Source organism: Candidatus Rokuibacteriota bacterium (genome assembly GCA_016188005.1).
Lineage (GTDB): Bacteria > Methylomirabilota > Methylomirabilia > Rokubacteriales > CSP1-6 > UBA12499.
Map to the genome: position 1 here is coordinate 57126 of JACPIQ010000121.1, position 56353 is coordinate 113478.

A 56353-nucleotide genomic window follows, 5' to 3' on the forward strand; every position below is an offset into this window, starting at 1 on the left:
CCGGGCCGAGGGGCGCCTCGAGGCCGACACCGTGGAGGTCGAGGGAGAGAACTCCGCGCTCTCCGCGGCCATCGGCGCCGCGGCCGCGGGCGGGCGCGCCTTCACGGCGACCTCGTCCATGGGCCTCATGTTCATGTACGACGCCTACCTCTTCGCCTCCGGCCAGCGGGTGCCCGTGGTGATGACCGTGGCGACGCGCGAGCAGTCGGCGCCCCACACGGTGTCCAGCGGGCAGCAGGACATCATGATGGTGAAGGACGGGGGCTGGGTGCAGCTCATCGCCGAGTCCTGCCAGGAGATCCTCGACTCCATCCTCGTGGCCTATCGCCTCGCCGAGGACCCGCGCGTGCAGCTGCCGGTCAATGTCTCCTACGACGGCTATTACCTCTCGCATCTCTCGGAGCCCGTAGCCGTGCCCGAGCAGGGGGCGGTGGACCGCTTCCTCGCTCCCGTTGGAGGGGGCAAGCGCCCGGTCCTCTCCGCGGCGGCCCCGCTCACCTTCGGGGCCTTCATCGTGGGCGACCTCTACGCCGGGTACCGCTACAAGCACTGCCAGGCCATGCAGGCGGCGCTGGACCTCGCCGACGGGCTCGACGGCGAGTTCCTGGCGGCCTTCGGCCGCGAGTACGGCGGCAGCCTCGAGGCCTACCGCGTGGAGGATGCCGAGATCCTCATGGTCGCCATGGGCAGCCACTCGGGCACGCTCAAGGTGGCCGTGGACAGGCTGCGTGACGAGGGTGTGGCCGTGGGGCTGGCGCGCGTGCGCATGTTCCGGCCCTTCCCCCGCGCGCGCCTCGCCGCCCTGCTGCGCGGCCGGAGGGCCGTGGGCGTGGTGGACCGCTCGGTCTCCTTCGGCTGGAACGCCGGCCATCTCTTCGTGGACGTCAAGGCGGCGGCGGCCGACCTGGAGGCGCGGGTCCCCATGGTCAACTTCATCGGCGGGCTCGCCGGCACCGATCTCAGGCGCGAGATGCTCGAGGCGGCGGTCAGGACGACGCTGGCCCGGGGCCGGGGCGAGCCGGGCCCCGAAGTGGTCTGGCTCAACCTCGAGTAGCCCATGGCCGCCACCCTCCGCCACGTGATCATCGGCGCCGGCACCGCGGCGCTGGCCGCCGTCGAGGCCATCCGCGTCGGCCGCCCCGCAGACCCCATCACGCTTCTCAGCGCCGAGCCGGAGGCGCCGTACTCCCCCACGGTGCTGCCGCATCTGCTGGCGGGACGGATCGACGAGTCGCGGATCGCGCTCCGCCCCGCGGCGTTCTTCGGGACCCGGGGCTGCCGGCTGCTCGCCGGCACGCCGGCGGTGGCGCTCTGCGCCGACCGGCGCGTATTGCGTCTGGCCGGGGGCGGCGAGCTCGAGTTCGACCGGCTCCTGGTGGCCTCGGGCTCCGAGCCCATCGTGCCTGCCCTCGACAATCCTGACGCCGTGCCGGTTCACACGTTCACGCGACTGGCCGATCTCCGCGTGCTCCGCGCCGCGCTGGGAGGCACCTCGCGTGTCGCGGTCCTCGGCGCGGGCCTCATCGGCATGGAGCTGGCCGAGGCGATCGTTCACCGATGGCCCGGCGCCCGGATCACGGTGGTGGAGCAGGAGCGGCAGGTGCTGCCACGGGCCTTCTGCCGCGAGGATGCCAGGGCCGTGGAGGACCTGTTCGAGAGCCAGGGCGTCGGGTTCAGGCTGGGCTGCCGGGCCGTGGCGCTCGGGCGGCGTGACGGGGCGGCCCTGTTGACGCTCTCGGATGGCGGCTGCGTGGAGGCCGATCTGGTCGTGGCGTGTGTCGGGGTGAAGCCGCGCCTCGGGTTCCTCGCCGGCGCCGGGCTCGCGGTGCGCCGCGGGATCGTCGTCGACAGGCGGATGGCGACGAGCGCTGCGGGCATCCACGCTGCGGGCGACGTCGCCGAGGGCCCGGGCGCCGACGGGACCATCGGCTGTCACGCGGTGCTGCCCACGGCGGCGGGGCAGGGACGCGTGGCCGGGGCGAACATGGCCGGGCGTGCTGTCGAGCACGAGGGGTGGCTGCCCGCCAATGTCTTTTCCTTCTTCGGCCGGCTCCTCGTGAGCGCCGGCGCCACCGAGGCGGTCGGACGACAGACGCGCCTCGGGCAGGCGTCCGGTGCAGGACGGGGCCGGCTCGTGCTCGATGGAGACAGGCTCGTGGGCGCCTCGTTTGCGGGCATGCCGGCCGATCCCGGCGCTCTCTGCTGGCTGATCCGCGAGCGCGTGCCGGTGAGGGCCCAGGCCGAGCTGCTCCTGTCCCGCCCGCTCGAGGCAGCCCGATGGCTCTGCGCCCGGGCCCAGCGGGGGACCGCGTGACGGCAGTGACGGCGCCGCCCGCGCTCCGCGACACGCTCTGCATCGAGTGGGGGGCGTGCCCGCCCGGCTGCCGCGACTGCGTCGAGGCCTGTGCTTTGGCGCGCGGCGTGGCGCGGGTCACGGCGCTGGACCTGGCGGAGGTGTCCTTCCACGGCGCGCTGACGTGCGGGCAATGCGGGGAGCCGGCCTGCCGGGACGCGTGCCCTACCGGCGCCATCGTGCGCGAGGAGTCGGGCGTGGTTCGCCTCGATCAGGAGCGCTGTGTCGGCTGCGGCGCCTGCGCGGGGGCCTGCGCCTGGGGCGGAATCACGCTGGACGCGGTCACCGGTCGCGCGTCCAAGTGCGACACCTGCGGCGGCCGGCCCGCGTGCGCCCTGGCCTGCACGACCGGCCGCCTCCGGTGGGTGGAAACCTCGGCGCTGGCGCGACGGCTCGGCCATCCCGATCCCTTCACGCAGGGCGTGAGCCTCTGCCCGGGCTGTGCGGCGGAGCTGGGCTTCCGCACGGCCTTTCGCGCCATCGGCCCGGACGCCGTGGTCTTCGCCGCCCCCGGCTGCGCCTGCATGCTCGCCTGCGGCCTCGGCACTGCCGCCACGACGCGGCTGCCCAGCGTCATGTCACTCATGACCAATGTCCCGTCGCTCATGACCGGGGTGGCGCGCCAGCTGCGCCGCTCAGGCGCCAGGACGCGGGCGGTGGCCTTCGTGGGAGACGGCACGACCGCGGATGTGGGGTTCCAGCCCCTGTCGGGCGCGGCGGAGCGGGGCGAGCCGATCGTCTACATCTGCTACGACAACGAAGGGTACATGAACACGGGCGCTCAGCGCAGCAGCACGACGCTCCAGGGGGCGCGGACCATGACGACGCCCGTCGGTCCGGGGCAGGCGGGAAAGAGGCAGGTGCCCAAGGACGTGGCCGTGCTCATGGCGATGCACGGCGCGGCCTACGTGGCCACGGCCAGCGTGTCGCATCCGGAGGACTTCGCGGCCAAGCTCGAGCGCGCGCTTGCCGCGGAGGACGGGCTCGCCTACATCCATCTCTATGCCCCCTGCCACGTGGGCTGGCAGGCCCCGATGGACGCCGCGGTGGAGATCGCCCGGATGGCCGTCCTGACGCGTGTCTTCCCCCTCTGGGAGGCGCGGCGCGGCCGCTTCCGACTGACGCATCCCATCGCCCACCCCCGCCCGCTCGGGGACTTCGCGGGGCTGATGGGCCGCCTCCGTCATCTCGACGAGGACGGGCTGCGCGCGCTTGGCCGGGCGGTGGAGGAGCGCTACCGCCGGGTCGAGGCCCTCTGCGCCGCGCTGCCATGGCAGGAGCCGGGCGCGGCGGGTGGGCGATAACGTGTTCAACCGGACGATCCCGCTCTGGTACCAGCTGGCGCAGATGCTCCGCGCCGAGATTCTCGCGGGTACCCTGGCCGCAGGGGAGCGCGTGCCCGCCGAGGTGGCGCTGGCCCGCCGCTACGAGGTGAGCGTGGTGACGGTGCGCCAGGCACTGCGGGCGCTGGAGGACGAGTCGCTGATCTCGCGCCAGCGTGGGCGCGGCACCTTCGTGACGCCGGGGCCGCATCACCGCAAGGAGCTGCGGCTGATGGGCTCCATCCAGTCCGTCATCGCCCAGCAGTACAGCGAGGAAACGGAGGTGCTCGAGCAGAGCACGGTGCCCGTGCCGCCGGCGCTGGCGCGACACTTCCCGGGGGAGCGCGATCTCTGCTTCTTCCGGCGGCTCAGGCGTGACCAGGGCGTACCCCTGTCCTATGCGCTCAACTACGTCCGGCCCGAGTACGGCGGCCAGATCGACCCCGCGATGCTCCGGCGGGACCCGATGCTGAAGATCGTGCGGGACGTGCTCGGGGTGAAGCTCTCCGATGTGCAGATCTCCATCGAGGCGCGGCGCGCGCAGCAGGACATCGCCGGGCCCCTGGGTGTGGACATCCTGAGCCCCGTGCTCTTCTTCTCGGGCGTGGTGTTCGACCTCGCGCGGCGCGTGGTGGATGTGGCCTGGATCTACTACCGGGCCGACCGTTTCACCTTCACCCTGGACGTGGACGTGAGGAGCTGATGAGCCCCGCAGAAGACCTTTGGCGCGAGGCGCCAGGGCCCGGAGGGCAGGGCCCCGGCGTCAGCCGGCTCCGGGATCGTCGGTAGGATGGGGTGCGGCGCGCCGTTTGCGGTCACCGTCGACGGACTGGCGCTTGCGCTGGCCGACTGGAGGGGAGGGGACGGCGGTCGCCCGATGCTGCTGCTGCATTCGCTGGCGGCGCATCTGCACTGGTGGGATTGGGCGGCGCCGTTCTGGGCGGCGCGGCGTCGCGTGGTCGCGCTGGACTTCAGAGGCCATGGCGCGAGCGCGCATGCCACGCCGCCCGCCTACGGCTTCGAGGAGCACGCACGGGATGTGGAGGGCGTGCTGTCGGCGCTTGGCCTCGGGCCCGGGGTGCTGGTGGGCCACTCCATGGGTGCCTACGTGGGAGCGGTGGTGGCCGCCCGCCGTCCCGATCTCGTCGGCGCGCTGGTGATCGCCGACATGCTGTCCGCCTGGACGCCGGAGCAGGCGGCGGCCGCCGGGCGCCAGGCCGCCCGGCCGCCGGTCGACTTCGCGACGCGAGCGGAGGCCGGAGCACGCTTCAGGCTCCAGCCGCCCGACACCACCGCGACGCCGGAGATGCTGCGCCACCTCGGCGAGAGCGGCGTCCGGGAGGTGGCTCCTGGCGCCTGGCGGCTTGCCTTCGACCGCGGCGTGTTCGGCCATCCTCCGGTGGACCCGTGGCCCGTACTCCCCGGACTCCGGTGTCCCACGCTGGTGCTCCACGGAGAGGGGAGCCGGGTGATGGACCGGGTGGCCGCCGAGCGTGTCGGCGCGGCGATTCCCCGCGCGACCGTCGTCACGTTGCCCGGCGCCTTCCACCACCTCGGGCTGGACCAGCCGGCGTCTTTCGCCGAAACCGTGGACGAGTGGTTGACCACCATCAGTTCAAGGACCCGGGCGGCACGGTCCGGGGGAGGATGACATGGAGCCGAGTGGGCCGGGCGTGAAGAAGTACGGGCATCTCTTCGAGCCGTTCCGCGTGGGCAGGTTCACGCCGCGGAACCGCGTCAAGTACGCGGCCTGCTCCGTGTCCAACTTCAACACCGAGGACGGCTTCATCACTGACCGCGAGTACGCGCGCATGGACGTCATCGCCCGCACGGGGTGCGGGCTCATCACCAACCAGGGCGCCTACCCGGACCCGCGGGGCGAGGGCAAGGCCTACATGCGCCAGATCGCCCTCTGCGATGACCGCTACGTGCCCGGCCTCAGGAAGATCGCCGACATGCTGCACGCCGGAGGGGCCGTGGCCATCCAGCAGATCCTGCACGGCGGCCGCTACGGCGGCATCAACCTGGCCTACGCGCTGCAGCCCTCGGCCACGCCGCAGACGCTGCGCCACTTCCGCAAGCCCAAGGAGATGTCGGTGGAGGAGATCCACGACATCATCCGGCAGCATGCGGACGCCGCCACGCGAGCCATGGACGCGGGCTTCGACGGGGTGGAGCACACGGCCTTCATGGGCTATCTCCTCGCCAACTTCCTGTCGAGCTTCACCAACAAGCGGGAGGACCGGTACGGCGGCTCGGTGGAGAATCGCGCCCGCTTCCTCATCGAGCTGCTGGAGGCCACGCGCCGCGCCATCGGCCGGGACGCCCTGCTGGTCGTGCGGCTGAACGGCGAGGAGCTGATGGACGAGTTCGGCGGCTCCACGCCCGAGGAGTGCGTGGAGTTCATGCGGCTGGCCGAGCAGGCCGGCGTGGACATGCTCAGCATCGTGGTGGGCTGGCACGAGGCGCGCAAGGGGGCGCTCGGGCGGGACGTGCCCACCGACGGCTGGCTGCCACTGGCCGTCCGCGCCAAGGCCGCCGTGAAGATCCCGGTGGCCTTCGGCCCGCGCTTCGGCGACCCGGTCATGGCCAACGAGGCCATCGCCGCCGGCAAGATGGAGCTCTGGGAGGTGTGCCGGCCCTTCCTCGCCGACCCGATGCTGCTGCAGAAGACGGCCGAGGACCGCGTGGAGGAGATCCGGCCCTGCGTGGGTGGGCTCCTGTGTCTCTCGCGCATGTTCCGCGATCTGCCCTACAACTGCGCCATGAACCCCAGGCTGTCGCACGAGTACGAGCCGCAGTACGAGGTGCGCCCCGCGCCCACGCCCAAGCGGGTGCTCGTGGTGGGCGGGGGGCCGGCGGGGCTCGAGGCGGCCAGGATCGCCGCCGAGCGCGGCCATCAGGTCACGCTGGTGGAGAGGCGCGGGAGGCTCGGCGGGCAGCTCGTCCACGCCTCGAGGGAGGTGGACGGCGGCTACATCTGGCTCCGGCTCATCCGCTACTACGAGACGCAGCTGGCCCGCTACGGCGTGGAGGTCCGACTCGGCCAGGAGATGACCCGCGAGCTGTGCGACAGGATGAAGCCCGACGCCATCGTCGTGGCCACCGGCGCCGCCCTCGAGATCCAGGGGCGCTACCCGGTGGATGGCGGCGTGCTGCTCGACGTGTACGACGTGCTGGAGGACCGCGTCCCGGTGGGGCAGCGGGTGGTCGTCCTGAGCGGGGAACGCGCGGGACTCGTCTGCGCCGAGTCCCTGTCGGCCCAGGGCAAGCGCGTGACCGTCGTGGAGGCCGGCGACAGGATCGCCTCGGACGTCATCCCCACCTTCCGGTGGCGGCACATGGCCTGGGTGAAGGAGTACGGCATCGAGACCGTGACCGGCGCCCGCGTGGAGGCAGTCACCGCCGGCGGGGTGGCCGTGATCGGCAAGGACGGGGCGCGACGGGTGATCCCTGCCGACAGCGTGATCGCCGCGGGCCCCCGGGGCTCGGTGCAGGGGCTCGTGGACGGGCTCGAGTTCTCGGGTGACGAGCTGTACATCGCCGGCGACGTGATCCGCCCCCGGGCGGTCCACAACGCGGTGCGGGAGGGGTTCCTGGCCGGGGTGCGCATCTGACCCCATGAGCGATCTATTCTCCATTCGTGGCAAGGTGGCGCTGGTGACCGGCGGCTCGCGCGGCATCGGGCTGATGATCGCGCGCGGCTTCGTGGAGGCCGGGGCGCGCGTCTACATCTCCTCTCGCAAGAAGGAGGTCTGCGACCAGGTGGCCGCGGAGCTGTCGGCCACAGGGAGCTGCGTGTCGCTGCCGGCCGATCTGTCCAGCGGGGCGGAGGGGCGGCGGGTCGCGCAGGAGATCGGGACCCGCGAGCCGGCGCTGCACATCCTCGTGAACAACGCTGGCGCTACCTGGGGCGCCCCGCTCCAGGAGTACCCGGAGTCGGCGTGGGACAAGGTGCTGGCCATCAACGTCAAGGCGGTGTTTCACCTGACGCAGGCCCTGCTCCCGCTGCTGGAGAAGGCCGCGCGGCCCGGCGATCCGGCGCGCGTGATCAACGTGGGCTCCATCGACGGGCTCCGCGTGCCGCTGTGGGAGTCGTACGCCTACTCCGCGAGCAAGGCTGCCGTGCACCACCTCACGCGCGCCCTGGCGGTGCAGCTGGGCAGCCGGCGCATCACGGTCAATGCGATCGCTCCCGGCCCCTTCGAGAGCAAGATGATGGCCGAGACCCTGAAGCAGCTCGGCGAGGTCATCGTGGCGGCCTGCCCGCTCGGGCGCATCGGCGAGCCGGAGGACATGGCGGGGGCGGCGATCTTCCTCGCTTCCCGCGCCGGCGCCTACGTGACCGGCCAGGTCCTCGCCGTGGACGGGGGGCTGTCCATCCGCCCGTAACGACTCGGGCGCCATGACGCCCACGGCGGACATCGTCATCCCCGGCTCCTCGTGACGGCGCCGGGAGGGTGCCCGACCCGCCGGGTGCGGCCCTGGCGCTCCTGCGCTATGCTGATGGCATGCCGACACGACCAGGGAGGATGATGACCATGCGCACGATCTTGATCGCAGCCACTGTCCTGGCGTTTCTCTCACCCGCCCTCGTCGCCGAGGCGCAGATGAAGCCGATGGCACCTCCGGCCCCCGCCCAGGGCCAGGCGCCGGCAGCCTCGCAGCCGTCTGACCAGCAGTCCCAGCACCACCCGCAGGCGGCGCAGCAGAAGGCGCAGCCGAAGGCCCAGCAGAAGCCGCAACAGCAGCCTCAGCACACGATGATGGGCGGCATGATGGGCCAGGGCATGATGGGTGGCATGATGATGTGCCCGATGATGGGGCACGCGATGATGGGCGGTCAGGGCATGCAGGGCATGATGGGGCAGGGGATGATGGGTGGCCAGGGGATGCCGGGCATGACGCGCGGAAGCGGCACGATGCGCGGCCCCCTCGACATGTCGGACCCCAAGGCCGCCGCCCGGACGCTCCGGCTCCGCGGCGATCTCATGAAAGCCATGGGCGAGGTCATGCTCAAGCACGCCGAGGCCCTCGCGCAGGAGAAGTAGGCCGGGTCCCCGCGCCCGGCGGTTCCCCGGGACTCCTCAGCCGGTCAGGAGGACGGCCGTTCCCTGCACCCGGTCCTGCGCCAGGTCCTGGAGGGCGCGGTTGGCGTCGGTCAGCGCGTAGCGCGTCACGCGCGGGCGGATCGGGATGGCCGCGGCCTCGCGGAGCAGCGCTTCGCCGTCCTCGCGGGTGTTGGCGGTGACGCTCCGGAGCGTCTTCTCCCAGAAGAGGTGGCGCTCGTAGCCGAGCCCCGGCACGTCCGTCATGTGGATGCCCGCCAGTGCCAGCGTCCCGCCCTTGTCGAGGGCCTCCAGTGCCGTCGGGACGATCTCGCCGGCGGGGGCGAAGACGATGGCGGCGTCCACCTTCTCGGGGGGGCGCTCGTCGGGGCCGCCCGCCCAGCGGGCGCCGAGGTCCAGCGCGAGCCTCCGGTGGGCCGGGTCGCGCGTCACGACGTACACGGCGCAGCCCCAGGAGCGCGCGACCTGGATGGCGACATGCGCCGAGGAGCCGAAACCGTAGAGCGCCAGCCGCCCGCCGCGGGGCACACCCGAGCGACGCAGCGCCCGGTAGCCGATGATCCCCGCGCAGAGGAGCGGCGCCGTCTCGGCATCGTCAAAACCGGCCGGGATCCGATAGGCGAAGGCCGCGGGCACCGTCGTCGCTTCGGCGTAGCCGCCGTCGTGGGTCCAGCCGGTGTAGGTCGAGCCCTCGCAGAGATTCTCTCGCCCCGAGGCGCAGAAGCGGCAGCGGGCGCACGTGGAGCGCAGCCACGCGATCCCGACGCGGTCGCCCACGGCCAGACGCGAGACCCCCGCGCCCAGGGCCTCCACCACGCCCACCGCCTGGTGGCCGGGGATGAGGGGCAGCCGCCGTGGCGGCAGGTCGCCCTCGATGACGTGCAGATCGGTGCGGCAAGCGGCGCAGGCGCTCACGCGGACGCGCACCTCGCCCCGGTCAGGCTCGGGGCGCGGGAGATCGGCGAGGCGAAGCGGCGAGGAGGCGATGGACGCCTGGGCCGAGAGCACCATGGCCCGCATCGTGGCGCGCATGGGTGGGACTCGTGGTCAGCCGAGGGCGGCGAGGCTCTCGCGGCAGCGCTTGGCGAGGGGGCGCATCCCCAGCTCCTCGGCGAGGTCCCGCGCCTGCTCGTAGTGCCGGGCGGCGCTGTCGCGGTCGCCGCGGTGGCGGCAGACCTCGCCGAGAATCCAGAGCGCCCGGGCCTCGGCCGACCGCTCCGCGAGGCGATGGGCGAAGGCGATGGCCTCGCGGGCAGAGGCCTCCGCCAGGTCCAGCTCGCCGGCGTGGAGCTGGGCCTCCGCCACGTGGCGGACGTGATCGCCACGCTCGACGAGGGCCGCCGCCTTTTCCTGGAGCTCGACGCACTCCCGGGCTGCCGCGATCGCCTCCTGATGGCGCCCCGTCAAGGAGTAGGCGGAGGAGGCCGCCCCGAGGGCCCGCATGAGCTGCCCCGCGAACTTCCGCTCCCGGCAGATCGCGACCGCCCCTTCCAGCACCCCGAGGGCCTCTCCGGCCCTGCCCCTCTCGGTGAGGAGCCGGCCCCGGGCGATCATGAGCGGCACCTCGCTGTAGAGATGCCTGGCGGCCTGGACGACGCGCTCGCCGCGCTCGATGAGGGCCAGCGCCCGCTCCGGATCTCCCATTGCCAGCAGGCACAGCGCCCCGAGCGCGCAGGAACCACAGTAGGGGAGGCCCGACAGCCCGAATCGCTCCGTGGCCCGCGGCCCTTCCAGGCGCTCGATGACGCGGCTGAAATGCTCGAGGGCCAGCGGGTACTGGCCGACGGCCAGGTGGGCGCAGCCAATGTAATAGTGCCCGGTGACGAGGAGCCCCAGATCCCCGCGCCGCTCGGCGGTCTCGAGGCCGCGCCGCCCGTAGGCGATGGCCTCGCGCTGCTCCCCCTTGGCCCAGTGGTACTGGGTGAAGAACGAGTAGACCACGTCGAGGCGGTCCGTCTCGCCGTGCCGCGTGGCGAGCCCCTCGGCCTCCTTGAAGATCTCGAAGAGGCGGTCCAGCTGTCCCGCGCGCCAGAGCGGGGCGCGGAGCGCGAGGCGCACGTCCACGCCGAGGCGGCCGGTCTCGGGGCTCTCGGGCAGCCGGCCGAGGGCCTCGAGGGCCTGCTCGTAGAACTCGACAGCGCGCGCGTCCGTGCAGAGGGCCGCCGCGCGGTCCCCGGCCTGCCTGGCGTAGCGGGCGGCCTTCGGCCACACCTCGCCGCGGACGAAGTGATGGGCCAGCTCCTCGACGTGCTCCTCGACACGGTCCGCGTGCAGCTCCTCGATGGTGGCGCCGATGCGGGCGTGGAGGTCCCGGCGCCGCGCGAGGAGGATGGACTCGTAGGCCACGTCCTGGGTGAGGACGTGCTTGAAGACGTACTCGAGGTCGGCGGCACCCATCTTCTCGTAGACAAACTCCAGCGCCTTGAGATCCCCCAGCGCGCGCTCAACGCGATCCGTCGCCTCGGCGACGCGCCGGAGGAGGCGGAGGGCGAACTCGCGGCCGATCACCGAGGCGATCTGCACCGTGCGCTTCTGCTCCTCGCCGAGCCGGTCGATGCGCGCGGCGATCAGGTCCTGGACGCGGTCGGGCACCACGATGGCGGAGGCCGGGCACGCCAGCGTGAGCCGGCCGCCCTCGGGATGCACGGCGCCGCTCTCCACCAGCGCGCGACCGATCTCCTCGAGGAAGAAGGGATTGCCCTCGGCCTTGCGCGCGATGATCGCCGCCAGCTCGTCCGGGAGGTCCCCGATGCCCAGCGTGGCGCGGACCAGCCGGTGGGCGTCGGCGTCCTCCAGCGGCTCGAGGACGAGCCGGGTGATGTAGGTGTGCTCGGGGAAGCGCGGCCGGTACGAGGGGCGCCAGGTCAGCACCAGGAGGATCGCCTCGCCGGCGATGCCGTTGATCAGCTCCGCCAGGTAGTCCTCGGAGGCGCTGTCGATCCACTGCAGATCCTCCACCACCAGCACCACGGGTCGCCGCTGGCTCGACCGGCGAGTGAGCTGGCTGATGGCGCGGAATATCCGCGCGCGGCGCTCGACCGGATCCATGGCGGCGATGGCGGGATCGCCCGGGTCCACGGAGAGCGCATAGCGCAGGTACGGGGCCAGCTCGCCGGGCGGCTCGCCCAGCGCCTTGAGGCCCCGCGTGACCTTCTCGATGATGGCTGACTCGCTGTCCGCCTCGCTGACAGCGAAGCCCTGACGGAGGCAGTCGGCGATCGGGAGCATCGCCGTGGACTGCCCGAAGGAGAGACAGCGTCCCTCCAGCCAGGTCGCCGCTCCTCCCGCCTGGCGGCGAAGCTCCAGCAGCAGCCGGGACTTGCCGATGCCGGCCTCGCCCACGAGGGACACCACCTGGCCGCGGCCGGCCCGGGCGGCGCTCCAGGCCCGCGCGAGCGTGCCGAGCGCCTCGCGGCGCCCCAGCAGCGGCGTCAGGGGCCGGCTCTCGGCCACGCTCCTGGGTTCGCCCAGCGCCCAGGCCGCCACGGGCTCGGCGCGGTTCTTGAGCACGACCGTGCCGAGGGAAGTCAGGTGGAAGTACGGCTCGATGAGCCGGCGCGTGGTATCGGCCAGGACGACCTGGCCCGGCTCGGCCATCTGCTGCATCCGCGCGGCGACGTTCGTGGTGTCGCCGACGGCGGTGTAGTCCATGCGCAGGTTGTCGCCGATGGCCGCGACCACCACGAGCCCGGTGTTGAGTCCCAGGCGCACGCGGAAGTCCACACCGCGCCGGCCCTTGAGCTCCTCGCGGTAGGCTCCGAGCGCGCGCTGCATCCCCAGGGCTGCCAGTGCCGCCCGCCGGGCGTGGTCCTCGTGGGCGACCGGGGCGCCGAAGAGCGCCATGAGCCCGTCGCCCAGGAACTGGTTCACCGTGCCCTCGTAGCGGTGCACCGACGCGAGCATGAGCTCGAAGGCGCGGTTCATGAGGGTGTGGACCTCCTCCGGGTCGAGGCGCTCCGCCAGCGAGGTGAAGCCCGAGACGTCCGCGAAGAGGACGGTGACCTGCTTCCGCTCGCCCTGGAGCGCCGTCCTGTCCTTGAGGATGCGCTCGGCCAGGTGCTGGGGGGTGTAGCCGCTGGGAGCCGCGCGACGCCGGTCGTCCTCGGAGCCGAGGCCGGCGTCGCGCGGGGCCGGGGGCGGATCGGCCGCGGCGCCCACGCCGCCCGCCAGGCGCGCGCCGCAGTCGCCGCAGAACTTCTTGCCGGGGGAGAGGCGGGCCCCGCAGGCCGGGCAGACGGTGTCCAGGCGCGCGCCGCACTCCTCGCAGAACTTGGCGCCGGGGCGCGTGGCGGCTCCGCAGGCTGAGCAGGCCATCCGGGTCATTGTGCCACGGTGGGGCCGACGAGAGAAGGCTTGCGGCCCCGTCACGCAGCGGGGTAGGCTACCGGATGGCGGTAGCGCCGCAGCGGGGTGACCCGACCGTCTGGCCCACGGTCAACATGCGGCAGCATGGGCGGGGAGAGGGGGAGACGCTGGCGGAGCGAGGTGACGCGACCCTCTCGCCCACGGTCAACATGCGGCAGCATGTTGAAGATGGTAGATGGAGACCAGTCATGAGCGGACTCGGCGGGAAGGTTGCCATCATCGGCACCGGCACGATCAAGTTCGGAGAGAACTTCCATCAGAGCCTCACCGACATGATCTTCGAGGCCGTCACCCTCGCCCTGGCCGACGCCGGCATCGAGCGCGGCCGGCTCCAGGCCGGCTGGCTCGGCTGCTACGAACCGATGCTCTACGGCTTCGAGGGCAATTCCGGCGCCTTCGTCTCAGACCCGCTCAATCTCTTCCCCATTCCCGTCACGCGCGTGGCGGCCTACTGCGCCACGGGGATCGAGGCCGTGCGCAACGCGGCGCTGGCCGTGGCCTCGGGGGAGTACGACGTCGTGCTGGCGGTGGGTGCGGAGAAGATGCGGGAGGTGCCCTCCCGCGGGTCGCTGGTGGCACAGGCCGTGAACCGCGGACACCCGTTGCTGGCCAAGGGGCGCACGGCACCCGGCATGTTCGGGCTGCTGGCCGCGCGCTACTTCAAGGAGTACGGCGCCGGGGAGGAGGCGCTCGGGGCCGTGGCAATCAAGAACCACTACCACGGCTCCCTCAACCCGAAGGCGCATTTCCAGAAGGAGATCACGGCCGAGCAGCACGCCCGCGCGCCGAGGGTGGCCGAGCCGCTCGGGCTCTTCGACTGCTGCCCCACCACGGACGGGGCCGCGGCGGCCATCCTCACCCGCGCCGAGCTGGCGCCGACATTCACCGACAGATACTCGATCATCCGCGGTATCGCCTGTGCGGTGACCGCCGGCTACTGGAACACGCAGTTCGACCCGTCGTGGAACTTCACCTCGTTCCGCGCCACGCGCGAGGCTGCCAGGGCCGCCTACACCATGGCCGGGGTGACCAATCCCGCGAAGCAGATCAAGGTGGCCGAGTGCCACGACTGCTTCACCATCACCGAGATCGTGAACTACGAGGACCTGGGCTTCTTCGAGCCCGGGGCCGGCTGGCGTGCCGCCCAGAGCGGCGCGACGCGGCTCGGGGGCTCGCTGCCCGTGAACACGTCGGGTGGGCTCAAGTCGTGCGGCCACCCCATTGGCTCCTCGGGCGTGCGGATGATCAACAACATCCACGACCAGCTCCTGGGCCGTGCCGGGAAGATGCAGGTCCCTGGCGCCGACATGGGGCTGGCGCACAACCTCGGCGGTCCCGGCGCGGTCTCGGCCGTGGCCGTGCTCTCCCAGCCGTAACGGACGTTCGCGCGCGGCTGGCGCCGGGCGGAGCCCCGGCGCGGCGGGTTGACGCGACCGTCTCGCCCACGGTCAAGATGCGCCAGCATGGGTGAGGAGAGGGGGAGACGCTGGCGCAGCGAGTTGACGCGACCCTCTCGCCCACGGTCAACATGCGGCAGCATGTTGAAGATAAGGGAGGCAGAGATGGCGGAGCTCACGCGGCGCTACATCGTCATGCCGATGGCCACCGAGGCCCCGTTCGACCCGTTGGACCCGGAGGCGGTGTTCGTCCTCAAGCCCCGGAAGGACCCGGCGGCGCTCAGGGCGCTTCAGGCGTACCGCGACCACTGCTACCCGGAACTGCGCCGAGATCTCGACGCCTGGATCGAGACGATCAAGGCGAGCCCCGTGGTCCGCGGTGGGGTCGGGGAGAGGAACGCCCGGTACCTGGCCTCCCGGCCCCAGCCTGCAAGCGCGCCCGCGCAGGGCTCCGCCGTGCCTGCCGCCCGCCCGACCCGGGCCGGGGTCAAGCCCAAGCCCAGGCCTCGGGCAAAGCATCAGGGACGGAAGGCCAAGCCACCGTCGCGGAAGAGGAAGCAGCACTAACCGTCAGCGGCCCGAGAGGTATTCCCGCAGCCTGCCCGAAGGCCCCGGCGTGGAGGGCATCGCCCTGCGGGAGATGCCGGGCGCTGGCTTGCGCTCGCGGTCATCCGGCCGCTATCCTTAGCCTGGAGGGCAGGCCAATGGTCGAACGGAGCACGGCCAGGGTGCCCGCGTCACCCAGGGTCCCGTACTGGATGCGGGCCAGCCGCGGGCGCAGCCGACCCCACCTCGAGATCCTCAGCGAGGAGGATGCCAGCCCCGCCGTCCGCGAGTGTTTCGACGAGATCACCGCCACCCTCGGCTTCCCGGTCGTCAACGTCATCTTCCGCGCCTTCGCCAGGTACCCGCGCTTCCTCGCCCTGTCCTGGGACCTCCTCAAGCCCAACGTGCTCACCCAGGACCTCTTCGACAAGACCCAGGTGCTCCGCCGTCAGGCGCAGCTCGTGGTGCGCGAGGGGCTCGGCGTCGGGGACCACCGGGCGGTGCTCCGGATGCGTGGCTCCTCCGACGACGCGCTCGGTCGAATCCGCGCCGTCCTCGACTTCTTCCTCTACGGGGACCCATTCCTCCTGCTCATCGCCTCGGCGCTGCAGTCCTCGCTGTCGGGGCACCCGCTTTCCGGCAAGCCGTGGGCGCACCTGCTGCCGCTGCACACCAATCCCACCCGCTTCCAGGAGCTCAGGCTCACGGAGATGGAGGAGGCGCCTCCCGCGGTCCAGACGATCTACAGCGAGATCATGCAGGCCCACGGGGGGACCTTCGTCCCGACGGACTACCGCGCGCTGGGGCGCTGGCCCGAGTGCCTGGCCGTGGTGTGGCAGGACTGGAGGCAGCGCATGCAGAACCCGGCCTACGAGGCCGGGGTCCGGCAGCTCAACGAGCTGGCCCTGGCGCTGGCCCAGGACCTGCCCTTCGGCTTCGCGCTGTCCCCCCAGACCCTTGTGCGGGCCGGCTTTACTCCCCTCCAGGTTTCCGATATCCTGGCGACGGTCGACTTCTTTCAGGGCCTCCTGCCGGCGCTCATCGTGAACATCACCGCGTTCAGGATCGGCCTCGAGGGGAGCGGCCGGCCGGCACCCGGCGCCTGAGGCCTCGCACCCGCAGTCAGCGGAGGAGCGTCATGCACTGGCACGCTCTCGTAGCGGCAACCGTCGCCCTCGGCCTGGCGCTGTCCGCCCCCGCCCCCGCCCAGGCGCAGAAGAAGCGACTGGCCATGGGCTGCACCCAGACGGCTTCCAGCCACTACGCCTACTGCGTCGGGGCGGCGAAGGCCATCAACCTGGCCGTCCCTGACGTGGACGTCTCGGTGGTGGAGACCGGCGCCACCGTGGACAACATGAAACGGATGCAGAAGGGCACTCTCGACTATGGCCTGGTGACGCCGGAGCAGGTCTATCTGGGCTGGAAGGGCATGGAGAACTGGAAGGATGCTCCCTTCCCGGACATCCGGATGATGTGGATGTACACCGTCTCCGCGAACTACGTCATCGTCCGGGAGGAGACCGGGATCAAGAGCCTGCAGGAGATCGCCGGCAAGAAGTTCAACCCCGGCATCCGGGGCTCGGCGACGGAGAAGATGACCGAGACGGTGCTCGCCGACCTTGGGATCAAGGCGGACTGGCAGCGCATGGGGACCTCCGATGCCGTGGACGCCATGAAGGACAAGCGCATCGTCGGGTACGCCAAGACGGGCAACGGCTTCGCGCTGGACGCCTCGACGATGGACATCGCCACGCAGGCGCCCATCCGGGTGCTGCCGTTCACCGAGGAGGAGATGAAGAAGTCCAAGGCCGCGCATCCGTACATCCCCTGGATCAAGGTGCCGGCCGGCTCGCTCAAGGGCCTGGGCGAGTTCTGGACCCCGGCGATCATCGTGGGCTTCTCGGCGCCCAAGTCCTTCCCGAGCGACACGGTGTACAAGATCGTGAAGGCGGTGTCGGAGGGGATCGAGCACCAGAAGGCGGCCTTCAAGGGGACCACCGGCGACATCCCGAAGCTCACCGCCGAGGTCTCCCAGTCGCCGCTCCACGCCGGCGCTGTCAAGTATCTCCGGGAGAAGGGCATCAAGGTCCCCGACCACCTCATTCCCCCCGAGGCCAAGTAAGGGCGTGGCCCCGGCTGAAGCCCCCGGCGCTCCGGGGGTCGAGCCGGACGGTCTCCCCGGTCCGATCAAGGGCGACGAGCCCGACGCGAGAACGCTCACCGGGGTGCTGAACGGCGCCGTGGCGCTGGTCGCCGGGGCCTTCGCCCTGTTTCACATCGCCACCGCGGCCCCGTTCGTGGGGTCGTTCCCCGACCTGATCCAGCGCTCGGCTCACCTGGCCTTCGCCTTCGTCCTCTGCTTCCTCCTCTACCCCGCCTGGCCCGGGCGCTCCTCGGCCCGCCGACCCTCGGCGCTGGACGTCGCCCTGGCAGCGGCCGCGATCGTCGCGCTGGTTTACATCATCCGGCACTACGACTGGATCATGGAGAACCCCGGCGACTCGACGCGCACGGGCGTGATCCTGGGCACCGTGCTGACCGTGCTGACGCTGGAGGCCGCGCGGCGCACCATCGGCCTCGTCTTCACCGCGCTCGGCGTCGTCGCCATCGCCTACGCCTATCTCGGGGCCTCGATCCCCGGCGCGTGGGGCCACCGGGGCTTCGGCTGGGTGACGATCCAGGAATCGCTGTATCTCTCCACGCAGGGGATTCTCGGCAACGTGACCGGAATCTCGGCGACGCTCGTGGCGGTGTTCCTCGTCTTCGGCGCCATCCTCTACCACACGGGGGGAGGGGAGACGTTCGTGGACCTGGCGAAGCTCGTCGCCGGGCGCTCCCACGGCGGCCCCGCCAAGGTCTCCGTCTTCTCCTCCGCCTTCTTCGGCACCATCTCGGGCTCGGCCGTCGCCAACGTGGTGGTGGACGGCATCTTCAACATCCCGCTGATGAAGCGCATGAAGTACCGGGCCGAATTCGCGGCGGCGGTGGAAGCGACGGCATCCTCCGGGGGGCAGATCATGCCGCCGGTGATGGGGGCGGGAGCCTTCATCATGGCCGAGCTGCTGCAGATCTCCTATGCCCAGGTGGCCATCGCCGCCGCGCTGCCGGCCCTCCTCTACTACCTCGGCTGCGGCGCCGCGATCCACTTCGAGGCCCGGCGCCTCAACCTCGGCACCATCCCGCGCGCGCTCATCCCGCGGGCGCGGGAAGTCTTCGCGTGGCGGCGCTCGGCCGCCCTCTTCATCCCGGTGATCCTGCTCACCTACTTCCTCCTCCAGGGGTACACGGCCCAGACCTCGACGTTCTGGTCGATCATCGCCTCGCTGGTCATCTTCATCCTCTCGGGCTCCTCCCTGGCGGACTGCCGCGCGCGCCTCCTGGGGCTCTGGCGGGCGCTGGAAGCGGGGGGCAAGGGGATCGTGCTCGTCGCCACCCTGATCGCGGCGGCGGGCATCGTGATCGGGATGATCAACCTGACCGGCGCCGGCGTGAAGCTGTCCGAGCTCATCATCGGCACGGCCGGCGGCAGTCTCTTCGGGGCGCTCTGCCTGGCGATGATCGTCTGTCTCATCCTGGGGATGGGCCTGCCGACGACGGCGGCCTACGTGCTGGCCGCCTCCGTGGTGGCGCCGGCCCTGATCAAGCTGGGCGCGCTGCCCCTGGCCGCACACCTCTTCGTGTTCTACTTCGCCATCATCTCGGCCATCACGCCGCCGGTGTGCGCGGCGGTGTACGTGGCGGCGGCCATCGCGCGGGCGGACTGGGTGCGGACGGGGTTCATCGCGACGCGGCTCGGGCTGGCCGGCTTCATCGCCCCCTACATGTTCATCTACTCCCCGGCCCTGCTCTGGCAGGGGCCGCTGGTGGAGATCGCCTGGGCCAGCGTGACCGCCTGCGTGGGTGTGATCGCGCTGGCCGCGGGCTCCATGGGGTACCTGCTGCGGCGCGCGAACCTGGTGGAGCGGGCCCTGCTGCTGGCCGCCGCGCTCCTGCTCATCAAGCCCGGCCTGGCCACCGACCTCGTCGGCTTCGCCCTGCTGGGCGCGGTGCTCGCGCTGCAGCGGCTCCGCCCCGCGCCCGTGGCTCAACCCGCTTCCTGAGGAGGCGCATCCATGCCACCGGTGCTCTACGAGCACAGCGGTCCTGTCGTGACGATCACCATCAACCGGCCGGAGGCGATGAACGCTGTCGACCCCGAGACCCACCACGCGCTCATCGAGGCCTGGACGCGCTTCCGCGACGACGACTCCGCCTGGGTCGCCATCCTCACGGGGGCCGGGGAGAAGGCCTTCTGCGCGGGCGCGGATCTGAAGAAGATGATCCCGGTTGCCTTCGGCAAGGGCGGTGTCAAGCGGGGGCACAACGACTACGGCCTCGGCGGCATCACGCGCGGGATGGAGATCTGGAAGCCCATGATCGCGGCCATCAACGGCTTCTGCCTGGCGGGCGGCATGGAGGAGGCGCTCTGCTGCGACCTGCGCGTGGCCGTGCCGCACGCGACCTTCGGCCTGCCCGAGGTGCGCTGGGCCATCATGCCCGGGGCGGGGGGGACGCAGCGGCTGCCGCGGGCCATCCCCCTGGCCAAGGCCATGGAGATGATCCTCATGGCGCAGACCATCACGGCGGAGGAGGCGTTGCGCCTCGGGCTCATCAACGCCGTCGTCCCACCGGCGGAGCTCCTGCCGACGGCGCGCCGGTGGGCCGACACCATCTGCGAGCGCGGCCCGCTGGCCGTGCGCGCCGCCAAGGAGGCCGTCATCCGCGGTCTCACGATGCCGCTCGGCGACGGGCTCAGGCTCGAGGCCTTCCTCTCGGGAACGCTCCGTGGCACCGAGGACGCCGTGGAAGGGCCCCGGGCCTTCGCCGAGAAGCGCAAGCCGGACTTCAAGGCGCGGTAGGGCGGCGACATGGACCTGGAGGTGCTTCGCGCGCGACTCGATGCAGCGCTCTCCGAGCGCCCGCGCATCGCGCTCGACCGGAGCGACCTCGTCTCCTCGGCCGTGCTCCTGGCCATCACCGACCGGGACGGGGCTCACATCCTCTTCACCAAGAAGTCCGAGTCGGTTCCGCACCACAAGGGGCAGTTCTCCTTCCCTGGCGGAATCTGCGAGGAGCGGGACGCCTCCCGCGTGGAGACGGCGCTGCGCGAGGCGTGGGAGGAGATCCGGCTCCCCGCGGATGCCGTGGAGGTGCTGGGGCTGCTGGACGACACGGCCACCCGCGCCACGCCCTTCGTCATCACCCCGGTGGTGGGTCTCGTGCGCCGGCCGGTCGCCTTCCGCCCGGACGGGCGGGAGATCGAGCGCGTGATCGAGGTGCCGCTGGAGCGGCTGCGCGACCCGGCCATCTTCACCACGGAGCTGTGGGAGCGGGACGGCGAGGCCCACCCCGTGCACTTCTACCAGGTGTCGGCAGCCGACGTGGTGTGGGGCGCAACGGCACGGATCCTGAAGCAGTTCCTCGACATCCTCGACGCGGCGGAGGCGACGGCGTGAGCTACGAGACCTTGCTGGTGCGCGTGGCGGACGGCGTGGGGACGGTGACGCTGAACCGGCCGGAAGTCAGGAATGCCCTGAGCCCGGCCATGCTGCGCGAGCTGGAGGCGGCGCTGGGCACGCTCGAGGGTGACCCGGAGGCACGCGTGGTCGTGCTGCGGGGCGCGGGCGACAGGGCCTTCTGCGCGGGCGCCGACCTCAAGGGGGTGGGAGATCGTGGCACGACGCTGGCGGCGCGCGAGGCCTTCAGCGGGATGCCCCGGGTCCTCGAGCAGATGGCGCGCATGAGGACGCCTGTCATCGCCCAGGTGCATGGCTTCGCCCTCGCGGGGGGCTGTGGGCTCGCGGTCGGCTGCGACCTCGTGGTCGCCTCGGAGGATGCCGTGTTCGGGCTTCCCGAGATCCGGATCGGCGTCCTCCCGCTCATCGTCATGGCGCCCATCCTGCGCGCGGCGGGACGCAAGCGGGGGATGCTCATGGTCCTCACGGGCGAGCAGGTGTCGGCGCGCGAGGCCTACGAGATGGGGCTCGTGAGCCGCGTGGTGGCCCGGGCCGAGCTGGAGGGAACCGTCACTGCGCTCGCCCGGACGCTGGCCGGGCTCTCGCCCACGGCCCTCGGCATCGCGAAGGAGGCCGCGGCCGCCCAGGGCGACATGGAGTACGGCGCGGCGCTCCGGTACCTGCGCGAGCTGACGACGCTGGTCTTCATGTCCGACGATGCGAGGGAGGGGATCGCCGCCTTCTTCGAGAAGCGTCCGCCGCGGTGGACCGGCCGGTGACGCGCGCGCGGGGCGCGTTCCTGGCCGGCGCGGTGCTGGGCGCGGTGCTGGGCGCTGGCCTCGGGGTGGGTGCCGCCTCCGCCCAGCCCGCGGAGTCGCCGCTCACGGTGGCGACCGTCAGCGGCCAGGTGGAGGTGTACCGCAAGCCCCGGAACGCCTGGACGCCGGCCCGGCTCCGCGATCAGATTGCCGGGGGAGAGGGCGCCCGCGCCCTTCCCGGCGGGCGTCTCACCCTCCGCACCGTGGGAGGCCACGCGCTCCGGCTTGCCCCGCTCTCGCAGGTGTTCCTCGCCGAGGGCGCTCCCGCTGCAGGTCAGCCCCTCGGCCTCCGCATGGACGGTGGCTGGGTGTGGGTGGCCGTGCTGCCCGGCGCCTCGCTCCGCGCGCCGCTCGAGGTACAGGCTGGTCCGGTCACGGTGGCCCTGCGGGGCGGCACCGCGGGGATCCGCGCCAACGCCGACGGCTCGGTGCTCGTCCGTGTCTATCACGGCGCGGCCCTCTGTACCGGCACGGGCGCCGCGGGCCGGTGGGAGCGGGCCCTCACGGCGGGCGAGGAGCTGCTGGGGCCAGCGGCGGGCGTGCCCGGCGAGCCGCGGCCCCTCACGCCGGACAGCGCGGAAGCCACCTGGGTGCTCTGGAACCAGGAGCAGGATCGGGCGGGAGGATACGCGGGTCCGGCGCCGCGGTGAGGACGCCGGCCCTGGCGGTCAGGGCAGGCTGACCGTGGTCCCGTCCCCGCTGGTGGTGACGATGAAGGTGCCCAGCGAGGTGCTGCTGTAGGCGTAGGAGCTCCAGCCGGCCGGCGGAGCGGGGGTCGAGGCCATGAAGGGCCCCGCGACATCGCCGAGGCTGTTGGTGGCGGCGGCATTGAGGTCGGCCAGCGTCGACGGCAACGTGCGCATGTGCGAGGAGTATATGCTGATGGCCGACACGAGGGATCGGGAGTCGGCCTCCGCCTTGGCGACGCGGGCGCGGACCTGCATGTTGGCGTACAGCGGGACGGCGATGGCCGCCAGGATGCCGATGATGGCCACCACGATCATGAGCTCGATCAGGGTGAACCCCCGAGCGGCTCGTCGCATGCGCACTTCCCGAGGCCGGGAGCTCATCGCATCCGTTCCTCCCGCGAGGTAGCGTGCCGGCTGGCACCGGTGAGGTGGCACCACCTCCGCGGACAGGCTAGCACCCTCCGGGCCGGTTCCCGTCACCTTTTGTCCTGGGCTCCGGAGGGGGACGGAGCGCGCTCCCCGCGCTACGGCCACCAGAGGTAGAGGAAGCGGGGACCGGCGCCGCCCACGAGGGCGGCGAGCTGGGCCGCGGCCGCCTCGGCGCTGGGCGGGGTGGGCGTCGAGGAATAGAAGGTCGCGCGGTACTCCCTGGGGCGGTGGTACATGACGACGCGCGCTTCGGTGAGGCCCGCCGCCCGCCGCGCGATGGCCACCGCGTCGTCCAGGTACCCCACGCGGTCCACGAGGCCCAGCGCGAGCGCCTGGTCGGCCGTGTAGATACGCCCGTCGGCCACGGCGCGCACGCGCTCCTCGGGGAGCTTGCGGGAGGCCACGATGAGGCTCACGAAGCGGCCGTGCATCGCGTCGATGACCTCCTGGAAGATGGCGCGCTCCTCGTCGGTGAGGCTCCGGAAGGGCGAGCCCGCATCTTTCTTGGGGCCGGACTTGATGGCCATCGGGGCCACCCCGATCTTCTCGAGGAGCCCCTGGGTGTTGACCGTGAGCATGACGACGCCGATGCTGCCCGTGATGGTCGTCGGGTGAGCGATGATGGTGTCGGCGGCCAGCGCCGCGTAGTACCCACCCGAGGCCCCCACGTCCATGATGGCCGCCACCACGGGGATCTTCCGGCGCGCCTTGAACGTGGAGATCTCCCGGTGGAGGATGTCCGAGGCCGTGATGGTGCCGCCGGGGCTGTTGATGCGGACGATGAGGGCCCGCACCTGCTCGTCCTGCTCGGCCCGGCGCAGCTCTTCGCGGACGCGCGCCAGGAGCGGGACGCGCGGCGGGGGTGTCCCGAGGCTGAGCCCGGGCGCGTCCTCGGCCAGCACGCCCGAGAGGTCCACGAGGAGGATCTTGGCCGCTCCCGATCCCTCCACGGTCTCCTCGACGAGCGGACGGATCCGGGGTTGCAGTTCCAGCGAGATCACCGAGCAGCCGGCCAGGAGGACCGCGGCCGCGAGCGTCGACACTCGGGTAGCCAGACGCCAGGCGCGCATGGCGGGAGTATACGGGCCGCGGCGAGCCTCCTCAACGACTGATCTATAATCGAGGCAACGCCGCCCCCCGCGGGTCATCTGGCCACCCCCGATGAGCCCGGCAGGGCGAAGAGGCCGAACCGCAACCCGAGGTCATCGACGGTCAAGCGAGATGGAGAGCCCGGCAGGGCGAAGAGGCCGAACCGCAACCCGAGGTCATCGACAGTCAAGCGAGATGGAGAGCCCGGCAGGGCGAAGAGGCCGAACCGCAACCCGAGGTCATCGACGGTCAAGCGAGATGAAGAGCCCGGCAGGGCGAAGAGGCCGAACCGCAACCCGAGGTCATCGACGGTCAAGCGAGATGGAGAGCCCGGCAGGGCGAAGAGGCCGAATCCGAAGGCGCGGTTGATGACACGCCCCGATGAGCCGCGAAGCGGCGAAGAGGCCGAACCGCCACCCGACATCATCCACATTCAAGCAACAGAAAGGATCTGCATGCGATACATCGTGAGACCGGAGGACGTGCCGCCCTACTCGCCGCCGCTGCACGCGGGCACCGTGAATCGTCGGCTCGTGGGGCGTGAGGTGAACGGCTCCACCCGGCTGGAGGTCGTGCTCGGGACGCTGGAGCCCGGGGGTGTGGCCCTGCGTCACAGCCACGACGCCGAGGAGCAGGCCATCTACATCCTCGAGGGGCGCGCGCTGGTGGAAGTGGGCGACGACGTCAGGGAAGAGGTGGGGCCGGGCACGGCTTGCTTCTTTCCCGCTGGCGTGGCCCATCGCGTGGAGGCGCTGACGCCGTTCAGGACGCTCGTCATCTACGCCCCGCCCGTCGAGCGCTCCACCTCGGACCAGCCGTTCCGTCCTGCCTGAGCGCCGTCGCGTGAGCGCGCTGACGCTGGAGGACGTCCAGGCGGCGGCCGTGCGGCTCCAGGGGCGCATCCACCGGACGCCCGTGGTGACGAGCCGCTCCTTCGACGAGGCCAGCGGTTTCGCTGTCTTCTTCAAGTGCGAGAACCTGCAGCGCGCCGGCGCTTTCAAGATCCGCGGGGCGCTCAACAAGCTGCTGTCGCTCTCCGAGGCCGAACGGCGCCGCGGCGTGGTGGCCTTTTCCTCCGGCAACCATGCCCAGGGCGTGGCGCTGGCGGCGCGCCTGACCGGGACCACCGCGACGATCCTCATGCCCACCGATGCGCCGGCTCTCAAGCTGGCCGCCACGCGGGGCTATGGCGCCGAGGTCGTCTTCTACGACCGCCAGACCGAGGATCGTGAGGGGCGGGCACGAGCGCTCGTTGCGCGCACCGGGCGGGTGCTGGTGCCGCCCTATGACGACCCCGCGATCATGGCCGGGCAGGGGACCGCGGCGCTGGAGCTGTTCGCGGAGGTCGGCGAGCTCGATGCGCTGCTGACGCCCGTGGGCGGGGGTGGGCTCATGGCCGGCTGCAGCACAGTGGCCAGGGCCCTCCGGTCCGGGATCCGCGTCTTCGGCGTGGAGGCGGACAGCGCCAACGACACCTACCTCTCCCTCCGGGCGGGGAAGCGCGTCAGCATCCCGCCGCCGCCCACGATCGCCGACGGCATCCGCAACCTCTCGCCGGGCGCGCTGACCTTCCCGGTGCTCCAGCGGAACCTCTCGGGCGTGCTGCTGGTCTCCGACGCCGAGATCGAGGCCGCGGTCCGCTTCCTGCTGTTCCGCACAAAGCTCCTCGTGGAGCCCACGGGTGCCGTCCCGGCGGCGGCTCTGCTGGCGGACAAGCTGCCGCTCGGGAAGGGCGCGCGGGTGGGCGTGGTGCTCTCGGGCGGCAATGTGGACCCGCAGGTCCTCGCCCGTATCATCGGGCTCGCCGCGGGATAGTCCGCCGGTCACGCCTCCGTCAAGGCCGTGGAGGGCTTGACAGGGCCGGGCCGGACGGCTCAAGGTCTTGGAGAGCATGCAGCGGAGGAGGCCAGCGTGACGGGACGGGACCGGCGACGGGCGGCGCGGGCCGGGGCGGCGTGGCCGGTCAGCATCGAGACCTTCGACCGGCGAGCGATCCCCGGCGAAGTCGTGGACGTGAGCACCTCCGGGATGCGGGTCCGGGCCCAGGGTGAGCTGGCCGTGGGCGCGGCGGTGACGCTGCGGGTGGCGCTTCCACACGGCGCGGACCGGCTGGAGGTCGTTGCCCGCGTGGCCCGCCGGGTGGCCGACGAGCTGGCGCTGGACTTCATCGGGCTGCCCGAGACGGAGGCGCGCCGGGTCAAGCCCTTCGTGCCGGCGTGGGAGGCCCGGCGGCGCGCGCCGCGAGTGCATGCCCGGGTGCCCATGACGATCGGGAAGGGGACGGACGGCAGCGCGGCGGGGGCGACCGTGGACCTGAGCCAGTTCTCCGCCAGGGTCGCCACGGAGTTGCCGCTCCAGCCGGGGGACCGGGTGACCCTCCAGCTGTCGCCGCCTGCCCCCGGGGCCCCGCTCGCGTTGACCGCTGTGGTGTGGGACGGGGACAGCGCCGGGACGGTGCTCGTCTTCGTGAACCTCTCCGTGGCGGAGTTCGCCCGGCTGGGCGTCTACGTCTCGAGCCTCATCGCGCGGGAAGGCTGAGCCGCCGCACTGCCGCGCCCACTTTCAAATTGACAGGGCTCGAAGCTGCCGCATAAGATGAATGGCGGTTCAGTCACCCGCCATGCGCGACCCGGACAAGCCCCAGCAGATCATCGACGCCGCGATTCGGGTGTTCGCCCGGAAGGGCTACTACAACTCCCGGGTCTCCGACATCGCCAAGGAGGCGGGGATCGCCGCCGGGACCATCTACCTCTACTTCAAGACCAAGGACGACATCCTCGTCACCCTCTTCCGCGAGAAGATGGCGCAGTTCGTGGCGACGCTGCGCAAGTCGATCGCCGATGAGCATGATGCAGTGGCGAAGCTGCGGCGGCTCATCTTCCTTCACTTCCAGCTGCTGGAGCAGCACCCGGAGCTGGCGGAGGTGGTGCAGGTGGAGCAGCGACAGGGGCAGAAGTTCTTCCGGGGGGCCTCGGCCCGTGAGATCTCCTCCTACTTCGCCCTCATCGGGTCCGTGCTGGAGGAGGGGGTGGCCGAGGGGCGGTTCCGGCCGGGCCTCCCCGTCAAGACCGCCACCAAGGCGCTCTTCGGAGCCATGGACCAGATGGCGACGTCGTGGGTGCTGGGCGCGCGCGGCTACCGCCTGACCGACACGGCGGAGGCCCTGGCTGACATCTTCCTCCGGGGCGTGGCCGCCCGATAACCGAGACAGAAGGAGAGCATGGCGATGCCGTACGAGACGCTGATCCTGACCCGCGAGGAGAGCTTCGCCGTCATCACCCTGAACCGCCCCCCGGCCAATGCCATCAGCGAGCAGCTCATGCGTGACCTCAACGCCGCGCTCTCCGAGGTGGAGCACGATGACGACGTGCGCGCCATCGTCATCACGGGGGCGGGCGACAAGATCTTCTGCGCGGGAGCCGACCTGGGTTCGGCCTTCTCGGGCCCCGATGTGGGCGCCTTCATCCGCTTCGGCAACAGCGTGGTGCGCCGCATCGAGCGCTTTCCGAAACCGGTGATCGCCGCGATCACCGGCCATGCGCTGGGCGGCGGCTGCGAGATCGCCATGGGCTGCCACATCCGGATCCTCAAGGAGACGGCGCGCATGGGACAGACCGAGTCGAACCTGGGTATCATCCCGGGCTACGGCGGCACCCAGCGCCTCCCGAGGCTCATCGGCCGGGGGCTGGCGCTGGAGCACCTGCTCCTCGGCACGCAGATCCCGGCGGCCGAGTGCTATCGCCTCGGGCTCGTGAACCGGCTCTCGAAGGAGGGGGAAACGCTCGCGGACGCCAAGACCATGGCACGCGAGATGGCGAAGCGGCCCCCCATCGCCACCCGCCTCATCATCGAGGCGGTGGACGACGGCATCCAGGCGCCGATCGACCAGGCCATCGAGATCGAGGTGCGGGCCTTCGAGAAGGTGCTCAAGACGGAGGACGCGGGCGAGGGCATCCAGGCCTTCTTCCAGAAGCGCCCCCCCGCCTTCAAGGGACGGTAGGGCGAGCCGCAGCCGCGAGAGCGAGGCGAGCGAAGGGAGCTTTGATGGATCTCGGGATCGCCGGGAGGGTCGCGCTGGTGACGGGGGGTGCCCGGAGCCTCGGGCGGCAGGACTGCCTCACGCTGGCAGCCGAGGGGGCCAGGGTGATCGTGCTCGACCTCAACGGGGAGGGGGCCCGGGAGACGGCCACGGAGATCTCCGCGGCCGGGGGCTCGGCGGGCGGCTACGAGGTGGACATCACCAATCGCCCCCAGCTGGCCGAGGTGCTGGAGACGGCGCAGCGCGACGTGGGGCCCGTGGACATCTGCGTCAACAACGCGGGGTTCATCTACACCCTTGGCCAGCTCAAGGACATGAGCGACGCCGACTGGGACTTCAACCTGTCGGTGAACCTCACGGGCACCTACAACGTCACCAAGGCCGTGTTCCCCGGCATGCAGGACCGGAAGTGGGGACGGGTGATCTGCATGGCCTCCATTGCCGGCCTCATGGGAGGCTTCGGCCAGACCGCCTACTCGACCAGTAAGATGGGGGTGGTGGGCTTTGCGAGGTCCGTGGCACTGGAGGGGGCGCGCGACAACATCACGAGTAACGTCATCGCGCCCGGCATCATCGGGCCCAACGCCAACCTGTCCCCTCTGTACGAGCGGATGGTCAAGCGCGTGGCGATGCGGAAGGAGGGCGATCCTACGGATGTGGCCAATGCCATTGCCTTCCTCTGCTCGGAGCGCGCTCGCTACATCACCGGCGCCGTCCTGACGGTGACCGGGGGGATGGACCTGTTTACCTTCTAGCACACGGGGCCCCGCCGCCCCACGGGGAGGAGGAGAAGCGATGCCGACAGTGAAAGAGACCTTCGAAGCAATGGCCAGCAGGTTCCAGCCCAGCAAGGCGGGCGGTATCAATGCCACGATCCAGTACGAGATCACCGGGGATCAGGGGGGAACCTGGCACGCCATCGTCAAGGACGGCACCTGCGTGGTGAACTCCGGACCTGGGACCAACCCGAACCTGACGCTGACCATGTCCGGCCAGGACTGGCTGGACATGGTGGGCGGCAAGCTCTCGGGCCAGATGGCCTTCATGTCGGGCAAGCTCAAGCTCAAGGGTGACATGGGCCTGGCGATGAAGGTAGGCTCCATCTTCTCGGTCTGATCACGTTCGCGGACCCGGCGTTTCGCGCGTGCGGGGCGCCCGGGGTCAGGTCTTGCATTGGGACAAATGCTGGATTGCAAGACCTGACCCCGGTGCCTTCCTGCCGCTCCGGGCGTGCTATCCTGCCGGCCATGACGATTCCCAGGGACTACTTCGACTGGGCGGCCACCCTCTTCGATCCGGCGCGGATCCACGAGAAGCCGGAGGCGCTCGGGGGCATCCGCGTGCTGGACCTCTCCGTGATCTACTTCGGCCCGGCCACCGGCGACTTCCTGGGCGAGATGGGCGCCGAGGTGATCAAGGTGGAGATGCCGGGGCAAGGGGACGTGACCCGCATCCTCGGCAACGCCTCCTTCTTCTGGAAGAATGTCTCCGTCGCCTTCTTCTGCGCCAACCACTCCAAGTACCACGTCGGCATCGACATGCACCGGGCCGAGGGCCAGGAGTTGATCCGCCAGCTGGCCGCGCGCTCCGACATCGTGATCGAGAACTACAAGGCGGGAACGCTCGAGGAGAAGTTCGGGCTGGGGTACCGACAGCTCAGGGAACTGAACCCCCGACTCATCTACGTGGCCAACACGGGGTTCGGTCAGTGGGGACCGTTCTCCAAGGGGCGGGCCTCCTATGACGGGTTGGCCCAGGCCGTGTCCGGGCTCACCGCCATCACCGGCGAGGGTGCGCTGCCGACCAAGATCGGAAACTACCTCGGGGACTGGTTCGGCGCCTCCATGTCGGCGGTGGGCGCCCTGGCCGCGCTGCGCTGGCGCGACCGCACGGGGGAGGGCCAGTTCGTCGAGATGGCGCAGTGCGAGGGGCTCGTGCGCGCCATGGACTGGACGTGGCTCTACGCGGGGCTCACCGGGCGCGACCGACGAAAGGCGGGCAACGGCGATCACGTCTTCGCCCCGTCCGGCGTCTATCCCTGCGCTGACGGCTACGTGGCCGTGGTGGCCGGCACGGACCGCGAGTTCCGGGGGCTCTGCCGCATGCTCGGCGAGCCGGGACTCGCGCGACAGGAGCGCTTCGCCACCGCCGCGGCGCGCCGCAAGCCGGCGAGCGTCGCGGCGCTCGACGCCAGGCTCGCGGTGTGGTGCCGCGCACGGCGCCGCGCGCAGGTGGAGGCCGCCGCCCGGAAGGCCGGCGTCTCCGCCGCGCCCGTGATGACGGCGAAGGACCACGCCGAGAGCCAGCACCTCCGCGCGCGGCGCTCGGTGTGGGAGTACGAGGATCCGGTGTACGGGACCATGGTCGAGTACGGACCCGCGCCCAAGCTGTCCGCCACGCCGCCGCGGATCAAGTGGGCGGGCAAGCCCGTGGGCTTCCACAACGAGCTGGTGCTCAAGCGCATCCTGGGTCTCGACGAGGCGCGCATCAGGGAGCTGGAGGCCGCCGGGGCCATCGGGCGCTGGGCCGAGGGCCGCCGCGGAGCCGGGCCGCCAGAGGGGTGGAAGGGCGAGGGGAGGGTCGTGTGACGGGCGGGGGCGGCGCGCCGAGGGCAGCGCGGGTGGGGGAGCGCCGGGGCCATGTCGAGGCCCCTGCGGATGGCAGGTGGGAGGAGTGGATCCGGGCGGCCGAGGATCCGAGCCGCGTCGCCGACAAGCCGGAGGCGCTGGACGATCTCATGGTCCTCGACCTCTCCCACGGCCATTACGGAGCGCTGCTCACGGCCACCTATCTCGCCGAGCTGGGGGCCGAGGTCATCAAGGTCGAGCCGCCAGGAGGCGATCCCGCCCGGAGCTGGGGGCCCCCTGATGCCTCCGCCGGCGGCGATGGGCTGGCCTTCGTGGCCGAGGCGCGGAACCGCTATCACGTCACGCTCGACCTCACCAAGCGCGCCGGGCGCCGACTCCTCAAGGGGCTCGCCGCGCGCGCCGATGTGCTCGTCGAGGGGTTCGCGCCGGGGCACCTCGACGGCCTCGGCCTCGGCTATCGCCAGCTCTTGGCGCTGAACCCGCGGCTCGTCTACGTGGCGTGCTCCGCCTACGGCCAGTTCGGTCCCCTGGCGAAGCACCAGCCGACAGAGCACGACCTCACCGACCAGGCGCTGTCGGGGCTCCTGCACCTCACGGGTGATCCGGAGGCTACGCCCGTGAAGGTTGGGTCGTGGATCAGCGCCTATGGCCAGGCGGCCTGGGGAGCGCTGGGCGTGCTCGCGGCGCTGCACTGGCGCCAGCGCTCCGGTCGCGGCCAGATGATAGACGTCTCGGGGGCCGAGGCGCTCATGCGCTATCTGGAGTACTCGCTGCTGCTCTATCACGCCAGCGGGGCGATCCGCGGCCGGACGGGGCTCTACGAGCTCGCGGTGTTCCCGTACACCTTCGTCCCCGTGAAGGACGGCTGGGCCTTCGTCGCCGGCTACACGGACCCGAACTTCCGCGCCCTGTGCCGCGTCATGGGCCGGCCCGAGCTGGCCGACGACCCGCGCTTCAGCACCACCATCCTGCGCACGACGATGGAGAACGAGATCGCGCTCCGGGAGGAGATCAGCCGGTGGTCGGTCGACTACACCTCGGCGGAGATCCTCGAGAAGGTCCTGGCCGATCCCGGACCGGGCGTCATCGTGTTCGGCCCCATGAACCCGCCCACCCGTACCCTGACCGAGCCGCACTGGTGGGAGCGGGGCTGCCTCCGGCGCCTCTCCGATCCCGTTTACGGCGAGCTGCTGCTCCAGATGCCCGCCTGGCGGATGACGCGGACGCCACCCCGGCTCAAATGGGCCTGCCGGCCCGTCGGGTACCACAATGGCCTGATCCTGCAGAAGTACTTCGGGATCGGGCCGACCGGCGCAGCCCGACTGGCGGCAGAGGGGGTCCTGTGAGGGGGCCCCTGGAGGGGCCCGCAAGACTGTTGCCGCACAGCGTCATGCTGCAGTAAGATGCCCATGGTGCCCCGCCGGCGGCAGCCGAGGCCGGGCCCAAGGGGGAGGCATGAAGGACGAGCTGTTCACCATGGCGGGCGAGCGCCCGGGGCTCTCGTCGGAGGCCCGGGCCGGCTGGCAGCAGGAGGTGGAGCGGAGCCTCCTCCGCATGAAGCACTTCGCGGAGATGGTCGCGAACCCGCGGGAGCCCGAGGTCGGCCCCACGCCGCGCCAGGAGATCTACCGGACGAACAAGTCGCGCCTCTACCGGTACCAGTCACCCCGCACCCGGCGGACGCCGCTGCTCTTCGTGCCCAACCTCGGCATCAGCCGCCCGTACATCTTCGACCTCATGCCCCAGGGCTCCTTCGTGGAGCACATGACCCAGCAGGGCTTCGACTTCTACCTGGTGGACTGGGGCGTGTTCGGCGAGGAGGACAACGGGCTCACCGTCGAGGACGCGGTGACGAAGATCCTCCCGCGGCTGGCGCGGAAGGCGCTCCTCTCCTCCGGCGCCTCCGAGATGTCGGTGCTCGGCTACTGCATGGGGGCGCCGCTGTCAGCGTGCTTCGTCGCGACCCATCCGGAGTTTCCGGTGAAGAACTTCATCGACATGGCCGGCCCCATCGATTTCGCCCACGTCGGGCTCTTCGGGCTGTGGCTGGACCGGCGCTTCTTCGACGTGGACAAGTACGTGGACACGCTGGGGAGCATCCCCCCGGACATGGTCAAGGCGGGCTTCAAGCTGCTCAAGCCCACCATGGATCTCACCACGGGACTCAACCTCTGGTGGAACCTCTGGAACCCGGAGTACGTGGCGGGGGTCAACGCGCTCCACAAGTGGGCCAACGAGTACGTCGCCTTCCCGGGCGAGTTCTTCCGCCAGTGGGTGCGGGATTTCTACCAGGAGAACCGCCTCGTCAAGGGCGAGCTCGTCATGGGCGGCAGGCCGGTGGACCTCACGCGCATCACCTGTCCTGTCCTTGCGGTGGGGGCCCGGGAGGACAACATCGCGCCCCCCGGCTGCGTCAAGCCGCTCATCGCGGCCGTGGGGAGCGCCGACCGCGCGTACGTGGAGCTGCCCGGCGGGCACATCTCGCTCATCGCCGGGCGCGGCGCCTCGGTGCATTGCTGGCCCAAGGTCGCCTCGTGGCTGGCGGCGCGGTCGTGAGGCTCTGGGGTGAGCGCCGGGGAGGGGAGTGACGATGCCGGACATTGGCGGGCAGCAGCTCTTCGATCTCTGGAAGAAGCAGCTGGAGGAAGGCACACAGCAGTGGCTCAAGATGCTGGGCGCCCCCCAGGCCCAGCCACCCGACCCGCAGGCCTTCTGGCGTCCCTTCATGGACCAGGGCATGGCGGCGTGGGCCAAGGTCATGACCCAGGGCCCGGCCTCCCCGGACCTCATGGGTCAGTGGAAGCAGTTCCTGGATCAGTGGGTCGCCGCCTGGTCGAAGGCGCTCGAGCAGGCCATGGGGACCGAAGCCTTCGCGAAGGCGCTCGGCACGCAGCTGGAGGGTGTCCTCAACGCCGCGGGCCCCGCGAAGAAGGCCGCCGAGCAGCACATCGAAGCAGCGCTCGGGGGGCTCGGGATTCCCTCCCGGAGTCAGGTCACGGGCATCGCCCGGCAGGTGGTCCAGCTCGAGGAGAAGCTGGAGGGCGTGGAGGACCGCCTGGAGACCGTTCTCCAGCGGCTCGACGGGATCGCCGCCGCCCTCAAACGGGAGCCCGCATGATCGGCCTGACCATCGACGGCATCCAGGTCGGCGACGTGGCCGAGATCACCCGACTGGCCGCTGATGCAGACATCGCGGAGTTCGTGGATGCCGTCGGGGATCACAACCCCATCCACGCCGACCGGGAGTACGCCGCGACGACGATCTTCAAGGAGCGCATCGCCCCCGGCATCTGGACCGCCGGGCTCATCTCGGCCGTGATCGGGACGCGGCTGCCCGGCCCCGGCGCCATCTACCTCTCGCAGGATCTCACGTTCCTCAAGCCGGTGATGTTCGGCGACACGATCACGGCCCGCGCCGAGGTCCTGGAGGTCATCAGGGAGAAGAACCGCCTGCGCCTGCGCACCGTCTGCACGAACCAGCGCGGCGAGGCGGTGCTGTCCGGCGAGGCCCTCGTCATGCCCTCGACGGTCCCGGTGGTCTACGAGAAGGCGTCGGGGGGCGCCGCGTGGATGGTCTTCTGGGCGCTCTCGCCCCTGATCTGGGCGGCGCAGGGTCTCGCGCTGTGGGGTGTCCTCATATCCGCTCGCCTCGCCGTGAGGCACGGCTGCGGCTCGCCGGGGCTCGCTCCGCTCGCGGGATCTTCCATATCCGCTCGCCTCGCCGTGAGGCACGGCTGCGGCTCGCCAGGCTCGATCACATGAACAGGCCGCCGTTGATGGAGAGCTCGGCCCCCGTGATGTAGTCGCCGTCGGCCGAGCACAGGTACACGCAGGCCCGGGCGACTTCCTCGGACTTCCCGAAGCGCTTCATGGGGATCTGCTCCAGCAGCCGCTGCTTCACCTTCTCCGGGATGGCGTCGACCATGTCCGTCTCGGTGAAGCCCGGCGCCACGGCGTTCACGGTGATGTTCTTCGCGGCCAGCTCCTTCGCCAGCGACTTGGTGAAGGCGGCGACGCCCGCCTTGGACGCGGCGTAGTTGGCCTGGCCGAAGTTGCCGATCTGGCCGATCACGGACGTGATGTTCACCACCCGCCCGTACTTCTGCTTCAGCATCTGGTCGATGAAGACCTTGGTGCAGTTGAAGACGCCGCCCAGGTTGATATCGACGACCCTCTTCCACGACGCGTGGTCCATCTTGGTGAAGGTCTTGTCCGAGGTGATGCCGGCGTTGTTGACGAGGATGTCGAGGTGGCCGAACTCCCGGATCACGTCCTGTGCCATGCGGTAGGTGTCCGGGTAGTCGGCCACGTCGGCCTGGGCGAGCATGGCCCGCCGCCCCATCTTCTGGATCTGCTCGACCACCTGCTTCGCCGACTCCTCGCTCGAGACGAAGTTCACGGCCACGTCGGCGCCTTCTTCGGCAAGGGCCAGGGCGATGGCCCGGCCGATGCCGCGGGATGCTCCGGTCACGAGGGCAGTCCGTGCCTTGAGCTGCATGGCGGGTCCTCCTGCTCCTGCTCGGGCTTGAGGAAGGGGCCGGGTCGCGGGCACAGTATAGCAGGAGCCGGCGTGCCGGCGGGGGCCGGCTTGTCGCCCCTGACGCGCGGTGTTAGACTCCGGCCATGGCGTACGTGGTCAAGCGGTACTCCAACCGCAAGCTCTACGACACGCAGGAGAGCCGCTACGTCACCCTGGAGGAGCTGGAGGAGATGATCCGCGCGGGCAAGGAGATCTCCGTCGTGGACGTGTCCACCGGCGAGGACCTCACCTCCGTCACGCTCGCGCAGATCATCCTGGAGAACGAGCGGAGCCACCGGGCGGCGTTGCCCACGGCCTTCCTGCACCAGCTCATCAAGCACGGCGAGGCCTGGCAGGACTTCGTGCAGAAATCGCTCAGGGGGAGCCTCGAGTCCATCATGACGAGCCAGCGGGAAGCCGACCGGGTCTTCCGGGAGTGGGCCGCCCGGGCGGGGTGGCTGCCGGCCCAGCCGTCGGGGAGCCCCACGGAGAAGAAGGCCGCTCCGCCCGCGGAGCCGGCGGCGGAGGCCGATACGTTGAAGAGCGAGGTGACGGCCCTGCGGGAACAGCTCCGGGCGCTGGAAGAGCGTCTGGAACGGAGGCGGGAGAAGTGACGGCGCGGGAGGCGGAGGGCCAGATCCGACCCCCCGCCATCCCCGGGGTGGTGTCTCAGGCGATCGGGGCGTAGGTGGTCTTCACCTTCCCCGCGAGCTGGGTGAAGGTGGCCTGGATCTCCTTGCCGGTCTGCTCGGCGCTCACCTGCAGGCGCTCCGCCGAGCGGGTGATGGCCTGGGCATTGGCCTCCAGCAGCTGGAAGGCCTTCTGCGCGCCCTCGACGGACTCGAGCACGCTCTTCTGACAGAAGCCCAGGGGGTCCCTGGAGGCCTCCTGCAGCTCGGACTGGCGGCGCAGGAGGTAGGACTGGTTGTGCTTGACTGCCTCGACGGCCGAGGCCTGAAGCTCGCCATAGAGGCGGGCGCCCTCCTTCGCCGTGCTGGCTGACAGGTCGACCAGTTCACGGAGGATCTTCTGGTTGGCGTCCGCGCAGAGGGACAACGCCTCCACGGCCTTGCTGCCGATCCGGGTGAAGAGCTCGTTCGCGTGCGTCGGGTCTAGCATGCCTCTTTCCTCCTTCGTCATACGGGACAGCGAATCGGGGGTTCCGGCCACGCCTAGGATCATAACGCGGAGCGTTATCAGAGTCAAGCTGTCTACTGCGGCGCGTTATATGAATCGCAACATTCTGATAATGCTGGCCCTATGTAGTCTGCAGACCGCGTGTGCCGCGACACAGCATCGCGCCCCACCGCGGGCGCCGAGCGAGGGAGACAAGGCCGCCATCGCGCAGGTGCTCGGCCCGTTGCTCAGGGTCGCCGGGATCTGGCGCTCTCCTCGGGACGGTTGCGGCGTGGGGCTGGGCATACTGCCTGTGAGCGCCATCAACCTGGGCGTGGCTCCGCACCCGACGTGCAAGTTCAGCTTGCTGGTCACCGAGGGGGCGCTGGCGACGCTGCCGCGAGAAGAGCTGCAGGCGGCGCTCGCCCACGAGATCGGCCATGTGGAGCTCGGCCACTTCGCCGCCCGCAAGGCGCGCCGGGTGGCGGAGCGTGAGACGAAGCAGAAGATCGACGACACGGGGTCCACCGGGGGCGCCGTGGCCACGGCCATCCCCATCATCGGGCCGCTCGTGGTGCTGGGAATCATGGGGATGCAGGTGGCGGCCGAGACCTCAGCCGAGGGCAGGTACCGCGGCTATGACCGGGAGGAAGAGCTCGCGGCCGACCGCTTCGCCCTCGACCTCCTGAGCCGCCTGCCGGAGCCCGGCCGCTGCCGGGCCCTGCTCGCCCTCCTCGCCAGGCTCGAGCGTGAGCGCAAGGCCTCGCCGTGGAGCGATTGGCTCAGCACCCACCCGAGCCCCGGGGCCCGCCTGGAGACGGCGAGGGGAGCCTGCGCATGACGTGGCTCCGTGCGCTGTTGCTGCTCGCGCTGGTGGCCACCGCCGGCCCTGCTGCGGCCCAGCCGGTGTCGCTCTCGGCGCTGGCGGGGAACCCAGTTCGCTACGACCACCGTACCGTGACGGTGACAGGCACGGTGGGGCTGGTCGAGGGCGCCGGCGGCGCGTGGAGCTTCACGCTGATCGACGGCGGGGTCTCCATTCGGGTCCTGGCGACGGGGGGACGGCCCCCGAGGACCGGCGACCGCGTCGAGGTCGAGGGGCTCTTCAAGCTGGCCGGTCGCGAAATCGATGCCCTTCGGGTGACCCCCCGCTGATGAGTTGGCCGGATTCCTCTTGCCGTCAGGCGCCGACGCCCGGGGGGCGGGCCCCCGGGGCGCACCCTGGATGGCTCGCCATGGATTGCCCCCCCGGTGCCCGACCTCCGGGCCCCGGCGTGCGCCAGCTCCGGGACACCGACCCGAGCTCGTTGCCATGAACCTGGCCCGGCTCGGCGAGGAGAACCTCGACAAGTATGGCGAGTACGTCTCCCTCGCCTTCGAGGGGCGCCAGATCACCAACGCCGAGCAGAGCCGAGGGGCGTGCCGGGTGGCTCACGCGCTCCGGCGGCTCGGTATCGAGGCCGGCGACCGCGTGGTGGTCATGCTGCCGAACTGCCCGGAGGTCAACCAGAGCTACGGTGGCATCCTCAGGCTCGGCGCGGTGATCGTTCCCGTGATCTTCCTCCTGGGGGCCGAGGAGGTCGGCCACATCCTGGCCCACTCGGCGGCGAAGCTGGTCATCACCTCGACGGACATGCTCTGGAAGGTCGAGGCCCATCTGGGGGTGCTGCCGACGCTCCGGCACGTGCTCGTCGTGGACGGTGGCGGGACTGGTCGGACCCGCCCCTTCGCGGAGGAGGTCAGCCGCGAGCCCGACACCTTCACCACCGTGGACAGGCGTGACGACGACATCGCCGTCATCCTCTACACCTCCGGGACCACGGGGACACCCAAGGGTGTGGCCCTGTCCCACGGCAATCTCGCCGCAAACGCGCGTTCGGCCGCCGCGCTCCACGAGCTCCCCCGTGAGGAGTGGGCGGTGGCCGTGCTGCCGCTCTCGCACTCCTATGGCCTCACGGTGATGAACGCCGGGCATCTCCTGGGGACGCGCGGCGTGCTGCTGCGCTGGTTCAACCCCGAGGAGGTGCTGCGGACCATTCAGGAGTTCAGGGCCGTCTCCATGTCGGGCGTGCCAACCATGTTCGTCTACCTCCTGAACTGTCCCGAGGCCGGGCAGTACGACACCTCTTCCATGCGCGTCTGGGGGTCGGGGGCGGCGCCCCTGCCCGTGGAGATCGTCGAGCCCTTCGAGCGGAAGTTCGGGGGCAGGCTCATGGAGGGGTACGGTCTCACGGAGGCCTCGCCCGTCGTGTCGGCCCACAGGCTCTCGGGCGTGCGGAAGCTGGGCTCGGTGGGGCAGCCCATTCCCGGCGTGCAGGTGTCCATCCGGGACGATGACGACGGCGTCCTGCCCGCCGGGGAGACGGGTGAGGTGTGCGTGATGGGGCCAAACGTGATGCTTGGCTACTACCGGAATCCCGAGGAGACGGCGCGCGCCATCCGCGGCGGGTGGCTGCACACGGGGGACATGGGACGTCTCGACGCCGACGGCTTCCTCTACATCGTCGAGCGGAAGAAGGACCTCATCATCCGCGGCGGCTTCAACATCTACCCACGGGAGGTGGAGGAGGTCCTTTACGCCTTCCCGCGCACGGCCGAGGCCGCCGTGGTCGGGATGCGTGATGCGCTCATGGGCGAGGACGTCCTCGCCTTCGTGGTGCTGAGGGCCGGGACGCGCGCCACCGCGGAGGAGGTGATGGCCTTCTGCAAGACGCGGCTCGCGCCCTACAAGTGCCCCAAGCAGGTGCGCTTCGTGCAGTCGCTGCCCAAGAGCCCGGTGGGGAAGATCCTTCGCAAGGAGCTCCGTAGACAGATCTGAGGGAGGACGCCCGATGGCCGAGAAGACGCTCGCGACGATGTTCTGGGACCGTGTGGAGCGGAGCGCCAACGGCCCCGCCCAGCAGACCAAGCGGGGCGGGAGGTGGGAGACGCTCACGTGGCGGCAGGCGGGCGAGGCCGCCCGGGAGATTGCCATCGCGCTTCTCGCGCTGGGGCGGAAGCGGGGCGAGGCGGTGGGCATCCTGGCGGCGAGCCGCGCCGAGTGGGTGCAGGCCGACTTCGCCATCTTCTCCGCCGGCTGCGTCACGATCCCCATCTATCCGACCTACCCGCCGGACCTCGTCGAGTACATCGTCAACGACGCCGAGGTCAGGACGCTCATCGTCGAGGACCCGGTGCAGCTCGCCAAGGTGCTCGAGGTGCGGGGGAAGATGGACCGGCTCGAGCAGGTGATCGTCATGCAGGGGTACGAGGGCAAGGAGCCCTCGCCCTTCATCGTCACCTGGGAGGCGCTCCGCCGGCTCGGCCGCGACAACGCGGAACGCCTGAAGGGCGAGCTCGCGACCCGCGTCGCCGAGGCCCGGCCCGACGACGTGGCGACCATCGTCTACACCTCCGGGACGACGGGCCCCCCCAAGGGCGTGGTGCAGACCCACGGCAATCACATGGCGGCGCTCGGCGCGGCGGCGCAGGTGCTCGTGGCCTCCGAGGGCGATGTTCACCTCCTGTTCCTGCCCCTGGCGCACTCCTTCGGTCGGCTGGAGTCGTTCATCGGCCCCTACAAGGGGCTCTGCACGGCCTTCGCCGAGAGCATCGACAAGCTCCGGGACAACCTCCCCGAGGTGAAGCCCCACTTCATCTGCGCCGTGCCGCGCGTCTTCGAGAAGGTGTACGCGGGGGTGCTGGCGAAGGCCGAGGGGGGATCGCCGCTGAAGAAGAAGATCTTCTGGTGGGCCGTCGGGGCCGGCAAGGAGGCCTCCCGACTCAAGCAAGCCAACCTGCCGGTGCCAGGGGCGCTCGCCTTCAAGTGCCGGCTGGCGCACAAGCTCGTCTTCCACAAGATGCACGAGGCCCTCGGCGGCCGGCTCCGCTTCGCCGTCTCGGGCGGCGCGCCACTGTCGCGCGAGATCGCCGAGTTCTTCCACGCGGCGGGCATCCTGATCCTCGAAGGGTACGGGCTCACGGAGACCTGCCCGGCGCTCACCTTCAACCGCTTCGACCACTACAAGTTCGGCTCGGTCGGGCCGGCGCTCCCCGGCGTGGAGATCAAGCTCGCGCCCGACAGCGAGATCCTCGGGCGGGGCTCCAACATCGCGAAGGGCTACTTCAAGCAGCCCGAGGCCACGGCCCAGGTCTTCCTGCCCGACGGCTGGTTCGCCACGGGCGACATCGGCAAGATCGATCCCGAGGGGTATCTCTTCATCACCGACCGCAAGAAGGACCTGATCGTCACTGCGGGAGGCATGAACATCGCCCCGCAGAACATCGAGAATCTGCTCAAGGGCGATCCGTTCATCAGCCAGGTGATGGTGCACGGTGACAGGCGCCCCTATCCGGTGGCCCTCATCACCGTCAATGCGGAGGAGCTGGCCAAGTTCGCCAAGGCGGAGGGCATCCTGAACCTCGATCCCGCGGCGCTGGTCAAGCATCCCAAGGTGGTGGAACGGGTGTCCCGCATCGTGGAGCAGAGGAACACGGAGCTGCAGTCCTACGCCAAGATCAAGAAGTTCGCGATCCTGCCCGGCGACTTCACCGTGGACAATGGCCTGCTCACCCCCACGCTCAAGGTCAAGCGGAAGGTGATCCGGGAGGAGTACCGGGAGGCGCTGGAGGAGCTGTACCGCTGAGCCATGCGGGGGGTGGAGCTGCGGCATCACGTGGCGGGCCGCGGGGGAAGCCCGAGGTGAGGGCGGCGGTGCTGCACGGCCCGCGGGATCTCCGGGTGGAGCCCGTGGCCGCGCCGGCCCCGGCGCCCGGAGAGGCCGTGGTGCGGGTGAGCGCGGTGGGGTTGTGCGGCACGGACTATCGCATCTGGAGCGGCGAGCGGCCGGTGCGCTACCCGCTCGTCATGGGGCACGAGGTCATCGGCGAGGTGGCGGCGGTGGGCGCTGGCGTGACCGCCGTGGCGCCCGGCCAGAAGGTGGCCGTCCAGCCGAACTACTCCTGCGGTGCCTGCCCCCTCTGCCTCGAGGGGAACTGGAACCTCTGCCTGTCGCGCACCGCCGTGGGCATCGACGTCGATGGCGGCTTCGCGGAGGCGGTGCGGCTGCCCGCGCGCGTGTGCTGGCCAGCCCCCGCCGACCTGGCCGATGATCAGCTGCTGCTGGCCGAGCCGCTCGCCGTCGTGGTCCGCGCGGTGCTCCGGGGCGAGGCGGCAGGGGGGGAGACGGCGGCCGTGCTGGGAGTGGGCACGCTCGGTCTGCTGGCCGTCCAGGTGCTGAAGTCCCGCGGCCTTCGCGTGCTCGCCGTGGCGCGGAGCGGGCGACGGCTCTCGCTGGCACGGGCCATGGGCGCCGATGCGGCAGCCACCACCGAGACGGGGCCGCCGGTGCGGGCGGCGCGCGAGCTGTCCGGGCGTGAGGGTGTGGATCTGGTGATCGAGACCGCCGGCACGCCGGAGGCCGTCGAGCAGGCGGTGGAGCTGGCGCGACCCGGCGGGCGCGTGGTGCTCACGGGTCTCCCGCACGAGCCCTCGTCGGTGCACTTCTTCTGGGTGGTGCGTCGCGAGCTGCGCCTGATCGGGTCCATGATCTACCAGGACGAGTTCCCCGAGGCCATCGGACTCCTGGCCTCAGGCGCCGTCCAGACAGGGCGCCTCCTCACCCACCGCTTCCCGCTCGAGGCCATCCAGGAGGCCTTCGCTGCCCACCGATCCCCTGACGCCATCAAGGTCGCGGTGCTCCCCGGGCCGAAGGAGGTTTGACGGCCTCTTCGCGGCGCTCACGACCGTGAGCCAGGGAACGGCCTATCTCCTGACGCTGTCCGCCTACGTGGAGGCGGTGAAGCAGGTGGAGATCTTCTTCGCCATGGGCATCGGGGTGCTGGTCTTCGGCGAGCGCCAGCGAGTCCGGGAGATCGCGCCGGGCGCGCTCGTGATGCTCGCCGGGATGGTCGTGCTTTCCCTGGCCGCCTGACGGCGGCCGCGGCCGGCCGCGCTTGTTGACAGGGGGCGTCCTGAGCCCGTAGCGTAGGTGGCACCGGAGCGGGCGTTCCACCCGCGAGGAGCCCAGATGACAAGAGCTTCCGCTGCGCTGCTGGTGCTCCTCGCCGTCGCCCTCGGCCCGAGCCCGGCGGCTGCCCAGAAGGAGCGCGCCGAGCGCCCCAGCTACGCTGTCGGGGACAAGTGGCTCCGCAGCGACGGCGCCTTCGACCTCATCCGGATCGAGGGTGATGTCTACATATTCGCCTCCGACCGCGGGCGCGAGGTGCATCTCAGCCGGGACCTGGCGCTGACGAAGGTCGTCAGCCGCGGCAGCGTGGACTTCGAGCTCGACCCGGCGCCGAAGATCTCCTGGCCCCTCGAGGTGGGCAAGGAAGGCTACGCCTCGGCGCTGCTGCGCACGGGGCGCAATCCGGTCGGCGCCCAGGTCCGCGTGTTCTGGCGGGTCGAGGCCTACGAGCCAGTCAAGACTCCCGCGGGCACCGTCACGGCGTTCAGGATCTTGATGTCGCTGGCCGGCACCTTCGGGGGGCCCGCGGCCGGCCGGGAGTGGGGGACGATCCACAGCTGGTACGCGCCTGACCCCGGGCAGATCGTCGCGATGAGATCGCCTCCGGGCCCTTTGCCGAGCTTCCGCGTCGTCGCCTTCGACCGTCCGGCCATGCCGGCGCCGCTGGCGGTGGCCCTGGCCGACCCGAAGGACCAGATCAGGGTGGCGGCCGAGGAGGTCGTGGTCTCGGGCAAGGTGACCTCGGGCAAGGGCGTGTCGGCCGTCAGCGTGTCCCTCAACGGCACCGACCTCTCGCGCCAGGAGGAGAAGGGGGCGCCCCCGAAGGAGCTGGCGCTCCGGATCCCCGTCAGGCTCAGGGAGGGCAAGAACGTCCTCGTGGTGACCGCCGTGGAGGCGGGCGGCACGACGAAGCAGGAAGCACGGACCCTCTTCTATGACAGGCCGGGGTTGCCGCCGCCGGCCGCGACGACTCCGGCGCCGCCCGCCGCGGCCGCGCCCATGCCTCCCGTGCCGGGTGCGGTGGTATCGGCGCCGCCCCCGCCCCGGGGCGGCCGGCCGCGTCCCGCGGCTCCCCCCCCCGCCCCCGCGGCGTCCGTTCCCCCGCTCCAGCTCCTCGTCTCCTCCCCGGGCGATCAGGCGCGGGTGGAGCGACAGAGCGTGGCGCTCGCGGCGCTGGCGTCGGGCGGGAAGGGGATCAGCCGGGTGCTGGTCACGCTGAACGGACAGGAGGTGTCGCGCCAGGAGCCGCCCAGCCCCCAGCCCTCGCTGGCAGTGAACCTGGCTCTCACCCTCCGGGAAGGTCCGAACACACTGGTGGTCACGGCCATCGAGCCGGACGGCCAGGCGCATCAGGAGGTGCGCACGGTCCAGTACGACAAGGTGGTCCCGCTCACGGTGGACGTCCGCTACCCGACGGACCAGGGGCGTGTCACGGAGCCGTCCAGCCTCGTGGCGGCCACGGTGGCCTCGAGCCGCGGCGTGGCGAAGGCCAGTGTCCTCCTGAACGGCGTGGAGGTGCACCAGCAGAGCGAGCGGGCGACGCCGAGATCCGTGGCCCTGGCGGTGCCCGTGACTCTCCGCGAGGGGACCAATGTCGTGGTGGTGCGCGCCGCCGAGGCCGACGGCACGGTACGCCAGGAGATCAGGACGATCGTCTACGACAAGCCGAAGGTGGCCGCGGCCGCACCCGCGCCGCCTCCGGCTCCGGCGAAGTCCCTGCCCGATCGCTGGGCGGTCGTGATCGGGGTGGGGCGGTACGACAGCCCCGACGTGACGCCGCTGCAGTACGCGGTTCCGGACGCCGAGGCGCTCTACCAGGTGCTGATCGGGCCGGGCGGGTTCAAGAAGGAGCACGTGCTGCTCCTCACCGACAACACGGAGCGCAAGCCCACGCTCAGGAACATCAAGTGGGCGCTCGGCACCTTCCTGACGCGCTCGGCGAAGAAGGACGACACCGTGATGATCTTCTTCGCGGGGCACGGGGCGCCGGAGGTCGACCCGCGAGGCCTCGAGCGCGACGGGCTGGCGAAGTACCTGGCCCCGTCGGATGTGGAGCCGGACGACCTCTACTCCACGGCCCTGCCCATGGACGAGATGCAGACCGTGTTCCAGCGCATCGAGGCGGAGCGGATGGTGGTGTTCCTGGACGCCTGTTACAGTGGGGCCGCGGGCGGGCGCACCTTCGCCTCGAAGAAGACGCGCGCCACCCACGTGGACGACCTCTTCCTGGAGCGGCTGACACGCTCCAGGGGACGGGCCATCGTCACCGCCTCGCGCCCCACCGAGGTGTCGCTGGAGGTGCCGGAGCTGGGGCACGGGCTCTTCACGTACTACCTGGTCCGGGGGCTCCAGGGGGCGGCCGACTTCAACCGGGACGGCATCGTCTCCTTGCAGGAGATCTATGAGTATGTGGAGCAGCAGGTGAGCCAGAAGTCGCGGGCCCTGGGAGGCAACCAGCACCCGGTGATGAAGGGCGAGATGGAGGGCGCGCTGCCCCTGGTGAAGGTCGGCGGGCGATGAGCCGGGCGCGCCAGGTGTCGCTTCTCGCGCTTCTGACCGTGGGCCTGCTGGCGTCGCCGTCTTCTGCCCCCGCCCAGAAGCCGCGCGCCGAGCGCCCGACCTATGCGCTCGGCGAGAAGTGGGTCCGCAGCGACGGCCTCTTCGAGCTCGTCCGGATCGACCGCGATCTCTACATCTTCGCCCAGGGCCCCACCCGCCAGGTGCATCTCACTCGTGATCTCGGAATCGCGCACCTGGAGAACGGCCCGTACTACCTCACCATCGATCCCCCCTTCAACCTGCGCTGGCCGCTGGAGGTGGGGAAGTTCGGCATCAGCGACGTCCGGTGGAGGTGGGATGCGAATCCGTCGGGGTTGCCGGCGAAGCTGACCTGGAGCGTCGAGGCCGTCGAGGAGGTCCAGGTCCGCGCGGGACGGTTCCAGGCCTTCCGGATCCAGCTCCAGGTCGAGTACTCGGCGAGCACGACCCACTACCATCAACTCTGGTACGCTCCCGATGTCCGCCAGTTCGTCAAGTCGGAGTGGATGGTCAGTGCGCCGGCGGCCCGCTTCGAGGTCGTCTCCGTCGAGCAGCCGCAGCCTCCCCTGGCCGTTGTGCTCGCTCGCCCCGTCGACGGCGCCGTCGTCGCCGCGCCCGACCTCGTGGTCACGGGCGCGGTGCGGGGCGGGGCCGGCGGCGGCGAGGTACGCGCCACGGTGAACGGCACCGAGGTGCCGGTGGTGACGAGGCCGGGCCCCGAGGGTGCCGATCTGGCGCTCAGCGCTGCTGTCCGGTTGAAGGAGGGGCGGAACGTGATCCTGATCACCGCCACCGACCGGCGGGGCGCCGTTCAGCAGCAGGCGCGCACCGTCGTCTTCGAGCGTTCCCCGCCCGTCGGTGAGCGGCCGACGGCGCCGCGACCGCCGGCTGTGGTGGGGCCGAAGGCTCCACCCGCAGGGTTGACGGTCGCGCTCTCGTCCCCCGAGCACCGGTCGACCACCGCCCAGGAAGCCGTCACGCTGGCCGGCATGGCATCCAGCGGCCATGGGGTGACCAGCGTCGTCGTGACCCTCAACGGCACCGAGGTCTCGCGGCTCCAGCAGCCCGGTGCCCCACGGGCGGTCCCGGTCAACCTCCCCCTGCGGCTCCGTCAGGGCACCAACACGCTGGTCGTGACGGCTTCGGACGCCGGCGGCGGCGTCCACCAGGAAGTGCGCACGATCGAGTACGAGCCGCGGATCCCGCTGACGATCACCTTCCGCTATCCGGAGGATCGGGCACGAGTGGGAGAGGAGTCGAGCATCGTGGCGGCCGTGGTGACGTCGAGCAAGGGCGTGGCCAGGGCCACGGTGAGCGTCAACGGCGTCGAGGTCCATCAGCAGACCGAGCGCACACCGGCACGGGCCGTGGTCGTCTCCGCGCCGGTGACCCTCCGCGACGGCGCCAATGCGATCGTCGTCAGCGGTATCGAGGCGGACGGGACCGTGACGCAGGAGGTGCGGACGGTCTTCCTCGATCGCCCCAGGCCCGCCGGGGAGGCGGTACCCGTGCCGGGGACGCCCGCCCCGCCCGCGGAACGCTGGGCGGTGGTGATCGGGATCGGCCGGTACGAGAGCCAGGGCATCCCACGGCTGAGCTACACCCTGTCCGACGCCGAGGCGATGTACCAGACGCTCCTCGCCGCGGCCGGCTTCAAGAAGGAGCATGTGCTCGTGCTGACGGACCGGACGGAGCGCAAGCCGACGCTCAGGAACATCAAGTGGGCGCTGGGGACATTCCTGGCCCGATCGGCGAAGAGACAGGACACGGTCGTGATCTACTTCGCGGGCCACGGGGCCCCCGAGGTGGACCAGCGCGGGGTGGAGCGGGACGGGCTGGCGAAGTACCTGATCCCGGCGGATGCGGACCCGGACGATCTCTTCTCGACCGCGCTGGCCATGGACGATATCCAGACGATCTTCGGCCGGATCGAGGCGGAGCGCGTGGTGGTGTTCCTGGACGCCTGCTACAGCGGGGCGGCGGGCGGGCGGACCTTCTCGTCGAGGAAGACGCGGGCGGGGCACGTGGACGATCTCTTCCTGGAACGGCTCACGCGCTCGAAGGGGCGAGCGATCATCACGGCGTCACGCCCGACGGAGGTGTCCATCGAGCTGCCAGAGCTGGGGCATGGTCTCTTCACCTACTACCTCGTCTTGGGGCTCACGGGTGCCGCCGATCTCAACCGGGACGGGATCGTGTCGCTGCAGGAGCTGTACGAGTACCTGGAGCAGCAGGTCACGCAGAAGTCGCGGGCGGTGGGAGGCAACCAGCACCCGGTGATGAAGGGGGAGATGGAGGGCTCGCTGCCGCTCGTCAAGGTACGGGGGCGCTAGAGCTCCCGCCGCGTACCGTGGGTGGCGCGCACCACGGTCTTGATCCCGCCGCGCACGCTGAAGTCCCCGACCACCTCGATCCAGCGCGGGGCGGCGACGGCCACGAAGTCGTCGAGGATCCGGTTGGTCACGTCCTCGTGGAAGGCCCCCTCGTTCCGGTACGACCAGATGTACAGCTTGAGGGACTTGAGCTCCACGAGGTGCCGGTCGGGGATGTAGCGGATCCGGATGGTCGCGAAGTCCGGCTGGCCCGTCCTCGGGCAGAGACAGGTGAACTCGGGGATGTCGACGGCCACCTCATAGTCGCGCTCCGCATGGGGGTTCGGCACCACCTCCAGCGCTTTCGACGGCTGGCTCGGCATGGCTCGACGCTACCGCGGGGTCCTGCGCGGCGTCAAGGACGCTGCGTGCCGGCTCCTCCGCTTGCGCGCCAGATCGCCTCGCGGACCCGGTCGGCGGCCGGCCGGGGAATGTGCTCGAGCAGGATCGTCCGCGTGCCCCGGCGCTCCGCGACGAAGGCGCGCGCGCCCTCGCGCCACGACACGAGACTGCCACCGCCGCGCGCGGCCCGGCCGGCCAGGGCCGGGTGGCGGCCCTCCACGACTCGCGCCAGGGCCGCCCGCAGTGCCTCCGCCGCTCCCTTGCTCTCCATGGCTACGACCCAGGCCACGAGGAAGCGGCCGCTGCCGTCTTCCCACACCCGGTAGCGATCGCCCCGCCAGCCCGCCGCCGCGCGGCTCCCCTCCTGGGGGCCGACGTGCAGACCGAGGACGGCACCGAGGCCGAACTCGCCCAGCTCGTCCTCGGTGACCAGACGCGCGTCCGGCAGGAGCGCGGTGAGATCGGGAAGCTGCACGGGGACGGGGTCCTCGCGCCGGGTCAGGCGCTTCTCGGGATGCAGGATCTGGGCGGTGGAGCGCGGAGGATCGCGATAGAGACGCCCGATCGCCTGCCAGGGATGCTGCTTCCTGAACCGGTGAATGAACTCGAGCCCCTCCACGTAGGCGAACAGGAGCAGGTCCCGGAGGAAGGCCGGTGCGCTCTGGATCACGGGGCCCCTGGAGCCGGCGGCAATGAGCCCGCGGACTGCGCTCATGTCGGGAAGGGAGGCGAAGTCCGAGCCCTGGGCGCGGAGGACGAGATCGAGCATGACGCCCACGGCCTCCCCCTCGACGAGCGCCTGCAAGGCCAGGAGGCGATCTCCCTGGCCCGGCACGGGGGCGAGGAAGCGGTCCAGCGAGATCTCGCGGTCCTGGAGGGCGTGAACCAGCTCGTGCAGGAGCGCCACCTGCTGCTGCGCGGGAGCGAGCCAGTCGCCGAGCACCATGACCTTCGCGCGCGGGTCGTAGTAGGCCGACACCTGCTCCTCCATGAGGTCGAGGAAGAGTCGGCGCAGGTCGTAGTCCGCCGGGATGAGCCCCCAGGCCACCAGGGCCTTGCGCTCCGCCTCCAGGCGGAGCGGCGCGTAGCGTCGGTCCAGCTCCTCCTCGATGAAGCGCCGGCTCTCCTCGCGGGAGCGGATGACGACGGGCGGCGGCGGCCCCGGGTTGGGCATGCCCCTGAGCGCGGCGACCTGGCCGTAGAGCGAGGCAGCCAGCGCCTCGAGCGAGGTGGCGGGTAGGCCGGGTTGCGCCCACGCGGGCGCCAGGGGAGCCAGCGTCGCCGAGAGGGCGAGCGCCAGCACGGCCAGCAGGGGAGGCCGGCGACAGAACGGCGTCACGCGATCATCTCCGGGTGGCCAGGCCGATTCCCGCCGCATTGTCAGGTCCAACATGCCTGGCGGCATGTTGGCCGTGGGCGAGAGGGTCGCGGCCACCGGCGGGGCGTCACGCGGTCATCTCCGCGTGGCCAGGCCGATCCCCGCCGCATCGCCATGTCCAACATGCCTGGCGGCATGTTGGCCGTGGGCGAGAGGGTTGCGGCCACCGGCGGGGCGTCACGCGATCATCTCCGGGTGGCCAGGCCGATTCCCGCCGCTACCATGAGAGAGGAGAGGAGGAGGGTGGGGGTGAGGGGGTCGCCCGCGATAGCGGCGGAGAGCAACACGCCCCAGATCGGGGAAGTGAGGGCGCAGGCGGCCAGCGCGCTCGGGCGGTAGACCTCGAGCTGCCAGGTGTTGACGACGAAGTTGAAGCCGGCCACGATCACCCCCTGGTAGAAGAGCGAGGCAGCCAGCGAGACGGTGTAGTGCGTGGGGAAGGCCGCCTCCCACCAGTGGCTTGCCAGGAAGAAGCAGGCGCTCCCGATGGCCGACTGGCCGAGGAGGAGCTTGACCGGGTCGAACCGTTGCACGGCGCGCGCCATGTACACGGTGCGCTCGCCGAGCAGGAGCGCGCTGGCTGCGACCACGAGGTCACCGAGCAGCGTGCCGCTCTGGAAGGAGAAGTCGCGGGTGAAAAGGAGCACGATTCCCCCGTAGGCCATGGCGACGCCGCCGAGCTTGGCCGGCGTCATGCGGTCCCCCGGGATGAAGAAGTGGGCCAGCACCACCGTGTGGATCGCGTAGGAGTTCAAGAGGACGGAGGCGTGTGCGGCCGTCGTCAGGTTGATCCCGATGTTCATGAGCCCGATCTGGACGGTGAAGAGGAGCCCCAGCGACCCAAGCACGCTCCACTCTCCGCGCTTCACGGTCAGCACGCCCTGCCGGCGGGTGTACCGCGCGTAGGCGAGGATGCAGAGCCCGCCCAGGACGAAGCGCATCCACGCGAGCCGGAGCGGAGGGGCTCCGGCGAGCCCGATCTTCACGGCCACCGGGTTGCCGCCCCAGAGGGCGGCCAGGAGGAGTGCGACGAGGGCGCCCCTCGCATCGAGCGGTCGGAGATGGGCCACGGGAGCGCGGCTAGGGGCGTGTGGGCGTCACGGCCATGGCGGCTGCCATGGTAGCATGAGGGCCTCATGAAGATCGGCCTCATCGGGCTTCCCCGGAGCGGCAAGACCTCGCTCTTCAACCTGCTCACGGGGCTGCACGCGCCAACGTCCGCCTTCGGCGCCTCGCGCGGGGAGCTGCACGTCGGCGTGGCCCGGGTGCCGGACGTGCGGGTGGAGCGTCTCTCGGAGCTCTTCAAGCCGAAGAAGACGACCTTCGCGACGTTCGAGGTGGTGGACCTGGCCGGCATCACGAAGGGGGAGCGGCAGGGGCTCGACGCCAAGGAGTTCAGGAACGCGGACGCCCTGCTGCACGTCGTGCGCGCCTTCCCGGACGCGACGGGAAGCGCGCCCTCGCCGCGCTCGGACATCATCGACCTCGAGACAGAGCTGCTCCTGGCCGACCTCGAGGTGATCGAGCGGCGGCTCGAGCGGCTCGAGGCCGCGATCAAGAAGAAGCGGACCGACGCAGACGTGAAGGAGCAGGCGATCCTGCTCAGGCTCAAGCCGGCGCTGGAGGCCGAGACGCCGATCCGCGCGCTGGAGCTCTTGGAGGACGAGGCCAGGGCGATTCGCGGCTTCACCTTCCTGTCGCAGAAGCCCATCCTCCACTGTCTGAACCTGACCGAGAAGGAGATCGGCCGCGGGGCGACGCTCGTCCCGAGCTTCGGGCTGGAGGATCTCGCCCACCGTCCCCACACGCGCGTCGGCTGGGTCTCGGCGGTCATCGAGGCCGAGGTGGCGCAGCTCGCCGGCGAGGAGCAGGCGGCGTTCCTGGCGGACCTGGGGCTCGCGGTGCCGGCGATCAAGCGCGTGCTCACCGACTGCTACGCGTTGCTGGGCCTCATCTCCTTCTTCACAGTCGGGGAAGACGAGGTGCGCGCCTGGTCGGTGCCTCGGGGGACGCGGGCGCAAGAGGCCGCCGGGGTCATCCACTCGGACATCGCCCGCGGCTTCATCCGCGCCGAGGTGGTGGGCTACGACGAGCTGGTCGCCGCGGAGGGTTCGATGGCGCTGGTGCGGGAGCGCGGCCAGTTCAAGCTGGAAGGAAAGGAGTACATGGTCCGCGACGGCGAAGTCTGCCACTTCCGCTTCAACGTCGCCAAGTAGCGCTCACTCCCTGGCGCCCACGAAGCGGAGGAGCTCGGCAATTCCCGCGTGGCCCTTGGTCGTGGCGGCATTGAGGGCGGTGGCACCGGCGCGCGAGCGCAGATTGACGTCGGCGCCGCTGGCCAGCAGGAGCCTGACCGCGTCGGCGTGACCGCCGAAGGCGGCGAGCATCAGGGCGGTCACCCCGGCCGCGTTGATCGCATTCACGTCGGCGCCCTTCCGCAGCAGCCTCTCCACGATCGCCGCGCGCCCTTCCTTGGCCGCTTCCATGAGCGGGGTGCGGCCGTCGTCTGCCTTCAGGTTCGGATCGGCGCCCTTCGCGAGAAGGAGATCCACGATGGCGCCATGGCCCTGCACGGCGGAGCCCGTGAGGGCCGTGGCGCCGCTCTCGGCGCGCGCGTTCGCGTCGGCACCCCGGGCGAGCAGCAGGCGCACGATCTCCGTGTGCCCACCCCACGCGGCGTCGATGAGGGCAGTGCGTCCCTCTTCGGGCTTGGCGCGGCGGGCGTTGACATCGGCCCTGGCGTCGAGGAGCGCGCGCGCCGCCTCCGTGTGGCCCCGCTGCGCGGCGAGCATCAAGGGGGTGGTGCCGATGGGCCCGCGCCCGTTGACGGGCGCTCCCTCGGCGAGGAGGGCCTGGACCGTGGCCGTGTCGCCGTTGAGAGCGGCCGCGGCCAGCGGCTTGCTCGCCGACCCTGCGCAGCCCGAGAGGAGGAGCGCGGCGGCCGCGGCGACGAGCCCTCTCACGCTGCCGTCATCCCACTACTCGTCCACGAGCAGGCGGCCGTCGCGCACCGCTGGGCGCCCCTCCGCCGTCAGGGCGCGGAAGGCCACCCACCGGCCCTCGCCGGTGGCCGTGGCCCCCAGCCCCTCGACGGTGATGACCGAGGGCATCTCCACCATGGCGCCGAAGCGGCAGAGGATGCGACGCACGCCCGCGGCTGGCCCCCGCCGCTCGCGGCGCAGCACCTGCGAGACCGCCAGGGCCAGCGTCGCCGTGCCGTGCAGGATGATGGCCGGGAGCCCGGCGGCTCTCGCCACGGCGCGGTCGGTGTGGATCGGGTTCCAGATGCGCGCGCACTCGGTGTAGACGTGGGCGAGGTTGGCGGCGATGGGCACGGTGGCCGTCCAGGCGGGCGATCGCGCGGCGGCCAGAGCCGGCGGCGGGTCTGGCAGAGCTGCTGCCGGCGCGCCCGGGCAGCCCACGCCGAGGTAGAGCGAGCCGTAGTCCGTGGTGGTGACCGGCTGGCCCTCGGCATCGACTGTCTCGAAGCGGGTGACCACGTAGGCGCCGGGGCGGCGCGATTCCAGCCGGGCGACGTGCGCCTGCGTGCTCAGCCGGTCTCCGGCACGGACGGGGCGATGGATCCGCAGGTCATGGGTGGCATGCACGCCCCGCACCGCGATCTCCTCCGGCAGCGCGGCCACGGCCCGCACCTCCACCGCCAGGGGCCACTCGTAGCAGACGGGGAAGAGCGGGTGGGCGACGATGCCGTCGGGGCGGAGCGTGTCGAGATACTCGGGGCCGATGTCGCCGAGCGCGGCGGCGTAGGCCATGAGCCAGCGCGCGTCGATGGCGTGGGTGCGCGGCCCGGCGGCCGCGCCCGCGAGGCCTGCGGGCAGCTCGAGAGCGGGAGGCGTCATGGCCGGGGGAAGTTCATGCAGTCGACGAACACGTCCTGGAAGTCGGGGTGGGCCGCCAGCGAGACGTGCTCGATCCTTCGGGCGATGGTCTCGGCGCGCGCCCGCTCGGTCTCGGACATGAGGGCCAGCTGGGCGCCGAGCGCCGCCGCGTTGCCCACGTACCGGATGCGGGGCTCCGGCATCTGCGGGATGAGCCCGATGCGGAGGGCGCTCCGGATGGAGAGGTAGTTGCCGAAGCCGCCGGCCAGCATCAGCTCGCTCACCTGATCGGGGGCGATGCCGGCGATGCGCTGCAGCATGGCCGCGCCCGAGGCGATGGCGCCCTTGCAGAGCTGGACCTGGCGGACGTCGTCCTGGGTGAGGAGGATCTCGCGGGCGGCGCCGCCCTCGCCAGCGCGCGCCAGCGTCACCACCCGCTCCTCTCCCCGTACCGAGACGCGCGCGCGGAGCGGCGCGGGCAGCCGGTCGCGCTCCTCCACGGCGATGAGGCCGCTCCAGTCGAGGATGTCGGCCTCCAGCAGCGCCGCGATGGCGTCGATGACGCCGGAGCCGCAGATCCCCTGGGCGGGGGCGTCCCCGATGGTGTGGAGGCGCAGGTCGCCGTCCTCGAGCCAGACCCGATCGATGGCGCCCAGCGCCCCGCGCATCCCGTGGCGGAGCTGCGCGCCCTCCAGCGCGGGGCCCGCCGGGGCCGAGCAGGCCCAGAGCCGGTCGCGCGAGCCCAGCAGCACCTCGCCGTTGGTGCCGATGTCCACGGCGATGCGCGTCTCGGGTGTCTCGGCGATCCGCGTGGCCAGTGCGACGCCCACCGCGTCGGCCCCCACGAAGCCTGCCACCAGGGGGAGCAGGCAGACGCGCGCCTCGGGGTTGACCTTGAGGAAGAGCTCGCGCGCGGGCAGGACCAGCGGGTGGCGCATCACCGGGGCGTAGGGGGCGAGCCCCACGTGGGAAGGGTCGATGCCGAGGAGGAGGTGGTGCATGCAGGTGTTGCCGACGACCACGATCTTGTAGATCCACTTCGGCAGCACGCCCGAGTCCGCCGCGACCCGCTCGATGTGCTGGTTGAGGAGGCCGACGATCCGCGTCCGGAGCTTGCGCAGGTTGCCCGGGTCGAGCTGCGCGAAGGCGATGCGGGACATGAGATCGGCGCCGAACACCGCCTGGGGGTTGAGGCTCGAGACGGAGCCGAGCTCCTCACCGGACTCGAGCTCCATGAGCGTCGTGACGACGCTGGTGGTCCCGATGTCGATGGCGAGGCCGAACTTGAGGAGCCGGGTGTCGCCCGGCTCCACCGCCAGCACCCGGGAGCCGAAGGTGGTGACCGTGACCTCGCCCTGCTGCTGGCGGAGCGCCCGGGGCAGCGCCTGGAGGAGCGCGGGCGAGACGTCGTCAGGCGTCCGCCCGACCACGAGGAGCAGCTCCTCCAGGTCGGAGGTCTGGTGATGCTCCTCTTTCGGGAGGCGCACCGTCACGACCTCCTTGTGGATCCCGGCGCCAATCTCGACCCGCGCCAGCGCCTCGGCCGGCGACTGTGCGCCGAGGATCTGGAAGCTCCGCTCGTCCAGCGGGGGGGCGACGAGGACTGCCACCGGCTCCATCACGCGGCACTGGCACGAGAGGCGGTAGCCCTCCCGGACGAGGGCGTCGCCGAGCTGCAGCTCGTCCATCACCGTGGGTGGCGGAACCGCCCCCGAGACGAACTTGACCCGGCACGAGGTGCAGCGGCCGCGCCCGCCGCAGGTGGCCGTGATGTCCACGCCCGCCGCCTGCGCGGCGGCGAGGATGGTGGCGCCGTGGGAGACCTGGAGGGTGCGGCGCTCCGGAAGGAGCGTGAGGGCGACGGTGGTCATGCGACGCCCAGGATACCACCGCCCGCGCAGGGGCCGGCCGGCTTGACTTCGCCGGGACTTTGGGGAATATTGCGGGCACCCGAGCCGCCGGCGGGCCGGATCAAGGGAGGGTGGGTGCTCCGGTACATCCTCTATCGCCTCCTGTGGCTGGTTCCGACCCTCCTCGCCATGGCCGTCGTGACCTTCCTGGTGATGCACGCTACGCCGGGAAGCCCGCTCGACCCTGTCGCCGAGGGTGCGAACCCGCTCTCACCGGAGGCGCAGAAGAACCTGGCCCAGGCCTACGGCCTCGACCGGCCGCTCCACGCGCAGTTCGGAATCTTCCTCGCGAAGGCGGTGCAGGGGGATTTCGGGCAGTCCTTCGTGTACAAGACCCGCACCGTCGCCGAGATCATGGCCGAGACCTTCCCCGTGTCGCTCCTCCTGGGGAGCATGGCGCTGGCGCTGGCGGTCGTGGGGGGCGTCACGCTCGGGATCCTGGCGGCCGTGTACCAGAACCGCTCGTGGGACTACGTGTCGGTGAGTGTGGCCGCGGTGGGCGTGAGCATCCCGAACTTCGTGCTGGCCGTCTTCTTCATCGTGCTCTTCTCCTTCGTCATCCCGCTCTTCCCGACCGGCGGGTGGGGCTCGCCGCGCGAGTGGGTGCTCCCGACGGTCACGCTGGCGCTGGCGCCCCTCGGAATCATCGCGCGCTTCACCCGCTCGAGCATGATCGAGGTGATCCGCTCCGACTACGTGCGGACCGCCCGGGCCAAGGGGCTTGCCGAGCGTCCCGTGATCCTCCGCCACGTCCTGAAGAACGCGCTGATTCCGGTGGTGACGCTCCTCGGGCCGATGTTCGCCGCCGTGGGGACGGGCTCCTTCTTCGTGGAGTCCATCTTCCGGGTGCCGGGGATGGGGCGCTTCTTCGTCCTGTCGATGACGGGGCGGGACTACCCGATGATCATGGCAGTGGTCCTCATCTACGGCGGGTTCCTGGCCCTGATGAACCTGGTGGTGGACCTCCTCTATGGCGCGCTCGACCCGCGCATTCGATACTAGTTTCGGAGGGGGGCCCTGCCCCCCTCCGATGCCTCCCCCCGATCGTTGCGCGGGCGAAGCCCGCGCTCGAACGCGGAACGCCTCCCCGCCGCGGACCGGAACGGCGAGCCCGGGCGGGCCGCCCGCACGCCGAAGGGGGGTGCGGCCCTGGATTCGCGGGGCGCCGGGGTCATGACGCTCTCCACGCCTGCGCCCGATAGGAGGCTTCAGGCGCCGGGGCGGCCGGCGCCGGCGGGCGCGCTCGCGTGGCCGCGCGCGAAAAGCCGTGGGTCGAGCCTCTGGCGGGACGCGTGGCGGCGCCTCCTGCGGAACAAGCTGGCGGTGGCCGGCGGCATCACCGTGGTCCTGCTCTGCCTCCTCGCCGTCTTCGCGAACGCGATCGCCCCGCACTCCTACACGAAGCCGAACTTCGGCCGGCTCTACGAGTTCCCGTCCCGCGACTTCCCGCTCGGCACGGATCAGCTGGGGCGCGACGTGCTCTCGCGGATGATCTACGGCGCGCGGGTGTCGATGCTGGTGGGTCTCGGCGCCCAGGTCATCGTGGTGCTCATCGGCGTGCCCATCGGCGCCATCTCCGGCTACCTCGGCGGCCGGACCGACCTCCTGCTCACGCGCTTCGTGGACGTCATGTACGCCTTCCCGCGGCTCCTGTTCGTCATCCTCGTCATGTCCATGCTCGGCGCGGGGCTCATGAACATCTTCATCGCGCTCGGGCTCACGGGCTGGGTCGGGATCGCCCGCCAGACGCGGGCGCAGGTGCTGTCCCTCAAGGAGAAGGAGTTCGTGGAAGGGGCCCGCGCGCTGGGCGCGGGGTTCTGGCGGGTGATGACGCGCCACGTGCTGCCTGGCGCGCTCACCCCCATCGTGGTCTCGATCACCTTCGGCATTCCGGAGGCGATCTTCACCGAGGCGGCGCTGTCCTTCATCGGCGTGGGGATCAACCCCCCGACGCCCTCCTGGGGGCAGATGGTCGGGGAGAACCAGCAGTTCCTCCGCTCCTTCTGGCACCTCTGCGTGTTCCCGTCCATCGCCATCGCGGTCACCATGCTCTCGTTCACGTTCTTCGGCGACGGGGTCCGCGACGCGCTGGACCCCAAGATGCAATAAGTCTCCAGAGGAGGCTACCCATGCACATTCCCGGCGAGCAGCTGGCGCTGTTCCAGAGGCGGCTCGAGGCCATCGGCCTCGGG

General features: G+C 71.2%; 53 protein-coding genes and 1 pseudogene (2 of these 54 only partly in view). 42 read left to right on the top strand and 12 right to left on the bottom strand.

Annotation, left to right across the window (positions count from 1 at the left end; genetic code table 11):
• From HYV93_23660 to HYV93_23695, 8 genes are all read left to right on the top strand, one after another.
• Window positions 1–1054 carry the 3' portion of a phenylglyoxylate dehydrogenase gene (locus HYV93_23660; GenBank protein MBI2528967.1) on the top strand. The gene continues 134 nt to the left of window position 1, outside the view, so 1054 of the gene's 1188 nt are visible here — the last part of the coding sequence; its start codon lies beyond the left edge, outside the window; it ends in the stop codon at window positions 1052–1054.
• 3 nt (window positions 1055–1057) lie between these two features.
• Entirely contained in the window at window positions 1058–2314 is a 1257-nt protein-coding gene (locus HYV93_23665; GenBank protein ID MBI2528968.1) for an FAD-dependent oxidoreductase, read from the top strand.
• A complete protein-coding gene (locus HYV93_23670; GenBank protein MBI2528969.1) occupies window positions 2278–3657 on the top strand; it encodes a 4Fe-4S dicluster domain-containing protein in 1380 nt (459 codons plus the stop codon). The genes HYV93_23665 and HYV93_23670 overlap by 37 nt, the downstream gene beginning before the upstream one ends.
• Window positions 3658–3700: 43 nt before the next feature.
• On the top strand, window positions 3701–4378 hold the full coding sequence (locus tag HYV93_23675) for a GntR family transcriptional regulator (GenBank protein ID MBI2528970.1): 678 nt from the start codon (window positions 3701–3703) through the stop codon (window positions 4376–4378).
• A gap of 174 nt (window positions 4379–4552) precedes the next feature.
• Window positions 4553–5326, top strand: coding sequence for an alpha/beta hydrolase (locus HYV93_23680; protein MBI2528971.1), 774 nt, complete (start codon window positions 4553–4555; stop codon window positions 5324–5326).
• Between the two features lies 1 nt (window position 5327).
• Window positions 5328–7292 carry an FAD-dependent oxidoreductase gene (locus HYV93_23685; protein ID MBI2528972.1) on the top strand — a complete coding sequence of 655 codons (1965 nt, stop codon included), beginning with the start codon at window positions 5328–5330 and terminating at the stop codon, window positions 7290–7292.
• A gap of 4 nt (window positions 7293–7296) precedes the next feature.
• Entirely contained in the window at window positions 7297–8067 is a 771-nt protein-coding gene (locus HYV93_23690) for an SDR family oxidoreductase (protein MBI2528973.1), read from the top strand.
• Between the two features lie 149 nt (window positions 8068–8216).
• The gene (locus HYV93_23695) at window positions 8217–8726 is read left to right on the top strand and encodes a hypothetical protein (GenBank protein MBI2528974.1); all 510 of its coding nucleotides are present in this window, start codon (window positions 8217–8219) and stop codon (window positions 8724–8726) included.
• A 36-nt stretch (window positions 8727–8762) separates the two neighbouring features.
• On the opposite strand, the gene HYV93_23700 is transcribed toward HYV93_23695, so the two are convergent.
• Both HYV93_23700 and HYV93_23705 read right to left on the bottom strand, forming a co-directional pair.
• A complete protein-coding gene (locus HYV93_23700; protein ID MBI2528975.1) occupies window positions 8763–9764 on the bottom strand; it encodes a zinc-dependent alcohol dehydrogenase family protein in 1002 nt (333 codons plus the stop codon).
• Between the two features lie 27 nt (window positions 9765–9791).
• Window positions 9792–13058: an AAA family ATPase gene (locus tag HYV93_23705; protein MBI2528976.1), complete on the bottom strand. Its 3267-nt coding sequence runs from the start codon at window positions 13056–13058 to the stop codon at window positions 9792–9794.
• Between the two features lie 239 nt (window positions 13059–13297).
• Here HYV93_23705 and HYV93_23710 point away from each other — a divergent pair, with 239 nt between their 5' ends.
• The 9 genes from HYV93_23710 (at window position 13298) to HYV93_23750 (ending at window position 22015) form a co-directional block, all read left to right on the top strand.
• Window positions 13298–14485 (top strand): acetyl-CoA acetyltransferase, encoded by a 1188-nt coding sequence (locus tag HYV93_23710; GenBank protein MBI2528977.1) that lies wholly within the window; start codon window positions 13298–13300, stop codon window positions 14483–14485.
• 186 nt (window positions 14486–14671) lie between these two features.
• A complete protein-coding gene (locus HYV93_23715) occupies window positions 14672–15073 on the top strand; it encodes a hypothetical protein (GenBank protein ID MBI2528978.1) in 402 nt (133 codons plus the stop codon).
• 137 nt (window positions 15074–15210) lie between these two features.
• A complete protein-coding gene (locus HYV93_23720; GenBank protein ID MBI2528979.1) occupies window positions 15211–16158 on the top strand; it encodes a hypothetical protein in 948 nt (315 codons plus the stop codon).
• Window positions 16159–16190: 32 nt separating this feature from the next.
• Window positions 16191–17174, top strand: a complete 984-nt coding sequence (locus HYV93_23725) for a TAXI family TRAP transporter solute-binding subunit (GenBank protein ID MBI2528980.1) — start codon at window positions 16191–16193, stop codon at window positions 17172–17174.
• 4 nt (window positions 17175–17178) lie between these two features.
• On the top strand, window positions 17179–19152 hold the full coding sequence (locus HYV93_23730) for a TRAP transporter fused permease subunit (protein ID MBI2528981.1): 1974 nt from the start codon (window positions 17179–17181) through the stop codon (window positions 19150–19152).
• A 12-nt stretch (window positions 19153–19164) separates the two neighbouring features.
• Window positions 19165–19950: an enoyl-CoA hydratase/isomerase family protein gene (locus tag HYV93_23735; GenBank protein ID MBI2528982.1), complete on the top strand. Its 786-nt coding sequence runs from the start codon at window positions 19165–19167 to the stop codon at window positions 19948–19950.
• Window positions 19951–19959: 9 nt separating this feature from the next.
• Window positions 19960–20547, top strand: a complete 588-nt coding sequence (locus tag HYV93_23740; protein ID MBI2528983.1) for a CoA pyrophosphatase — start codon at window positions 19960–19962, stop codon at window positions 20545–20547.
• Window positions 20544–21326: an enoyl-CoA hydratase/isomerase family protein gene (locus tag HYV93_23745; GenBank protein MBI2528984.1), complete on the top strand. Its 783-nt coding sequence runs from the start codon at window positions 20544–20546 to the stop codon at window positions 21324–21326. The genes HYV93_23740 and HYV93_23745 overlap by 4 nt, the downstream gene beginning before the upstream one ends.
• Window positions 21311–22015, top strand: a complete 705-nt coding sequence (locus HYV93_23750) for a FecR domain-containing protein (protein MBI2528985.1) — start codon at window positions 21311–21313, stop codon at window positions 22013–22015. The genes HYV93_23745 and HYV93_23750 overlap by 16 nt, the downstream gene beginning before the upstream one ends.
• 300 nt (window positions 22016–22315) lie before the next feature.
• Here the strand turns inward: HYV93_23750 and HYV93_23755 are convergent.
• Both HYV93_23755 and sppA read right to left on the bottom strand, forming a co-directional pair.
• Window positions 22316–22408: pseudogene (locus tag HYV93_23755) on the bottom strand (prepilin-type N-terminal cleavage/methylation domain-containing protein).
• A 170-nt stretch (window positions 22409–22578) separates the two neighbouring features.
• Entirely contained in the window at window positions 22579–23553 is a 975-nt protein-coding gene (gene sppA, locus HYV93_23760; GenBank protein ID MBI2528986.1) for a signal peptide peptidase SppA, read from the bottom strand.
• A gap of 474 nt (window positions 23554–24027) precedes the next feature.
• On the opposite strand from sppA, the gene HYV93_23765 reads away from it, so the two are divergent.
• From HYV93_23765 to HYV93_23820, 12 genes are all read left to right on the top strand, one after another.
• On the top strand, window positions 24028–24405 hold the full coding sequence (locus HYV93_23765; protein ID MBI2528987.1) for a cupin domain-containing protein: 378 nt from the start codon (window positions 24028–24030) through the stop codon (window positions 24403–24405).
• A gap of 10 nt (window positions 24406–24415) precedes the next feature.
• Window positions 24416–25387, top strand: a complete 972-nt coding sequence (locus HYV93_23770) for a threonine/serine dehydratase (protein MBI2528988.1) — start codon at window positions 24416–24418, stop codon at window positions 25385–25387.
• 96 nt (window positions 25388–25483) lie between these two features.
• Window positions 25484–26110, top strand: a complete 627-nt coding sequence (locus HYV93_23775; GenBank protein ID MBI2528989.1) for a PilZ domain-containing protein — start codon at window positions 25484–25486, stop codon at window positions 26108–26110.
• A gap of 61 nt (window positions 26111–26171) precedes the next feature.
• A complete protein-coding gene (locus HYV93_23780) occupies window positions 26172–26774 on the top strand; it encodes a TetR/AcrR family transcriptional regulator (GenBank protein ID MBI2528990.1) in 603 nt (200 codons plus the stop codon).
• Between the two features lie 18 nt (window positions 26775–26792).
• On the top strand, window positions 26793–27572 hold the full coding sequence (locus HYV93_23785) for an enoyl-CoA hydratase/isomerase family protein (protein MBI2528991.1): 780 nt from the start codon (window positions 26793–26795) through the stop codon (window positions 27570–27572).
• A 44-nt stretch (window positions 27573–27616) separates the two neighbouring features.
• Window positions 27617–28366, top strand: a complete 750-nt coding sequence (locus HYV93_23790; GenBank protein MBI2528992.1) for an SDR family oxidoreductase — start codon at window positions 27617–27619, stop codon at window positions 28364–28366.
• Window positions 28367–28406: 40 nt separating this feature from the next.
• Entirely contained in the window at window positions 28407–28727 is a 321-nt protein-coding gene (locus tag HYV93_23795) for an SCP2 sterol-binding domain-containing protein (GenBank protein ID MBI2528993.1), read from the top strand.
• 131 nt (window positions 28728–28858) lie between these two features.
• Entirely contained in the window at window positions 28859–30199 is a 1341-nt protein-coding gene (locus HYV93_23800; GenBank protein MBI2528994.1) for a CoA transferase, read from the top strand.
• The gene (locus tag HYV93_23805) at window positions 30196–31545 is read left to right on the top strand and encodes a CoA transferase (GenBank protein ID MBI2528995.1); all 1350 of its coding nucleotides are present in this window, start codon (window positions 30196–30198) and stop codon (window positions 31543–31545) included. Before HYV93_23800 ends, HYV93_23805 begins: the two co-directional genes overlap by 4 nt.
• Before the next feature lie 109 nt (window positions 31546–31654).
• Window positions 31655–32755 carry an alpha/beta fold hydrolase gene (locus HYV93_23810; GenBank protein MBI2528996.1) on the top strand — a complete coding sequence of 367 codons (1101 nt, stop codon included), beginning with the start codon at window positions 31655–31657 and terminating at the stop codon, window positions 32753–32755.
• Between the two features lie 34 nt (window positions 32756–32789).
• Window positions 32790–33317: a hypothetical protein gene (locus HYV93_23815; GenBank protein MBI2528997.1), complete on the top strand. Its 528-nt coding sequence runs from the start codon at window positions 32790–32792 to the stop codon at window positions 33315–33317.
• A complete protein-coding gene (locus HYV93_23820; protein ID MBI2528998.1) occupies window positions 33314–33961 on the top strand; it encodes a MaoC family dehydratase in 648 nt (215 codons plus the stop codon). Before HYV93_23815 ends, HYV93_23820 begins: the two co-directional genes overlap by 4 nt.
• Here the strand turns inward: HYV93_23820 and fabG are convergent.
• Window positions 33954–34697: a 3-oxoacyl-[acyl-carrier-protein] reductase gene (gene fabG / locus HYV93_23825; protein ID MBI2528999.1), complete on the bottom strand. Its 744-nt coding sequence runs from the start codon at window positions 34695–34697 to the stop codon at window positions 33954–33956. The two genes, HYV93_23820 and fabG, sit on opposite strands and share 8 nt — an antisense overlap.
• 125 nt (window positions 34698–34822) lie before the next feature.
• On the opposite strand from fabG, the gene HYV93_23830 reads away from it, so the two are divergent.
• Window positions 34823–35332 (top strand): polyhydroxyalkanoate synthesis regulator DNA-binding domain-containing protein, encoded by a 510-nt coding sequence (locus tag HYV93_23830; GenBank protein ID MBI2529000.1) that lies wholly within the window; start codon window positions 34823–34825, stop codon window positions 35330–35332.
• A 55-nt stretch (window positions 35333–35387) separates the two neighbouring features.
• Here HYV93_23830 and HYV93_23835 read toward each other — a convergent pair whose 3' ends face one another.
• Complete coding sequence (locus HYV93_23835; protein ID MBI2529001.1) at window positions 35388–35837, bottom strand: hypothetical protein; 450 nt, start codon at window positions 35835–35837, stop codon at window positions 35388–35390.
• Window positions 35838–36126: 289 nt separating this feature from the next.
• On the opposite strand from HYV93_23835, the gene HYV93_23840 reads away from it, so the two are divergent.
• From HYV93_23840 to HYV93_23875, 8 genes are all read left to right on the top strand, one after another.
• Window positions 36127–36675: a M48 family metalloprotease gene (locus HYV93_23840; protein MBI2529002.1), complete on the top strand. Its 549-nt coding sequence runs from the start codon at window positions 36127–36129 to the stop codon at window positions 36673–36675.
• Window positions 36672–36989, top strand: coding sequence for a hypothetical protein (locus tag HYV93_23845; GenBank protein MBI2529003.1), 318 nt, complete (start codon window positions 36672–36674; stop codon window positions 36987–36989). The genes HYV93_23840 and HYV93_23845 overlap by 4 nt, the downstream gene beginning before the upstream one ends.
• Window positions 36990–37146: 157 nt before the next feature.
• Window positions 37147–38652, top strand: coding sequence for a long-chain fatty acid--CoA ligase (locus HYV93_23850; GenBank protein MBI2529004.1), 1506 nt, complete (start codon window positions 37147–37149; stop codon window positions 38650–38652).
• A gap of 13 nt (window positions 38653–38665) precedes the next feature.
• A complete protein-coding gene (locus tag HYV93_23855) occupies window positions 38666–40459 on the top strand; it encodes a long-chain fatty acid--CoA ligase (protein ID MBI2529005.1) in 1794 nt (597 codons plus the stop codon).
• 56 nt (window positions 40460–40515) lie between these two features.
• Window positions 40516–41535, top strand: a complete 1020-nt coding sequence (locus HYV93_23860) for an alcohol dehydrogenase catalytic domain-containing protein (protein ID MBI2529006.1) — start codon at window positions 40516–40518, stop codon at window positions 41533–41535.
• A gap of 25 nt (window positions 41536–41560) precedes the next feature.
• Window positions 41561–41746, top strand: a complete 186-nt coding sequence (locus HYV93_23865) for a hypothetical protein (GenBank protein ID MBI2529007.1) — start codon at window positions 41561–41563, stop codon at window positions 41744–41746.
• A 96-nt stretch (window positions 41747–41842) separates the two neighbouring features.
• On the top strand, window positions 41843–44302 hold the full coding sequence (locus HYV93_23870; GenBank protein ID MBI2529008.1) for a caspase family protein: 2460 nt from the start codon (window positions 41843–41845) through the stop codon (window positions 44300–44302).
• Complete coding sequence (locus HYV93_23875) at window positions 44299–46653, top strand: caspase family protein (GenBank protein MBI2529009.1); 2355 nt, start codon at window positions 44299–44301, stop codon at window positions 46651–46653. Before HYV93_23870 ends, HYV93_23875 begins: the two co-directional genes overlap by 4 nt.
• Here the strand turns inward: HYV93_23875 and queF are convergent.
• The 3 genes from queF to HYV93_23890 all read right to left on the bottom strand — a co-directional run bounded on the left by queF (window position 46650) and on the right by HYV93_23890 (window position 49482).
• Complete coding sequence (gene queF, locus HYV93_23880; protein ID MBI2529010.1) at window positions 46650–47015, bottom strand: NADPH-dependent 7-cyano-7-deazaguanine reductase QueF; 366 nt, start codon at window positions 47013–47015, stop codon at window positions 46650–46652. The two genes, HYV93_23875 and queF, sit on opposite strands and share 4 nt — an antisense overlap.
• Before the next feature lie 32 nt (window positions 47016–47047).
• Window positions 47048–48373, bottom strand: a complete 1326-nt coding sequence (locus HYV93_23885) for a hypothetical protein (protein ID MBI2529011.1) — start codon at window positions 48371–48373, stop codon at window positions 47048–47050.
• A 224-nt stretch (window positions 48374–48597) separates the two neighbouring features.
• On the bottom strand, window positions 48598–49482 hold the full coding sequence (locus tag HYV93_23890; protein ID MBI2529012.1) for a DMT family transporter: 885 nt from the start codon (window positions 49480–49482) through the stop codon (window positions 48598–48600).
• A 66-nt stretch (window positions 49483–49548) separates the two neighbouring features.
• Here HYV93_23890 and ychF point away from each other — a divergent pair, with 66 nt between their 5' ends.
• The gene (gene ychF / locus HYV93_23895; GenBank protein MBI2529013.1) at window positions 49549–50628 is read left to right on the top strand and encodes a redox-regulated ATPase YchF; all 1080 of its coding nucleotides are present in this window, start codon (window positions 49549–49551) and stop codon (window positions 50626–50628) included.
• Between the two features lie 3 nt (window positions 50629–50631).
• On the opposite strand, the gene HYV93_23900 is transcribed toward ychF, so the two are convergent.
• The 3 genes from HYV93_23900 to HYV93_23910 are packed head-to-tail and all read right to left on the bottom strand — an operon-like array spanning window position 50632 to window position 54122.
• Window positions 50632–51375: an ankyrin repeat domain-containing protein gene (locus HYV93_23900; protein MBI2529014.1), complete on the bottom strand. Its 744-nt coding sequence runs from the start codon at window positions 51373–51375 to the stop codon at window positions 50632–50634.
• A 15-nt stretch (window positions 51376–51390) separates the two neighbouring features.
• Complete coding sequence (locus HYV93_23905; protein MBI2529015.1) at window positions 51391–52272, bottom strand: MaoC family dehydratase N-terminal domain-containing protein; 882 nt, start codon at window positions 52270–52272, stop codon at window positions 51391–51393.
• Window positions 52269–54122: a DUF4445 domain-containing protein gene (locus tag HYV93_23910; protein ID MBI2529016.1), complete on the bottom strand. Its 1854-nt coding sequence runs from the start codon at window positions 54120–54122 to the stop codon at window positions 52269–52271. The genes HYV93_23905 and HYV93_23910 overlap by 4 nt, the downstream gene beginning before the upstream one ends.
• A gap of 114 nt (window positions 54123–54236) precedes the next feature.
• On the opposite strand from HYV93_23910, the gene HYV93_23915 reads away from it, so the two are divergent.
• From HYV93_23915 to HYV93_23925, 3 genes are all read left to right on the top strand, one after another.
• The gene (locus HYV93_23915) at window positions 54237–55163 is read left to right on the top strand and encodes an ABC transporter permease (protein ID MBI2529017.1); all 927 of its coding nucleotides are present in this window, start codon (window positions 54237–54239) and stop codon (window positions 55161–55163) included.
• 171 nt (window positions 55164–55334) lie between these two features.
• On the top strand, window positions 55335–56270 hold the full coding sequence (locus tag HYV93_23920) for an ABC transporter permease (protein ID MBI2529018.1): 936 nt from the start codon (window positions 55335–55337) through the stop codon (window positions 56268–56270).
• Window positions 56271–56290: 20 nt separating this feature from the next.
• Window positions 56291–56353, top strand: the start of a protein-coding gene (locus HYV93_23925) for a peptide ABC transporter substrate-binding protein (protein MBI2529019.1). 1668 nt of this gene lie beyond the right edge of the window; only the first 63 of its 1731 coding nucleotides appear in the window; its start codon is at window positions 56291–56293; the stop codon falls past the right edge of the window.

Bases quoted from the DNA above. Each gene is read 5' to 3' on its own strand.
- HYV93_23665 (MBI2528968.1), top strand. From the start codon at position 1,058: ATGGCCGCCACCCTCCGCCACGTGATCATCGGCGCCGGCACCGCGGCG.
- HYV93_23670 (MBI2528969.1), top strand. From the start codon at position 2,278: ATGGCTCTGCGCCCGGGCCCAGCGGGGGACCGCGTGACGGCAGTGACG.
- HYV93_23675 (MBI2528970.1), top strand. From the start codon at position 3,701: ATGCTCCGCGCCGAGATTCTCGCGGGTACCCTGGCCGCAGGGGAGCGC.
- HYV93_23680 (MBI2528971.1), top strand. From the start codon at position 4,553: ATGCTGCTGCTGCATTCGCTGGCGGCGCATCTGCACTGGTGGGATTGG.
- HYV93_23685 (MBI2528972.1), top strand. From the start codon at position 5,328: ATGGAGCCGAGTGGGCCGGGCGTGAAGAAGTACGGGCATCTCTTCGAG.
- HYV93_23690 (MBI2528973.1), top strand. From the start codon at position 7,297: ATGAGCGATCTATTCTCCATTCGTGGCAAGGTGGCGCTGGTGACCGGC.
- HYV93_23695 (MBI2528974.1), top strand. From the start codon at position 8,217: ATGCGCACGATCTTGATCGCAGCCACTGTCCTGGCGTTTCTCTCACCC.
- HYV93_23700 (MBI2528975.1), bottom strand. From the start codon at position 9,764: ATGCGGGCCATGGTGCTCTCGGCCCAGGCGTCCATCGCCTCCTCGCCG.
- HYV93_23705 (MBI2528976.1), bottom strand. From the start codon at position 13,058: ATGGCCTGCTCAGCCTGCGGAGCCGCCACGCGCCCCGGCGCCAAGTTC.
- HYV93_23710 (MBI2528977.1), top strand. From the start codon at position 13,298: ATGAGCGGACTCGGCGGGAAGGTTGCCATCATCGGCACCGGCACGATC.
- HYV93_23715 (MBI2528978.1), top strand. From the start codon at position 14,672: ATGGCGGAGCTCACGCGGCGCTACATCGTCATGCCGATGGCCACCGAG.
- HYV93_23720 (MBI2528979.1), top strand. From the start codon at position 15,211: ATGGTCGAACGGAGCACGGCCAGGGTGCCCGCGTCACCCAGGGTCCCG.
- HYV93_23725 (MBI2528980.1), top strand. From the start codon at position 16,191: ATGCACTGGCACGCTCTCGTAGCGGCAACCGTCGCCCTCGGCCTGGCG.
- HYV93_23735 (MBI2528982.1), top strand. From the start codon at position 19,165: ATGCCACCGGTGCTCTACGAGCACAGCGGTCCTGTCGTGACGATCACC.
- HYV93_23740 (MBI2528983.1), top strand. From the start codon at position 19,960: ATGGACCTGGAGGTGCTTCGCGCGCGACTCGATGCAGCGCTCTCCGAG.
- sppA (MBI2528986.1), bottom strand. From the start codon at position 23,553: ATGCGCGCCTGGCGTCTGGCTACCCGAGTGTCGACGCTCGCGGCCGCG.
- HYV93_23765 (MBI2528987.1), top strand. From the start codon at position 24,028: ATGCGATACATCGTGAGACCGGAGGACGTGCCGCCCTACTCGCCGCCG.
- HYV93_23780 (MBI2528990.1), top strand. From the start codon at position 26,172: ATGGCGGTTCAGTCACCCGCCATGCGCGACCCGGACAAGCCCCAGCAG.
- HYV93_23785 (MBI2528991.1), top strand. From the start codon at position 26,793: ATGGCGATGCCGTACGAGACGCTGATCCTGACCCGCGAGGAGAGCTTC.
- HYV93_23790 (MBI2528992.1), top strand. From the start codon at position 27,617: ATGGATCTCGGGATCGCCGGGAGGGTCGCGCTGGTGACGGGGGGTGCC.
- HYV93_23795 (MBI2528993.1), top strand. From the start codon at position 28,407: ATGCCGACAGTGAAAGAGACCTTCGAAGCAATGGCCAGCAGGTTCCAG.
- HYV93_23800 (MBI2528994.1), top strand. From the start codon at position 28,859: ATGACGATTCCCAGGGACTACTTCGACTGGGCGGCCACCCTCTTCGAT.
- HYV93_23810 (MBI2528996.1), top strand. From the start codon at position 31,655: ATGAAGGACGAGCTGTTCACCATGGCGGGCGAGCGCCCGGGGCTCTCG.
- HYV93_23815 (MBI2528997.1), top strand. From the start codon at position 32,790: ATGCCGGACATTGGCGGGCAGCAGCTCTTCGATCTCTGGAAGAAGCAG.
- HYV93_23820 (MBI2528998.1), top strand. From the start codon at position 33,314: ATGATCGGCCTGACCATCGACGGCATCCAGGTCGGCGACGTGGCCGAG.
- fabG (MBI2528999.1), bottom strand. From the start codon at position 34,697: ATGCAGCTCAAGGCACGGACTGCCCTCGTGACCGGAGCATCCCGCGGC.
- HYV93_23830 (MBI2529000.1), top strand. From the start codon at position 34,823: ATGGCGTACGTGGTCAAGCGGTACTCCAACCGCAAGCTCTACGACACG.
- HYV93_23835 (MBI2529001.1), bottom strand. From the start codon at position 35,837: ATGCTAGACCCGACGCACGCGAACGAGCTCTTCACCCGGATCGGCAGC.
- HYV93_23845 (MBI2529003.1), top strand. From the start codon at position 36,672: ATGACGTGGCTCCGTGCGCTGTTGCTGCTCGCGCTGGTGGCCACCGCC.
- HYV93_23850 (MBI2529004.1), top strand. From the start codon at position 37,147: ATGAACCTGGCCCGGCTCGGCGAGGAGAACCTCGACAAGTATGGCGAG.
- HYV93_23855 (MBI2529005.1), top strand. From the start codon at position 38,666: ATGGCCGAGAAGACGCTCGCGACGATGTTCTGGGACCGTGTGGAGCGG.
- HYV93_23870 (MBI2529008.1), top strand. From the start codon at position 41,843: ATGACAAGAGCTTCCGCTGCGCTGCTGGTGCTCCTCGCCGTCGCCCTC.
- HYV93_23875 (MBI2529009.1), top strand. From the start codon at position 44,299: ATGAGCCGGGCGCGCCAGGTGTCGCTTCTCGCGCTTCTGACCGTGGGC.
- queF (MBI2529010.1), bottom strand. From the start codon at position 47,015: ATGCCGAGCCAGCCGTCGAAAGCGCTGGAGGTGGTGCCGAACCCCCAT.
- ychF (MBI2529013.1), top strand. From the start codon at position 49,549: ATGAAGATCGGCCTCATCGGGCTTCCCCGGAGCGGCAAGACCTCGCTC.
- HYV93_23905 (MBI2529015.1), bottom strand. From the start codon at position 52,272: ATGACGCCTCCCGCTCTCGAGCTGCCCGCAGGCCTCGCGGGCGCGGCC.
- HYV93_23910 (MBI2529016.1), bottom strand. From the start codon at position 54,122: ATGACCACCGTCGCCCTCACGCTCCTTCCGGAGCGCCGCACCCTCCAG.
- HYV93_23920 (MBI2529018.1), top strand. From the start codon at position 55,335: ATGACGCTCTCCACGCCTGCGCCCGATAGGAGGCTTCAGGCGCCGGGG.